The sequence below is a fragment of the Emticicia sp. W12TSBA100-4 genome (assembly GCF_040253585.1).
Taxonomy (GTDB): domain Bacteria; phylum Bacteroidota; class Bacteroidia; order Cytophagales; family Spirosomataceae; genus Emticicia.
Window position 1 is genome coordinate 346,029 of sequence record NZ_JBELAU010000002.1, and the last position, 57,671, is coordinate 403,699.

Below are 57,671 nucleotides of genomic sequence, written 5' to 3' on the forward strand. Positions count from 1 at the left end.
GTCCAAGGGGGTCAGAGGCCTACATTGCTTATGGTTCAAGTTTTACTCACTTGTTTAATCCTTTCGACCCAACCAATGCCAGCGATAACCCAAATCCCGATACTTACAAAAATGTAGTAGAATTGCCCGTTGGCGACTATCGTTCACGAACATTTAATATAGGTTTTGAAAGTAGTCGTAGGAACAATATTAATGGCGAATTCGACTTCTCGAAAGGTTCGTATTTCTCGAATAAAGCCGAAAAAATTAATGGAAAATCTACAAATTTTAGTGGTAGTATTGGTTATCGTTATCAACCCTACGGTGTATTTTCGGTGGATTGTGAATACACAAAAATTGATATGCCACTGCCTTATAATAGCGTAGAATACTGGTTAATTGGCCCTCGTGCTGAGTTATCTTTCTCGAAAAGTGTATTTTTCAGTACGTTTTTTCAGTATAATACCCAAACCAATAATACGAATATCAACTCTCGTTTACAGTGGCGTTTCCGTCCTGTTTCTGATTTATTTTTGGTTTATACTGATAATTATTTTGCCGAAAATATTCCGAATTATTACATCAAAGCATGGACTCCTAAAAATCGGGCATTGATTTTGAAAATGACCTATTGGTTGAATGTGTAGAAATAGTCAACGGTTTTCAGTCAACAGTCCATAAAAACATGAGTAATCCCGAATTTAATTTGAGAAACGATTCATTGCCGTCAGTTAAAACTGACGGCAATGAATTAAATCCTTATTGAGGAATTAAAATTCGGGATTATTCATGCTTTTTAGCATATCAAATAAATCAAACAAACCACAATCAAACTCACAATTCCTTGCAAGCCTGAAAGTAATGTGTGAGTGCGGTAGGCATCTCGTTGGTTGAGGCCTGTAAACTGCGAAACCACCCAAAACCAAGCATCATTGGCGTGCGAAACGGTCATTGCTCCGCTACCTACTGCCATTACTAATAGCGTAAGGTCGAGTGGCTCAGTAAAACCTACGGTACTTGCGAGCGGTGCTAAAATACCCGAAGTAAGTACCATCGAAGTGGTGGTTGACCCCTGTGCTGTTTTGAAAAATGCAGCTACCAAAAACGCAATCACCAAAAACATTACGCCCGATGTCTGATTGGCCAAAAGCCACTCGCTAATCATGTTTTTGAGAGCCGTTTCTTTCAAAATGGCTCCGAAAGCTCCCCCCGCTCCTACTAACACAAGCGTTGTGCCGCAATGCTCGATGCCACTTTTGAAACAGGCTAATAGTTTATCAGCAGGTTTTTCGGGAAAAAGCGTGTAAGAAAACCCAATTGCCAATAAAAACGATACTAATGGACTACCGAGAAAACTCAACCAGTGCAAAACTTCTTCACTAAAAATGTGAGAGATTTTGGCAAAAGATGCAAAAGCAATCAACAAAATTGGTAGCAAAATTGGCATAAATGCTTTCCACGCAGGCAAGTTGCTGCTCATTACTTCGCTGATTTCCAAATTGTTACCTTCGATTATTTCTACATTTGAAGCAAATTTTTGAGCAAACCAAGTAGAAACAAATAAACTCGGAATCGAAACTACCAAACCAACCAAAATTACAAGTCCAACGGAATCGGTCAGGTTCAGATTTCCTGCTGCCGAAAGTGGGCCAGGTGTGGGTGGCACGAGCGTATGCGTAGCAAAAAGTCCACCCGAAAGAGCAATAGCTATCGTTCCGAGCGGTCGATTTACTTTCTTGGCTACAATTTTATTCAGTTTTGCCAAAATAATAAAACCAGAATCACAAAAAACAGGAATACCGACAATCGCTCCAATGACCGACATCGCAAAAGCAGGATATTTTTCACCAAAAAGTTTTAGAATTATATCAGCAACCTTAATTGCCGCTCCTGATTTATCGAGAATTGCTCCAATCACGCATCCCAAAATAACCATCAAACCAATTTTCGACATCAATTCTCCGAAGCCTTTTCCGATTATTTCGGCCAATTTATCAATCGGCAGACCTGCAAAAATTCCAACGCCTAAAGCCGCCAAAAGTAAGCCCGCTAAAGGGTGAAGTTTGAACCAAGTAGAAGAAACAACAATGAAGGCTATCGCCAAAAACACAACGAGGATTATCATGGAAATTTAATGAATGAATGAGAGAGTGATAGGATGAGAGAATGAATGCTGTTGACTAAATAATTATGATAAAATTCTGAAAGTTAAATGCCTAAATATTCAGTATCCACTGCGGCACACATTCTATCATTCAAAATTCTATCATTGATTTAAACTATCTCAAAATAACGTTTTAACTCCCAGTCGGTTACTACTTTGGCATGTTGTCTCCACTCCCAATCTCGGGTTTGAGTGAAATGCTGCACGAAAGTTTCGCCGAAAAGTTCTTTGGCAATAGCGGAGTTCTCCATGGCTTGCGTAGCTTCGTGCAAGTTGCGTGGTAAAATACCATTACTAATATCACGATAGCCATTGCCAACCGTAGCGGGCTGATTAAGTTTAAGTTGATGACGAATGCCGTATAAGCCAGCCGCCAAACAAGCCGCCAAAGCCAAATAGGGATTCGTATCTGACCCAACAACACGAGTTTCGAGGCGGCAAGATTTTTTACCCAAAGGCAAAGCTCGCAAAGCCACCGTTCGGTTATCGACCGCCCATGTAAGCGTTGTAGGGGCCCAAGCACCTTCAACTAAACGTTTATAACTATTAATTGTCGGAGCAACCATCGGCAAAATATGCGGCAAACAATGCAACTGCCCAGCCATATAACTTTCCATCAATGAACTGATATGATTGGGAGCATTTTCATCATAAAAAAGGTTGTTTTTTTCTGCCAAATCCCACAGACTTTGATGCACATGACCGCTACAACCTGGGAGATTTTCATTGACTTTTGCCATAAAAGTGGCCATTATGCCCAATTTATTGGCAATTTCTTTGACCGAAGTTTTGAATAAAATTGCTCTATCGGCAGCCAATAAAATATCCGAATAAGTGATTGCAGCTTCGTAAACTCCTGGCCCAGTTTCGGTATGCAAACCTTCGAGTGGAATATCAAATTTGGTAAGTTGCTCGAAAATATTAGTCATGAAATCGTTGCGTAAGCTACTACGGAGTAACGAATAACCAAACATTCCAGGCGTAAGTGGCGTCAGATTCTGAAAACCTTTTTCATGAATAGATGCAGGAGTTTCTTCAAAATTAAACCACTCAAATTCTTGCGAAAAGAAAGGCTTAAAACCTTGTTTATCAGCATCTTCAATGACTCTTTTTAGTACATTTCTTGGACAAACCTCGGCCGCTTCTTCAATAAATTCGGCTAAAAAAAATGGAATATCATTTTCCCACGGAATTTTACGAAATGTACTCAAATCCAGCTTTGCTTTTGCATCGGGGTAGCCCGAGTGCCAACCTGTAAAGCTGGCGTTATCGTAGCAAACATCGGCCATATCCCAGCCAAAAACTACATCACAAAAACCTAAATCTCCATCCAAAAGGGACATAAATTTTTGTTTACTAATATATTTTCCACGTAAAACTCCATCAATATCAGCAATTGCCAATTTGACTTTGCCCGATGGATGATTGTTTACGTAATTGATGATTTCTTGTTGTGTCATTATGGCTTGGTTGAAAGATGGTTGTCGTAAATCAATGTACAGGTTTATCAGGAGCGGGAGCAGAAGCATGATAGCCCAAATCTCGAATCATTGTGGCATATTTTTCCATGAGTTCGAGTACTTTTGCTCTACTTTTTGAACGAACGATAAGTCCAATATGATATTCTTCGTTCATTTTCCAAACAATTTCGGGGTCATTGAATGGAGCATAATCTGGGTGTTCATGCGATGAAAGCGAAATCACGATGCCCGAATAATAATCTTCCACAACTGGCAATTCATAAGTTCCTCCTGCCGCAACTACGGTTTCAATTTTTGCCCATTCTCTCCACAAGTTTATTCCCGACGAATATTCAACCATTTCGGCCAAATTTGCCCCTCCTACTCTTGAAGCCGTTTCGAGGAAATAAAATTTACCATCTTCATAACATTTTATCATTTCGGTGTGTGACGCACTCGATTTCATACCAAACGCCCGCATCACATCTTCATTCATCTTCTTGAGTGCGGCATCATCTTCCGATTCATGCTCAACCGTAACCGAGCGGAAAATTCCACCACCGTGAGCTACCTCAAAAGGCGTGTTTAGGTATTGGCTACATCTCGTAAAAATTACTTTACCATTTAGCGTTAGCGAATCAACGTGATAAACATCGCCAGGTTTGAATTGCTCAATCAAGAAATTGTGGCGTTCGTCGCCCAACGAATGCACGGTGTCCCATGCTTCTTGGAAACTATGCACTTTTTTGATTCCAGCGGCTGATGCTTCAGAACGGGGTTTTATCACCCATGGCGGAGAAGTACGTTGCAAATATTCAGTAATATCAATATCATGAAAAAGCGTGCTGAAAGGCGGAACAGCAATACCCGCATCTTGTGCCTGCACACGCATGGCGAGCTTATCTCTAAAATAACGAGCAGTAGTTTGTCCCATTCCTGGAATTCGGAAATGCTCACGCACCAAAGCTGCTTTTTCGACATCAAAGTCATCAAGTGCCACTACTCTATCAATTTTTTTGCTACGCATCAAAGCTGCTAAGCCAACCAATATTTTTTGGTAGGTATCGAAGGTGTTTTCTACGTTATCTAAATAAAAAATCTCGTCGATTGACTCACGAGGCCATGCTTTATCTTGCAGTTTTTGGTTGGTAAGCAAATACACATTATTACCTTCTGCTTTGCAAGATTTTAAAAATTCTACACCTTTAAAATAAGTACAGATACAAAGAAAATTCATAGGTTCAAGGGGAATTGTTGATGGTTTACTTTATACAATACTCAAATATAAAAATTTGGTATTTATATTCAATATTTTCGGGCGAATTCTTCTAAAAACAAAAAAGCCTCCCGCAGTTTTGCGAGAGGCTCTTGTATAAAAACTAATCTTTCTCAGATTATGATTTTTTCTTAGCATTTGGTGCTGACGCAGGAGCTGCTGCTGGTGCAGGAGCTGAAGTTACTTCACCTTTGATAGTTAAGATTACCGATGAGTTTTCAGCATTGCTTGATACCGTGATAGTTTTTGTAAATGCACCTGGACGACCAGAAGTGTTATATCCAACTTTGATAATACTTTTACCACCTGGCATAATTGGGTCTTTTGAATATTCTGGAGTTGTACATCCGCAAGACGCTTGTGCATTTGAGATAACAACTGGAGCTGTACCAGTGTTTGTTACTTCAAAATTGTAAGTTGCCAATGGACCTTCCGATAATTTACCGAAATCATGTACTTCTTTGTTGAATTTTAACACTCCTTGAGCGTTAGATGCTGCTACGAAAGCAAATACTACTGCAATTGTTAGAAATAATTTTTTCATTGAATTAATTGATTTTAAGATTTAAAATAAGATTTTTGTTATTAGCAAAGCATATTGTTAATACAAATAAACATCATTATAGATATATATGCCAAATTTTTAACAAGTCATTAACAAAATCGTGCCACTTTTCAATTTTTTGAAAAATGAAATATTTTTTTCTAACTTTACGTTGAAATTAGTTGTTATACTAACTATTTTCAATATTCTTAAAAACTCGACCTATAAATTGGTCTCTTTAGCCAGTAGCGTTTATTCGCTCTACATTTCATCTTATGACTGACCTACTTGCCTCAATTTCTTCGACCGATGTTCTTTTAAGCAAAGAAGAAGTACTCAACGATTATCGAGTGGCTTGCGAAAGCCGAGAAGTAAGCTATATCGGCCGACAGGATGTTTTTAGAGGCAGAGCAAAATTTGGAGTTTTTGGTGACGGAAAAGAGCTGGCCCAAGTAGCGATGTCGAAAGTTTTTCGAAAAGGTGATTTTCGCTCAGGTTATTACCGTGACCAGACTTTCTTGGCAGCTGTTGGTGGACTCACTTGGCAACAATTTTTTGCACAATTATACGCACACACTGATGTTGCTCATGACCCATTTACGGGTGGACGCTCAATGAATGCCCACTACGGAAACCGTTTGGTGGATGATAAAGGCGAGTGGCTCGACCAAACCGAAATGTACAATACCATTTGTGATGTTTCTTCAACAGCAGGGCAAATGCCCCGTGCGATAGGTTTAGCTTATGCTTCAAAATTATTCAGAGAAAACCCTGATTTACAGCACCTTACAAAATTCTCAAAACATGGAAATGAAGTATGTTTTGCCACAATCGGCGATGCTTCTACATCACAAGGAATGTTTTTTGAAGCTATAAATGCAGCAGGCGTTTTACAAATCCCAATCATATTTTCGGTTTGGGATGATGGCTACGGAATATCTGTGCCTATCAAGTATCAAACCACTAAATCAAGTATTTCGGAAGCTTTGGCTGGTTTTCAACGCAGAGAAGACTCCAACGGACTCGAAATCATTGTGGCTCGTGCTTGGAACTATGTCGAGCTAATCGAAGCGTATCAACGTGCAGCTCTTTATGCCCGTGACCAACACGTGCCTGTGCTGGTACACGTTATTGAAGTAACGCAACCACAGGGACACTCAACTTCTGGTTCGCACGAACGCTATAAATCAAAAGAAAGATTACAGTTTGAGCATGAATTTGATTGTAACATACATTTCAAAAAATGGATTCTTGAAAATGGCTATGCCACACAAGACGAACTCAACGAGATAGAAATACAAGCAAAAGAAGTTGCCAAGAAATCACGCAATTCAGCTTGGGCAGCTTTCCGTGATTCACTGAAACCTGAATATGATTCGGCAACAGCTCTTTTAAAAAAGCTTTCGGCAGAAAATAAAAGTACAAAAGCAATTGCAGCAATTAGAGAATCGCTCGAAAAAACAGATAATCCAGTCAGGCGTGATGTAATTTCGGCCGTAAAAAAAGCCATTAGAGCCGTGCGTTTTGAAGATACAGCCACCAAAAAGGAATTGATAAAGTGGCTTGAAGATGTCGCTCCTGAAAACTACAAACGATTTAATTCTCATTTATTGAGTGAATATCCAACTTCACCAATGAATGTAAAGGGAATCGCTCCTACTTATAACGATGATAGTCCAACAGTTGATGGCCGTGAAATAATTAATACCTTTTTTGATAATTTGCTCGAAACCGACCCACGAGTTTTTGCTTTGGGCGAAGATGTCGGCAAAATTGGTGATGTAAATCAAGGTTTTGCGGGTTTACAAGAAAAACACGGTGAGTTGCGAGTAACTGATACGGGTATCAGAGAAACAACCATTATCGGACAAGGAATTGGTGCTGCCATGCGTGGACTTCGCCCAATCGTTGAAATACAATATTTCGATTATATTTATTATGCTCTTGCTACTCTTACAGATGACCTCGCTTCGCTTCGTTATCGAACCGTAGGCCAACAAGCTGCCCCATTAATTGTGCGTACTCGTGGGCACCGTTTAGAGGGAATTTGGCACTCAGGCTCTCCGATGTCGGCCATGCTGGGAGCGTTGCGTGGTATGCACGTTTTGGTTCCACGCAATTTCGTACAAGCAGCGGGTTTCTACAATACAATTTTAAAAGGCGATGACCCCGCTCTAATTATAGAGTGCTTAAACGGCTACCGAATCAAAGAAAAATTACCAACTAACCTTACAGACGTTTGCGTGCCGTTGGGCGTACCAGAAACCCTTAAAGAAGGCACAGACCTCACGATTGTGACCTACGGCTCAATGTGCAGAATTGTGATGGAAGCAGCAGCTCAATTGGAAGAAATTGGGATTAGTGCCGAAATCATTGATGTACAGTCGTTATTACCATTTGATATTAATCATCAAATTGTAGAGTCAATCAAGAAAACTAATCGAGTTATTTTTGCTGATGAAGATGTGCCAGGTGGAGCATCAGCTTATATGATGCAAGAAGTGATTGACAAACAAAATGCTTATCGCTGGTTAGATGCAGCACCAAAAGCCATTGCAGCACAAGCACACCGCCCTGCGTATGCCTCCGACGGTGATTATTTCTCGAAACCAAACGCCGAAACTGTCTTCGATGCAGCCTACGAAATAATGCACGAAGCCAAGCCTGCTTTATTTCCGAAATTATATTAATATCTTTTTAAAAGATAATAATAGCCCCATAAGTTCAAGGTAAATTTATTTTGAACTTATGGGGCTAATGTGTTTCTTTGCACCTCTTACAACCTATGAAGGAGATAGAACAACTATGCTGAGTTTTGACCATCCTATGCTGTTAGGTTTACAGCAATTTACTGCATTTTCAGAAACCGACTTATATATATTAAGTCAATATTTCAAACCTATTTCTTACGAAAAAGATACTATCATCTTAAATATTGGTGAGATAAATGATAAACTTTACTTTGTAGAAGAAGGTGTTTTACAAGAGTTTTCATATCAAGAAGATGACCAAACCAATACTCACTGGCTGATGCCAGAAGGTAGTTTTGTTTATTCAACAGTCAGTTTCATCAACGAAGTCCCTACCGAAATGGGCATAAAAGCCATTGAGAAAGTAAAGCTTCTTTATATAACAAAGCCCGATTTGCAAACTATCTATGAGAAAGTACCGCAAATGGAGCGTGTGGGCAGGCTTGTAACTGAACAAACCTTAACTGAATATGAAAAATTTTTACTTTTGATTAGATACCGTAGTTCAGAAGAAAAGCTGGCTTGGTTTGAAGAAACTTTCCCTACTTTAGTTAATCGGGTTCCTCAAAAGTATATTGCATCTTACCTCAATATTAGGCCAGAAACTCTAAGTCGAGTTCGTTCAAAACGAGCTGAACGATAGGCTTAAAAATATATCCATTTGCATTTATTGACATAGATCAATTTTTATTTCCAAAAACTCTCACCAATTTTGCAGAGCTACAAACCCACACAAAATACTATTTCCGCCATCAAGCCATAAAGGTTTGGTGGCTTTCATTTATAGATAGAGCTATTGTAAGATTAACAATTGCAGATATTTGAACGGTGCGTCTTTGCGATGTAAGTTTTCAAAATACAACAACCATTATTCTTAAATCTATTAATCTACAATATAACATTCTGATCAAACTTTTCTTTGTTAGCAGCAGGTCTTAATAAAATACAAAAGACGCAAATCGTAAAATCAATGCGTCTTTTAAAGATATATATATTGATAGTCGTTAGAAAAGGCAAAGGGGGCATAAAATGTCCCCCGATGAACCCAAAACAACTTTTGCTGTGACTAAAAAAGTGAATTTCTTAGTTTAGTGTGCGATTTCTCCAAAATTTATGGTTATGACAATAGTCAATATGACTATACTTTTTATAACACTATCCAACACACTAATAATCAGGCACTTACAATTGACTTTATTTGCAAAAAAATGCAAACTTTATTCACTTTTAATTTCTTGGTATCAATAAATCTAATTTTATCTATTCAGAATCCTACTTATCTATCTTCAAATAATTCCGACCATACGGCATAATTGTATCAATGCAGTTGTGTCTCGCATACCTGTACGAGCGAGTGTATTTCGGCGGTGATTATCAACCGTATTCGGACTGATTTTCATCTGACGAGCAATTTCTTTTGTATCTAAGCCCTGTGAAATATGTTGCAATACTTCCCTTTCTCTTTCTGAGACTATATCGTTATCAATCGTACGTTCTTCGTTTGAATAATAAACAAAGGTTTTCTTATTTTCTTCACCAAACACTCCTCTAACACAATAATCATCGCCTTTTACAAGATGGGTAATTTCCTGAATTGACATCATTATCAAAGTAGGGTTTTTCTGAGTGTTAAATTCTATAGGAATTATATTTAGATACCACCTCATACTACGACCATCTTTATGAAATAACTTCATTCCCCAAGCACTGATGAACTGTCGAGATTTGTATTCAATTGGAAGGTTTTTCTCGATGTTTAAAATCCATGTCACAAAAGTACTCATAAATGATCGATGTTCAATGGCAAATAACATCATGAATTTTGAAAGAATATTATCTCCAAATTCGACAGAGCTAAACCCCGTATATTTCTGAACACTACCACTTACTTGAACTACTCTGAGTTGTTTTACGTCAATTAGAAAAGTGAGGTTTCCTTGTTGATTATTTAGCAAGTTGATAAGTCCTGATTTTTCAAGATACTTTTTATCATCTATCTTTACATCATCAGGATAAAACCGCTCCAGTGTTTCGTAGAGTTTTCTTAGAATATTTTCTATTTCTCTATGCACTCTCGAATATTTAATTTCTTATAAAACTAAAATTTAACACAAATTACGATAAATTATTTAATTTCTTTTGTATTCAATGATTTATTTTTTAGAAAGAAGAAAATCTTTGAATCTTTAACTTTTAACAACAAAACAACGCAACAGCTATACGTCCTTTTCACCTATGTATTATTAAGATACGTTTATTTTGATAAAAAAGCTTTGCCTAATATCTATTTTTCAGAATAGTTGGCACATAATCAGTAAAACATTTAAAACAAATAATGACTAAAATATCGCCCAAACTTTTTTACATCATAGTTTTAGGAATCTGTTTTTATTTCCCATTTCTTGGAGGTGTTCATCTTTTTGACTGGGATGAAATAAACTTTGCCGAATCAGCCCGTGAAATGATTCTTACTGGTAATTACAGTCGTGTACAAATTGACTTTAAACCCTTCTGGGAAAAACCTCCACTTTTCTTTTGGATGCAGGCAGCAGCAATGCATCTTTTCGGCATCAATGAGTTTGCAGCTCGTTTTCCGAATGCTTGTATTGGCGTCCTTACTTTGTTGACGTTGTTTTTAATTGGTAAAAAACTCAGAGATAATACATTCGGGTTTATCTGGGCTTTGATGTACTTAGGGGCATTTACGCCGCACCTTTACTTCAAATCGGGTATCATTGACCCTACCTTTAATCTGTTTATTTTCTTAGGCATTTACTTCTTTTTTAGAGCAAAAATTGAGCCAAAGAAATCTATGCCAAATACGCTCTTGGCTGGAGTATTTATTGGACTGGCAATTCTTACAAAAGGACCCGTTGGAGGGCTTATTTGGGGTTTAACGGTGTTTTTTTACCTTGTCGCTACTAAATTCAAGCAATCCATAAAATGGAAAGAAATTCTTGTTTTTGGAATAAGTTGTGTGCTTGTAGCATCTATTTGGTTTGCCAATGAGTTAGTCAATAATGGCTTTTGGTTTATCAACGAATTTATTACTTATCAAATCCGACTTTTTAGTACGCCCGATGCGGGGCATGGACAGCCATTCTATTATCATTTTGTGGTTGTACTAATTGGCTGCTTCCCGATTTCAATTTTTGCGATTCGAGCTTTTACTTATAATCATGCAAAAATTGATAATGCCTTGACCGAACTAAGCACTTTTGTGCCGTGGATGAAAACTACTTTTTGGGTGGTTATGATTTTGTTTAGCATTGTCACGACCAAGATCGTACATTATTCATCAATGGCTTACTTTCCTGTGTCGTTTTTAGCAGCTAAATTTTTGTATGATTGGCTCAATGAGAGAGTTACTTGGAATAAATGGGTGAGTTTTGGTATCCTTTCAATTGGTTTTATTTTGTCTTTAGTTTTAGCGGCTGTACCTTTTGTGGGTATGCACACACAAGAGATTATTCCATATATCAAAGACCCTTTTGCCGTAAAAAACCTCGAAGCGGTGGTTGACTGGCACACTTACGAAATGTTTATCGGCATTGTCTATTTTGCAATCATTGTGTTTGCGGTTGTTTTTCTACGAAAACAAAGCAAAAAAGCATTTATTTATACACTTTCGTTGGCTACGGCGGTTTGTTTATTCTTATTCGGAGCAATTGTAGTACCAAAAATAGAACGTTATACACAAGGTGCGGCTATTGATTTCTACGAGTCGAAACGTGGGCAAGATGTGTATATCCATGTGTTGGGCTTTAAAAGTTATGCTCATTTATTTTATTTTCAGAAACCCGTTTCAAAGGTTTCGGCCGAGAAAGGCGAGGCTTACGAAGATTGGCTTTTGAACAGAAACGTTGACAAGCCTGTGTTTTTTGTAACAAAATTTGACCGATACGAAGAATACCGAAATCACCCAAATTTAGAGCTGATTAAAGAAGAAAATGGATTTGTTTTCTTGAAGCGTCGCAGTGATTCTAAAAACTTGTTTTTGAAATAAAATTTGAAAAATTAAGAAGATTTAGCAAACTTTGACCATAAAAAAACTAACATTGACAAAAAACGCAGCACACTTACTGGTCATTGACGTTGGCAATACTGATGCCACTTTCGGAATTTTCGAGGGCGAAAATCTTTTGCATAACTTTAGAATAAAATCGCTTAAAGACGAAAACTACGTTTATTTTGAATATCGTTTTCGTCAATATTTTCTCGAAAACAACCTTCGCTTTGCCGATGTTACTAAAATTGTATTGAGTAGTGTTGTGCCTCCGCTTACACCCGTTTTTAAGTCGTTGATTCAAAATATGTTTGGTTTAGAGCCAATCATAGTCAACGCTCATATTTTCCCAACTTTGACAGTTTCGATAGATAATCCTGATGAAATCGGTAGCGATTTAGTGGCAAATGCCGTTGCTGCCTATACGAAATATGGAAGAAACTGCGTAGTTGTTGATTTTGGGACGGCACTCACTTTTACAGTCGTTTCGGCCGAAGGAAAAGTACTTGGTGTTTCGATTGCTCCAGGTTTACGTACAGCCGTAAAGGCTTTGTTTTCAAATACAGCTCAATTGCCCGAAGTTCCGCTCGAATTACCGACTTCTGTGCTTGGAAAAAACTCGGTTCACGCCATTCAGTCAGGCATTTTGTGGGGTTATGAAGGTTTGGTTAAAAACATGATTCATAAAGTAAGAGTCGAACTCGGTGGCGATTGTATTGCGATCGCTACAGGCGGGCTCTCTTCGATTATTTCGACACTGAAAGATGAATTTGTTGAAGTAAATCGAGAATTAACTTTGGAAGGTTTGAGAATAATTGGAGAAAGCAGATAATCTGCCATTCAAAATCAAATAAATTCGTAGGAACATCCAAATAGGACATTCCTCTCAATAATATTCCACAAAATTTATCAGATTGAAAAAAATGAAATTAGATAAAAGAGCAATCACTAAATTTATAAAAGCAGCCCTTGCCGAAGACGTTGGCGACGGCGACCACACTTCGCTTTCAACTGTCCCAGCCGATGCCGTGGGAAAAGCTAAACTTTTGGTAAAAGATGAAGGAATTTTGGCAGGTGTAGAGTTGGCCAAAATGATTTTTAAGATTGTTGATAAAGACCTAAAAGTGCAAGTGTTTATCAAAGATGGTAAGCCTATCAAATACGGTGATATTGCGTTTTATGTAGAAGGCCGTGACCGCTCGATTCTAACTGCCGAACGCTTGGTACTGAATTGTATGCAACGCATGAGCGGAATTGCGACCACAACCAAACAAGTGGTAAAACTACTCGAAGGCACAAAAACGAAGGTTTTGGATACCCGTAAGACCACACCTTGTTTCAGAATGATTGAAAAATGGGGCGTACAAATTGGTGGGGGTGTCAATCATCGTTTTGGGCTTTTTGATATGATTTTGATAAAAGATAACCACGTTGATTATGCAGGAGGTATCAAAAATGCTCTCAATGCAGCCCACGAATACCTAAAATCTACTGGAAAAGATTTACCGATTGAAATTGAAGTGCGTAACCTTACCGAACTCCAAGAGGCTCTCGAAATTGGCGGAGTCGTGCGTATCATGCTCGATAATTTTAGTTACGAAAACATCCGTGAGGCCATCAAAATTGTTGATGGTCGTTTTCCGCTCGAAGCATCGGGCAATATTTCGCCTAAAAATGTACGAGAATACGCCGACTGTGGTGTAGATTATGTGTCGATGGGCTATCTGACACACTCAGCCAAAAGTTTAGATTTGAGCTTGAAAGCCGTAAAATAGTTTTTTCAGTCGATTGTCCATAGTCAATGGACGATAGTTTTTTCTTAAAAGTCGATAGATTTAGCTTCTTATTCTTTTTATAGAGAAAAAAAAGTTAGATTTATGAAAAATCTATCGTCTGTGGACTATTGTCTATCGACTAAAACACTATTCAATCTTTCTCTAAAAATGACAACTACTCGCCGAGATTTTATTAAAACCACGGGGCTTGGCTCTATTGGTTTAAGTATTTTACCTTCATTTTATTCTTTCGCCGAAACCCCGCAAGGCTTACCACGAAAAAGCCCCGAATCTCAAGGAATCTCTTCTGAAGGTATCCGTAATTTCTTGAAGGCCATTAAAGAATCTGGCCTCGAATGGCACAGTTTTATGCTGCTCAGACACGGAAATGTTGTGGCCGAAGGTTGGTGGAAACCTTTTGCTGCCGAAAATAAGCATACGCTTTATTCGCTCTCAAAAAGTTTTACGAGTACAGCTATTGGCTTTCTGGTGAATGAAGGTAAAATTTCAGTCGAAGACCAAGTAATCAAATTTTTTCCTGACGAAACACCAACATCGCCCAGTGAAAATTTGAAGGCCATGAAAATCAAGCATTTGCTAACGATGAACACAGGACATCACACCGATTCAATGCCTGATATTCGTGCAAAGCCTGAGCAAAGTTGGGTAAAATCATTTCTCGAAAAACCAGTCGAACACGAGCCAAGCACTTTTTTTATGTATAATACGGGTGCAACCTATATGCTCGGTGCGGTACTTCATAAAGTAACAGGACAAACTCTTGAAGAATACTTACAACCTCGTTTGTTTGCTCCACTGAATATTGTGGGCTACGATTGGGAGAAATCACCTCAGGGATTGAATACCGCAGGCTATGGCTTACGAGTAAGCACCGAAGACATTGCCAAATTTGGTCAGTTTTATCTACAAAAAGGCAAATGGAAAGGTAAGGAACTTTTGCCCGAGAGTTGGGTAGAAACAGCCACAAGCAAACAAACTACTTCACAGGCTGGAGATAATGATTGGTCGCAAGGTTACGGTTATCAGTTTTGGCGTTGCAAACCAGGTTTTTACCGTGGTGATGGTGCTTATGGACAATTTTGTATGGTAATGCCTGAGCAAGACGCAGTTTTGGTGATGACTTCAGAAAGTTGGAATTTACAAAAATCAATGGATACAGCCTACCAAACCATTTTACCCGCTATTAAAAATGCCTCTTTACCCGAAAATCCTGCTGAGTTAAGTGCATTGAAAAAAGAACTTAGCGAGCTTTCTTTGAGTGTTCCGAAAGGCACAACAAAATCTTCGATTATGTCGAAATACAGTGATAAAGTATTTAGTGTTGAAAAAAATGCTTTCGGTATCACACAAGTTGGCTTTGGCTTGTTTGATGATGCAGGAGTTTTACGAGTAAATCTTGGTCAAGGAATGGAAAAAATTGGTTTTGGCTGGGAAAAGTGGAGAGTAAATCCGAATAAAAGAAAAAATCCTTTTTCGACGAGTCCGATTGTGATTCCTTCACGAATTGCGAGTACCGCAACTTGGCTTAGCGATAATACCTTACAGATAAACTTCAAGTTTGTTGATCAAATTCATGGCGATAAACTTACTGTAGTTTTTGATGAAAATAAAGTTTCTATTTCATTTTTAGGTAGTGTTGCTGAAAACACCAAAAATAATCCTGAGAAGAGAGAAAAATTAGTCGGAACTTTAATGGTATAATTTATAAAACAAGAACGCTCTTTTGGTGTGCCAAAAGAGCGTTCTTACTATCTCCATCAACGGTGAACTATCACTTCATTTCCATAGCCATTTTCACGGCATTGTAAGCGTTTACTATTCCTCCCGTAACCGATAAATCTTCAAACTTCACAATTTCCTCCGAACCGGGCTTTTTTACTCTCAAATCTGGTTTTACCGTAGATTCCAAAATAATTTTCTTGATTTGAGCCGCCGTAAGATTCGGAAAATACGATTTTAATAAAGCAGCCACACCTGCTGTTGCTGGCGAAGCCATACTTGTTCCACCTTTTTCCTCATATTTCGAGCCAGGTACAGTTGAATAAATATCAACTCCTGGAGCAAAAACATCGACATTTTTCTTGCCATAATTACTAAAAGTTGCTACGGCATCTGCACCAGCTTTCCAAGATAATGCACCTACTGAAATCCAGTTTTCAGCTACACTTCCATTTTCATAAGTATCATTCGGAAACTGAGGGTCAATATCCATATCTGAATTATCGTTTCCTGCCGCTGCAATCATCAAAACGCCTTTCGATTGTGCATATTTTACGGCATCATCTACCCATTTTTTCTCTGGCGAATATTTCTTACCAAAGCTCATATTGATGATTTCTGCACCATTATCGGTAGCATAGCGAATAGCATTTGCCACGTCTTTGTCTCGTTCGTCGCCATCAGGTACAGTACGCACAACCATTAGCTGAACGTCATTACACACGCCCATGATACCTAAGCTATTATTGCGGTTTGCCCCCACAATTCCCGCCACGTGCGAGCCGTGCATAGCATCTGGGCCTGTTACTTCATTATTACCATATTCTCCGTATTCAAGTTTTTTAGGGTTATCGCCTACTACTTTACGGGCATCAAAATCAAGGTTGTAGTTGTATTTCAATTCACTTTCAAAATGCTCAATAGCTTCTTTGAGGTCGGTGCCTGTGGCACCCAGCTCAATGAACTTTTCGAGTGTTTTCTTGGCGGCTCTCACCTTGCGATCAGCTTGGCTTTCATCAATTCCTTTGATAGCTGCTTGCGTAAGGTTTTCAACTTTTAGATAATCTTTCAGAATCTTCTCCGACTCTAAATAATTACTATACATTTGTTTATAAATAGGTGCATATTGCTCATTTTCGGCTTTTTTCTCGTCGTATTCTTTTTGTAAAGTTTGTAATAACTCGTAATCGGCTTTGTTTTTACGAATCAATTTCTTCGATGGCTTATCACCAAATTTACCTTTCAATTGCTTCAAAATTCTTGTCATTTCAAGTTGTTCGTGATGCACATCAGTACCATCTTTTCCACCCAAAAAATCCCACCCGTTAATGTCATCAATGAAGCCATTTTTATCGTCATCTTTGCCATTTCCAGCAATTTCTTTGGTATTTACCCAAAGTTTATCTTTCAAATCTTCGTGGTTTACATCAGTTCCACCATCAATAATTGCCACCACTACTGGCTTAGATTTTTTATCTTTCAGAAGCTCATTATAGGCACGCTCCACACTCATTCCACGAACACCGTCTTTCTCAAAATCAAGGTTAAACCAATTTAGTTTAGTTTTTAGTTCTTGGGCGTTTGTTTGAAGAAGAAACGAGGAAATTAAAATCGAAAAAAGGATTTTTTTCATTAGCATAAGTTTTGTTTTTGAGAAAAGTATGTTTCCAAAGCCTTTAACGTCTGAAAGAAGACGGGGTCGCCCAGACCATACAGGTTTAGTAAATTAACTGCGAATTAAACGAATAAGTTTGATATTTATTTAACCTCTAATTAGGTAATTATTGAAAGGCCTGCTCGAAATCAGCTATCAAATCATCAATATTTTCGATACCAACCGAAATACGCAATAAGTTTTCGGGACTGGTTGAATGAATCCCTTCCACCGAATAACGATGTTCGATTAAACTTTCTACCCCACCCAAACTCGTAGCGTGTTTGAATATTTTAAGTTTGGAAGCTAATTCCATCGCTTCTTTTTGCCCACCTTTCACCAAAATCGACATCATTCCACCAAACCCATTACGCATCTGCTTTTTAGCAACTTTATGATATTCATTAGATTTCAGTCCAGGGTAATTTACTTTTTCAATTTGTGGTTGGGCTTCTAAAAAAGTGGCCAATTTCATGGCATTTTGGGCATGAACAGGCATTCTAACGGCATAAGTAGATAAACTACGACTCAATAACCAACAATCAAATGGCGAAGGAACAGCTCCTCCAACGGTTTGGAAGGTGCGGATAGCCGCCCCTGATGGGGGAGCTACTAATTCTCTGTCATCAATCAAGCTCGACTTTGACGAGCTTAAAAAAGCACCCCCATCGGGGGCGGGGGGGGCTGGAGGTAAAATTACACACCCACCCAAAATATCAGAATGTCCACCAAAATATTTAGTAGTTGAGTGCATCACTAAATCAACGCCCAGCTCGAAAGGCCGAGTAAAAAATGGCGTTGCCCAAGTGTTATCGCAGGCTACCATGATATTTTTTGCTTTAGCTATTTTCACAACCGCCTGAATATCAGCAATTTTCAAACTCGGATTCGACGGTGTTTCTACCCAAATCAGTTTTGTGTTTTTCTTAATCGCTCGCTTGATTGCTCCTAAATCGGTCATATCAACGGCTGTGCAAGTCAGTCCGAAATTGGCGTAGAGATTATCAATGATAACTTTTGTATTATAATAAATATCATCGGGCAGTATGACGTGGCTATTTCCTCCCAACGAATGAAAAATGCTCATCGTAGCAGCTTGCCCCGATGCGAAAGCAATGGCTTCGCTTCCACCTTCGAGGGCAGCCAGTTTTTCTTCTAAGGCACGTCGGTTTGGATTCGAGGCACGGGTATAAATATCTCGACCTTCAACTATGCTTCCATCGGCGGCACGCTCGAAAGTTGTAGAGAGAATCAAAGGAGGAACAACTGCTCCCGTGGTTGGGTCGCCATGATTTCCTGCGTGAATCGCAAGAGTTTCGATTTTCATTTTGTAATTTTGTATTAGTAAAGTTTACAAATATAGATAAAAGCCTATAATTTTCAAGGAAGTCTTCGCTGGGCGACATTCGCTTTGAGCGAAGACTTCCTTAATCTGGATATATGAAATTAAACATCATCAAAATCGGAGGAAATGTAATTGATAATCCTCGCTCATGTAAACAATTTCTTGAAGATTTTGCCGCTCTCGAAGGTTCAAAAATTTTGATTCACGGTGGAGGAAAAGTGGCCACAAAAATTGCGGTAAAACTTGATGTAGAAACCAAAATGGTTGATGGCCGCAGAATTACCGATTTGCCAATGCTTGAAGTAGTAACGATGGTTTATGGAGGACTCGTGAATAAGCAAATTGTGGCACAATTGCAGGCACTCGGCTGTAATGCACTTGGTCTTACGGGAGCAGATGGTGGCGTAATTTTGGCAAAAAAACGTGCCGTAAAAGATATTGACTACGGCTATGTAGGCGATGTAGAAAAAGTTGACAGTAAACTGATAGACAACTTTTTACAAAATGAACTTACGCCTATCTTTGCTCCGCTGACGTTTGATAAAGAAGGAAATATGCTCAATACGAATGCCGATACACAGGCATCGTCGGTAGCAGTAGCGATGGCCGAGCAATATGAAGTAAATCTAATTTACTGTTTTGAGAAAAAAGGTGTACTTTCAAACCCAGATGATGATGATTCGGTAATTCCGCAACTCACGCCAAGCATCTATGCCGATTATAAGGCTTCAGGAGCAATCAATGCTGGTATGATTCCGAAACTTGACAATGCCTTTGCGGCACTTCAAAGAGGCGTTGCGAAAGTAACGATTTGCCATGCCGACGAACTAAAACAAGCAGTTGCCGAAGGCACACGAGGAACAGAGATAATAGCCCCACCCAACGGCAGCAGCCGACCGTCTCTCCAATAGGGAGGGCTTATAAATTATTGATGGTCAGCAATATAAGTCATAACTATTTTTAGCAATGTCGGAAGAGAAAAAATATTCACTCATTCGCTCATTCAATCATTCAACATTGTATTTATGCTTCAAAATTCAGAATTAGTACAGACACTTACCAAAGATGCTATTGAGCTTCTGAAAGATTTAATTCAGACCGAATCTTTCAGCAAACAAGAAGACGAAACGGCAGCGATTCTCGAAGAATTTTTCCGTGAAAGAAATATCCCATATCGCCGCAAAAAGAACAATATTTGGGCAAAAAACAAGCATTTTGATGCCTCAAAACCAACGGTTTTATTAAACTCTCACCACGATACAGTAAAACCCAATCCTTCGTGGACACTTAATCCATTGAATCCACTGGTGAAAGAAGGCAAACTCTACGGCCTCGGCAGTAATGATGCGGGGGGGTGTTTGGTTTCGTTGATTGCCACGTTTTGTTATTTCTATTATCGAGACGATTTGAAATACAATGTCGTAATGGCGGCAAGTGCCGAAGAAGAAATTTCGGGACGTGATGGACTCGAAATTTTAGTGCCTGATATGCCCGAAATCGAGTTTGCAATTGTGGGCGAACCAACCCAAATGCACTTAGCAGTTGCCGAAAAAGGCTTGTTGGTTTTGGATTGTATTGCTCACGGAAAATCGGGGCATGCTGCTCGTGACGAAGGTGAAAACGCCCTTTACAAAGCCGTGAAAGATATTGCTTGGTTTCAGAATTATAAATTCCCGAAAGTTTCTGAAAACCTTGGGCCAATCAAAATGAGCGTAACGATGATAAATGCTGGTTCGCAGCACAACGTTGTGCCTGATACTTGCAAGTTTACGGTCGATATTCGAGTAACAGAACAATATACTTTGGAAGAAATTACAGAAGTAGTGAAGAAAAACATCGAAAGTGAAGTTGTTCCTCGTTCGATTCGTTTGCGTCCGTCGAGTATTCCGAAGGAACATCCGATTGTGCAAGCTGGAATTTCGATGGGTAGAAACACTTACGGCTCACCAACGACTTCTGACCAAGCTTTACTTGATTGTCCATCTCTGAAAATGGGGCCTGGCGATTCGGCTCGCTCGCACACAGCCGACGAGTTTATTTATCTCGATGAAATTGAAGAAGGTATTAAGCTTTATATTACAATGCTTAGTAAAGTAATAATTTAAAATCAAGTGTGCAACACCTTGTTATCGCAAAAAACAGGTGTAGCACACTTATTTTTCCTATTATATAAGTACCACCACCTAAAGTAACTTTTAATTCCTACCAAAATCTACAGCTATGAGCATCATCTACTATATTCTTGCTTTTTTATGTGGAGTGACAAACAGCACGCAGTCGGGCGTGAATGCCGAGTTACGAAAATCTATCAATAATCCGATATATGCAGCTATCATCTCTTTCGCATCTGGTTTAGTTGCTTTGATTTTGATAACGCCTTTTTTCAAGGAATCTGTACCGACAATAGCAACCTTGAAATCCTTGGAATGGTGGAAGCTAACGGGTGGTGTATTGGGTGCTTTTTTTGTAACGACTGTTATTTTGAGCGTACAAAAAATCGGCTCGGCAAACATGATTTGCTTGATTGTGGCGGGGCAATTAATAACCGCTATGCTACTCGACCACTACGGACTTTTAGGCTTCAAATTGCACCAAATCAACGGCTGGCGAATTGCGGGTGGGTTGCTAATTGTGGTGGGTGTTTATCTAATCGTTAAGAATTGATGCTACAACCGACATCACTTTTTCGGTAGCACCGACATTCTGCAAAACATAATTCTGCGAAATTGTATCAGTTTCTTTCTTTTTGGCTTCATTTGAGCGTAAATCTTTTACTATTCCGCCCAAATCACTGGTTGAAGAAACGGCAAAAGCTCCACCAAGCCTAACCAAATCGACTGCCTCTTGAAATTTATGATAGGCTTTATTGCCAAAGAAAATCGGCATTCCGAAAGTAGCAGCTTCTAAGATATTGTGTAGTCCTTTACCAAACGAACCGCCAATAAATGCAAAATCAGCGTACTGATAAAGCGATGAAAGCATTCCGATATTATCAATGATAAGCACCTGATAATCAGTTAATTTCGTATCGGGTTTTACTTCCGAAAAACAAATACTTTTCAACTCAATTTGCTCTTGCCAAGCGTTTATTTCCTCTCGATGGATTTCGTGCGGGGCAATAACGAAGGCTATTTCTCGAACGTCGGTAAGCAGTTCCACTGTGGGCTTAACCTTGCCGACGTTGAATGAGTTCATCAACGGAATCAAAACTTCCATATCGGTTTGCCAAGCCGAACCCACCATAAATATTTGTCGATTTGCCTTGAATTGGGCAGCAATCGGAATATCTTTTTTTGCATCAACAATTTGTTTTACACGGTCGAAACGAGTATCACCTGCGAGCGTAATTGATTGAATATCAATACTTTTTAGCAAATCGAATGATTCTTGATTTTGAACTAAAATATGTTCAAATTTCTTTAGAACTTCTCTATAAAAACCACCATAAGACTTGAAAAACAACTGATTTGGTCGAAAAATAGTCGAAAACGACACTACTGGAATTTGTTTTTTTTCGAGTTCTATCAGATAATTTCTCCAAAATTCATACTTCACAAAAAAAGCAATCGAAGGCTTTACGATTTCTATAAACTTTCGGGCATTGGCAGCAGTGTCAGCTGGAAGATAAAATATGTAGTCGGCACCAGTATAGTTTTTCCTAATTTCATAACCCGATGGTGAAAAGAATGTCACCAAGATTTTATAGGCTGGGTATTTCGCTCGAAACGCTTCAATGACTGGTCTTCCCTGCTCAAATTCACCCAAAGAAGCACAATGAAACCATGCGAGCGGAGTAGAACCACGGTTGGTGAGCGAAGTCGAACTAAGCCTTTCAAAAATATTTTTTCTACCCTCAACCCAAAACTTTGCTTTTGAGTTAAACAGAGCTATGATGCTGATTATAAACGAATAAGCGTATATCGAAAAATTGTATAATAGATTGAGCATTGTCAGTAGAACAAGTATCTAACTTGTTCTGAATAGTAAAACATTGAAGAAATACTTTAAAAATCAGACGGCAGCGGCCGACCGTTGCCGACGCAGTCATTTTACGAAAGCAAAACTATAAAAAAACATTCGATTTCTGCCGAAAACGTATTTTTTGTTTTAAATTCTACCATATATTTTCACTGGTTTTAAAAATTCTAAAGCTAAGATAACCATTGATAATCAAATAGTTACCGATAAATAAAAATCATATTTTCGATTTTTATTCTCAAAAAACTTCGCTTAATTTCAACAAAAAACAAAAACAACCATGAAGAAAAACGATACTCCAAACATAATTGAAAACCTAATTCCTGATTTTACAAACACCAAAATCATCAGCTTAGAAAAACAAAGCACGCTGAGATGGCTGGTAGGATCGTTGGGTATGCTTTTACCAATATTGCTATGGTTAATATTATATTTCGGTAACAACCTACAAACACCATTAGACTCAATCAGCCATTATTTTTATACAAGAGCAAGCAGTATTTTTATAATCGTTGTAAGTTTACTGGCTATTTTTTTATTGGTTTATAAAGGATACGAAATGATAGATTTTATTCTTTCTACCATTGCGGGAATTTGTGCATTGCTACTTCTGTATTTTCCGACCGACAATATAACTTGTAAAACAGTACAGGAATGTGAGAGTATTCTCACTAAATTTCCTCTCGAAAACGAAAAATTTCGAAGCATTTTTCACTTCACAATGGCAGGAATGTTTCTGGGAAGTTTAGCCTTAATGTCGATATTTTTATTCACTAAAAAAGAAGGCGATAAAGATGGTTTTGTAATACCCGAATTGAAAGGAGAGAAAATCATTTTTGTTGTTTGTGGTATATTGATGCTTTTATCAATGTTGATGATTATAACCAACTGTTTTGGAGTTTTTACAGCCGATGAATTTAATGATAAAAACCTCACTTTTTGGTTTGAAGTTATTGCCTTAGAAGCCTTCGGTTTCTCGTGGTTTGTGAAAGGTGATGTTTTTGAGAAAAGTAAATAATTGGTTTTATCAGAATGCGTTTTTTGCATAAAGCATTGCCAATAAAGTACAAAAATTGATGAGTCCGAAGGAATTGGAGATTGAAAAGCTCAAAATACTTGGGTAGTTATTAAGTAACTACCCAAGTATTTTAAAGCTAACCTGCAACTGACTTAGAAGTAACATCTTTCAATAACAAGTTATTAATTGTTGGTTTCAACGAATTAAAAAATGACCGATTTTCTTCTGGCACATCTTCATCTGAAATTGAAAAAAACAATAAATATGATGTAGGAATTTCTAAAACCTCACATACTTTCTGTATGGTAGATTTTTGTGGAAATGTATTATTTAACTCAATTTGACAAAGAGCATTTACAGAAATTTCACATTTTTCGGCTAATTCTTTTTGTGAAATGCCTTTTTGCTTACGTAAAGTTTTAATTGCTGAACCAATATTCATAATTGTAAAATATCATCAATGATGTCTTTTAAATCGACATCTAATAAATCAAGAATTCTAAGTGAATAAAAGAGCTTTTTCAGAAAACCATTATTATCTCCTTTATTCAAACTTTCTACTATTAGTTTTTTATCTTCTTTTAAAAGGTTACTTTTTTCTATTTTTCTAATTAATTCCGCCGAATCTGATTTCATTTTTTATGAGAATTTTACTGTTGATACTATGAAAAACAGCTTCTCTAAGTTGATATATTGATATAATAGAGAAGCCAAAAGTGTTTATGGCAACTCTGTTGATATCATCTTCATCAACAATATAGGTATGAAATAAATTAGGTGGAGTTATGGTTAAAAATAAGTACTTAAGATATGTTATTACGATTTTCAGTCTAAATCTAAATCCTTTAGCTAATTTGAGAAGAAGTTTTTTTAAGATAGCTTTTTCCTGAGTAAAAATACTTTCATAACCCGCGTTACCTTCTATACCTCTACTATTTTCATCTAATCTTATTGTATGTTCAACAAAAAATTTATAATCAACATTTTTAAAATGTTCAAACAATTTACTTATACGAATAACATGTATAAATTTAGTTTTTACTTCTTCATTTTCTGGTGTATAATCAGCAAGATTAACCGCTAACACCTCACACAATTTATCCAATTGTATATCATCGATTTTAAAATTAGGGTTGTACTCTACATAAAAACCCTCTTTTTCCAAAATATCAACTATCTGAAGTATTCCAATATTTAATCTCTTTGCTATTAATGATAGTCTATACATTCTAAGCCTTTTAAAATTTATGAATCAAAGGTACTTTCTTTTAACAAAAATACAAGTACAAAATGTATTTTATTTTATTAATACAAATAAATCCACATTTTTCATCTCCTCTTCCACCATTTCACCACCTCAAACCAAATCACCGAGATAAAGCCGATGGCGGTACAAATGCCAAATTGGGCGATGTTCATCGGTGCAAAACCAAAGAAATTGGCCAACGGTGGTACGAAAATCAACAAGCCCAGCAAAACCAAAGTAATGGAGATAATCAATAGCACAAGATTATTTTTATACATCAAAGTCGTGAAAATTGAATAATAAAACGAGCGATTGACCAAAGTCAAGAAAATATTGGCAATAATCAGCGTAGCAAAAACCAACGTACGAGTAAGCGATTCATTATAGCCTTCATGCACACCGTATTGGTAAACAGCCAACGTTCCTGCTGTAATCATCAAGCCTTGTATAATACTGATAGTCAATTCTTTCCAACTAAAAAAAGTATTGGTGGCTGGTCTTGGTTGCTGGCTCATTGTGTTTTTTTCCATTGGCTCGTTTTCGTAAATAATAGAGCAGGTTGGCCCCATTATCAACTCCAAAAAGATGATGTGAACGGGCGAAAAAATATTCGGAAACAACCAACCCAAAGCCAATGGAATGAAAACCGTCAAGACAATCGGAATATGAATCGAAATAATGTACTGAATGGCTTTTTTGAGGTTGGTGTAAATCTTTCGTCCCATTGCCACGGCATCGACCATTTTTGATAAATCGTCTTCTACCAAAATCAAAGAAGCAGCTTGTTTAGCAATTTCTGTACCTTTTTTGCCCATCGCAATGCCAATGTGTGCCGCTTTGAGAGCTGGGCCATCGTTTACGCCATCGCCAGTCATGGCCACAATTTCATTTTGAGCTTTTAAGGCATTGATGATGCGTAGTTTTGCTTCAGGAAACATTCGGGTAAAAAGATTGGTATCTTTTACTCTTCTCTGCAATTCGGTTTCCGATAATTGCATCAATTCGTCGCCCGTGAGGCTGCGTTCGTGACCTTTAAAACCAATCTGTTTGGCAATGGCCGTTGTGGTGGCGGCATTATCGCCCGTGATGATTTTTACGTCAATTCCTGCTTTATAAAAACTATTCAAAACCGCTTGTATATTCTTTTTTGGTGGGTCATAAAACGCTACTAAACCTTTGAAACCAAACTTAAATTCTTGTTGAGTTTTGGGGTAATTATTTCCATCAAGTTGAGCCTCTCCTACTGCCAAAATCCTATAACCTTCTTTTGCCAAAGCGTCAATTACTTCGTTGATTTTTTGTTTTTCAGTTTCGGTCAAAACACTCACATTCATAATGGCTTCGGCAGCCCCTTTGGCCGCAATGAAGCGTTTTTCTGCTTTATCGGTAAAAATATGCGTCATCATGGGTGGTTTTCCTCCCAACGGATATTCGTGAACCAATTCAAAATTTGGGCGTTCGTCTTGCGAAATTATTTTTGCATAAGCTGCGTGCAAAGCAATTTCCATCGGGTCGAAAGGAATTGGTTCGCTTGCCCACATGGCTATTTCTATCAGGTTTTTCTCGGCATCTGTTAGTGTATTTTCTGGCTCAGAAATTTTATCCGAACCCAACACAAAAATCTTTGCCAATGACATTTTGTTTTCGGTAATCGTTCCTGTTTTGTCGGTACAAATGACGGTCGCACTTCCCAACGTTTCTACTGTCTTCATTTGTTTTACCACGATTCCCATTTTCATTAATCGCCACGCTCCCAAGGCCATAAAAGTCGTGAAAGCCACAGGAATTTCTTCGGGTAAAATACTCATCGCCAGCGTAAGGGCTTTGAGCAAACTATCCAAAACATCGTACGATTTGAAGTAATTAATTCCCCACACAACCAAGAAAACAATCGCCCCAACAATCACCATTTTCTTAACAAAATTGCTTATTTGTAACTCTAAAGGTGTTTCTTCTTCTTCAATGCTTTCGAGGCTTTCACCTATTTTACCCAGTTTGGTTTCATTACCGATAGCCGTTACGGTAGCAATCGCTAAGCCGCTGGCTACGCTTGTTCCCCTAAAAACTTGATTACCTTCTTTATTGGCATCTTTCTCGACCGAAAGCGATTCGCCCGTAAGAATTGATTCATTGACCGAAAAATCATTTGAATGAATAATAATTCCATCAGCAGCAATTAACGTTCCTTCCTCAACCACAAGGCTATCGCCAAGAACCAATTCTTCGCTCGAAATTTCAATGATTTCGCTATCACGAATAACTTTACAGGTAGGCTGCGTAAAGTTTTTAAGTTTTTCGAGAGCATCTCGACTACGGGAATCTTGATAGAGCGAAATCGTGGCCACCAGAACAATGGCAGATGCCAAAAAAATGCCATCGCCAATATCGCCACTGATGAAATAAATAATCGAAGCAACGAGCAGCAAAATCACCATTGGCTCTTTGACAAGACTCTTTACGGCTTCCAGAAAACCATTTTCTTTTTTGTAGTCGAGGCTATTACTACCAAATTTTTCTCTGGCTGCCAAAACCTGTTCCTGAGAAAGTCCATTGATATCGAAAATATTTGTAGGCATGGAAAGTAGATTTATATGGGCGTGAAATAGCCTTGTTATGCCAAAAGTAAGTAGTTTTTAAGGAAAAGCCGTATTTACGCCCTTTAAATATTTACGGCAAAAACCTGCAAGGTCTTTTCAGACCTTGCAGGTTTGATTATCAATGATTTATGATTAAATGAAAAACTTACGCACGTTCTTTTGTTCCTAAGAAAGGCAGCCAGTTCTCTTCGATAGAGCCTGCGAAATCTCGTAAAAACATAATAAAAGAAGGTTTGTAAGGTTTTTTGGGGAGAGAGAATCCCATTTCTTCGGGGGTGAGGTCGCCTTTTCGAGAATTGCAGCGGCGGCAGGCGGTTACGAGGTTATCCCAGTTAGTTTTTCCGCCTCTTGATTTTGGTAAAACGTGGTCGAGGGTGAGGTCGTCGTGGCTTCCACAATAAATGCACTTATTTCCGTCTCGCCTAAACACATTTTGCCTACTGAGCATCACGCCTTTAAATGGTAAACTGACATAATGATGAAGCCTTATGACTGAGGGAAGTGGATAGCTTTTATCGACGGTGCGAAGCATACCTTTTGGGGAATCGGAGACTAACTCGGCCTTATCGAGATAAACCAATAAAAAGGCCTTTGGCACGGTACAAATACTTAATGCACTATAATCGGCATTTAAAACTAACACTTTCCTGCTCATAAAACATTTAGAAATTAGCGGTTACATATTTGTAAGGCAAGATAATTAAAAGTTTTTAGTTTTTTTGCAAATGGTGTTGTAAAATATTTGTTAAGTTGCTGAAAGTGAGACGTATATGGGTGGGGTTGGGAATTAATGATTTGTAGAAATCGTAGGAACGTCCAAATTGGACGTTCCTACGATTTTTTACGAAACCCATTTTTCAACATCTTCCTTACTCGGCATTTTTTCGTCGATTCTGAGTTTCTTTCTCATGCCACCCAAATCATTGAAAATTTTATTGGCGTTGGCTTCTTTGAGTTGAGAAACCATCACGAAGCCCATTTTTTGTAAAGCTGGCACCCAAACTGCTGGAATACCAATCGCTTCGTAATCTGCTTCTTGTGAGAGTTCTTGTTTTTTCTCTGGTCGCATTTGCGGAAAGAACAATACTTCTTGAATACTCACGTTATCGGTCAACATCATCGTGAGGCGGTCGATACCGATACCAATACCTGCCGTTGGCGGCATTCCGTATTCGAGCGAGCGAATGAAATCTTCGTCCATGGCCATTGCTTCGTCGTCACCACGCTCTGCCAGTCTTGCTTGCTCTTCAAAACGCTCACGTTGGTCAATTGGGTCGTTTAGCTCAGAGTAGGCATTGGCCACCTCTTTTCCATTCACAAACAACTCAAAACGCTCAACCAAACCTGGTTTTGAACGGTGTTTCTTCGTCAGTGGCGACATCTCGACTGGATAATCAATAATGAATGTTGGCTGGATAAGGTTTGCCTCTACTTTTTCGCCAAAAATTTCGTCAATCAATTTGGCTTTGCCCATGGTGTCGTCAATTTCCATTCCCCACTGGCGGCAGTAAGCACGGGTTTCTTCTTCGGTCAATTCGCCCAAATTTACACCTGTATATTTTTCGATAGCTTCCAAAATACTCAAACGAGCAAATGGGCCAGCAAAATTCAATTCGTTTTCACCCAATTTGAAAGTCGTTGAACCATGAACGGCCATTGCTACTTTCTCGAAAATTTCTTCTGTAATTCCCATCATCCATTCGTAGTCTTTGTAGGCTACGTAGAATTCAAGTGAAGTAAATTCTGGGTTGTGCGTGCGGTCCATACCTTCATTGCGGAACATTTTCCCGAACTCATAAACACCTTCAAAACCACCCACAATGAGGCGTTTGAGGTAAAGTTCGTTAGCGATACGCATATACAACGGCATATCAAGCGTATTGTGGTGCGTAGCAAACGGACGTGCCGCTGCTCCACCGTGAATAGGCTGCAAAATTGGTGTTTCAACTTCTAACCACCCTTTATCATCAAACATTCTACGCATGGTGCTGATGATTTTTGCACGCTTGATGAAAACCTCTTTTACGTGCGGATTCACTATTAAATCAACGTAGCGTTGGCGGTAGCGTTGCTCTGGGTCAGAGAAAGCATCGTAGATTTTTCCATCAACTTCTTTGACAATTGGTAATGGGCGAAGCGATTTATTAAGAATCTTAAATTCGGTTACGTGAATCGAAGTTTCACCAGTTTGGGTGGTGAAAACATAGCCTTTTACACCAATAATATCACCAATATCAAGGAGCTTTTTGAAAACTGTATTATAAAGTGTTTTGTCTTCGTCTGGACAAAGGTCGTCACGACGGAAGTATAGTTGAATACGACCCGTTGAATCTTGCAATTCGGCAAAAGACGCACTTCCCATGATACGAAACGACATCAAACGACCTGCGATTGATACGTTTTTATAGTCGAGCTTATTATTTTCGTAGTTCTTCTCAATATCGGCGGCCGTTACGTTTACTTCAAATAAATCGGCAGGATATGGGTCGATGCCCATTGCCATGAGGTCTTGTCTTTTCTGACGGCGTAGTAATTCTTGTTCGCTAAGTGCCATTTATATTAATGTATAATGATTAATGTTTAATGATTAATGCAAGTTTTCATTAATCATTAAATCTCTATTTTTTGCAAAATTAAACAATCAATGTGAAGAATGACACATTATTAGTAAGCTATTTCTAAATCTAAAACCTATATCCTAACTCCTTAACCCAGCTTTTGTTTAATTTTCAGGGAATCGAATTTCGATTAATGTTCCTACTTCATCGTTTGGACTGGCTGGGTTTTCGATTCGGTCTTTGATTGAAAATACAATGCTGGCATCGTTGATTTTATTATAAGTCGTGAGGCGTTCAGTAGTAATTTTCAAACCTTGCGATTTATACCCTTTACTTGATTTACCTTGAATCTTTTCAGCATTTCGTCGGCCTACACCATCATCTTCTATTTTACAGATTAAATAACCTACTTCCTTGTAGAATCTAATACTTAAAACCCCTTTTTTGTGCTTATATCGGAGTCCATGATTGATGGCATTCTCAATAAATGGTTGCAGAATCATGGTCGGAATTTCGACATATTTATTCACCATAGAATCAACTGTGATTTCAAACTCAAATTTTCCTTCAAATCTGATTTTTTCTAACTCAATATAAAGCGTCAATAATTTAATCTCTTCAGCCAGTGGGATAAATTTACTGCGTGAAGAATCAAGGAATAAACGAATGAGTCGAGAGAACTTCGATAAATACAGGTTTGCCGTAAGTGTATCTTGGTTCATAACATAACTCTGAATCGAGTTGAGAGCATTGAACACAAAGTGCGGATTCATTTGCATCTGTAAAGCACGTAATTCTAACTCAACCTTTGCTCGATTAGCTTCTTCGGCTAATTCTTGGGCTTGTCGGAGGGCTTCTTCTGCTATCTTCTTTTCAGTAATGTCAGTCGTGATACCCATAATCATAAATGGTTCATCGTTATCGTTTCTGACTACTTTAGCAGCATTTTCGAGCCATTTGATGTTTCCGTGTGCATCAAAAATACGATAAATTCCATAAGCCGTTCCCAAAGAAAGTATCTCGTTTTCCATTTTCTCGCCAATTGCTCTATCCTCTGGAACAATAGCATCTTTCCAAAGATTAAAGTTTCGTTTCCATTCTCTTGAAGTTTTACCATAAACTTTCTCAAACGATTTACTTACAAGTATAAGCCTGTAATCTGGCATACTTACAGCCCACACGACCTCATCTAAAGAGTTCAAGATACTACTTAGCTTGTGTTCGCTTTCTCGGAGACGTTCTTCGACTTTTTTTCGCTCGGTTATGTCTCGAACAACACTGATATATCGGAATACTTTGTCGTTTTGATAAACAACCGTGACAGTATCTTCCCGCCAAATATAATAACCGTTTTTATGAAGCGTTCGGTATTGTAAATCGAATGTCTCAACTTTTTGACTGATGGTATTTTCAATGGTATTTCTGATACTTTCCCTATCATCAGGATGTACATATTCAAGCAAATTTCCTTCGCTCTGTTTGACACTTTCTTCAAAAGTAAATCCAAACATTTTTTGGAAAGATGGCGATGTATAGATAATACGAGTATTTTCTATCACAAAAATACCATCAGAAGTATTTTCAGCAATGAAACGGAAACGTTCTTCGCTTTCTTTCAATAAATTTTCGGCCTTTTTACGCTCCGAAATGTCAATCACAACTTCGATTTGTTGGATAAAATTGCCACCATCATCTTTTATTGCAGTGTTTAGAATTTCAATCCATTTTTTGTTTTTCTTAAACGTTTCTACCTCTAATTCAATATTGAAATTATAGCCATTGATGATGTCCATTTCGTTATGAATACCCTCATTACGTGGGTTAAATAAATCTCTCGGGCGTTGGCCAATCAATACAGAGAGTTCAACTTCCATCATTTCGAGGTAACTTTGATTAGCCCACAGAACTCGCCCTTCAATGTCGGCAATTAGCACGCCATTGGTGATTTTCTCAGCAACTAAAGAAAGCTGTTTTACTTCACTCTGAATTATTTTTCGTTCGGTAATGTCTGAGCAAATACCTGATATTCTGACCAACTCGCCAGCTTCGTTTCTGATTCCGAATGATTTCTGATAAATCCACTTTTCACCACCATCTTTAGTTTTTATTCTATACTCTACTTCTGACGAATTGTGAGTTTTGATTTGTTCGTCAATGATTTTATTAATGTTTTGGTCTTCTTCAAAAAGAAAATCTCTTACGAATGTATTTTGTTCATAGAAATAGGTTTGGTCGGGGCCTAAAACTTTTTTGCAAGAAGGACTCACATAAATGTACCGACGATTGACAACATCAAAGAGCAAGAAAACGTCTTCGAGGGTTTCGTTGAGTTGGCGGAAATTACTCTCGCTTTCACTAATGATTATCTCGTTATTGATACGTTCGATGGCATTAGCAATATTAGTTGCCAACGACAGCAAAATATTGATTTTATCTTCTGACCAAATCTGCTCATGCGTACAATCATCGAAACCAATAAAACCATAAAATTTATCTTTTATAAAAACAGGAAGCAATAGTACCGATAAAATAGCTTGCTTTCTCCATCTTTCTATGATTACGGGGTTTTGCAGTTCGCTTAGTTTCTTTTGAAAAATCTTATTTTGGAGCAGTGGTTCGGTGTAAAAACAAATATCATCGAAAGATAAATTATGGGTATCAGGATTATTGAGCTGCGAGCTAATACCAGTACGTACCCATTCTACTTTATGGCTAATCTTGTTAGTTTTAAAATCGTTTTCAAAGTAGTAAACCCTATCAGTTCCAATTGATTCTCCTACGAGCTTAAAAGTTTCGGAGAGTGTTTCTTCTATGTTTTTACTCACCAAAAGTTTTTCGGTAGTTTTGGCGACAGCTGCCAACATCTCGCTTTTGTAAAGTAATTCTTGTTGCTTTTCGAGCAATTGAGCTTCTGCTTTCTTTCTCTCGGTAATATCAATCTGAATTGTAGCAAAGGCTATTGCTTTTTTAGTGAGAGGGTCTCGCACTAAGAATGTCGTCGCATCGGTATATCTGACTTCTTTAGTTTTAAAGTTAATCAAATCATGCTCGCCTTGCCACATTCCATTTTCCAAAACCTGCGGCACAATTGTAGTATCAAGTAAAAGCCCACCTTGCTCTGAATGACAGTCTTTGGTAGTTAGTCCTTCAAAGTTATCACCAAAGCCTGAAATTTGCTTGGCTTTTTCATTCAAAAATATCAGATTTCCTCGCATATCCGACATTGCGATGAATGCACCCGAATACTTCACCAAGTTGACAAATTTTTCTTGTTCTACCTGAATCGCCAATAGCTGGGTTTGGGTATTTTTCAGTTCTTCATAACTCTGAACAAGGGCGATTTCGGCATGTTTTCGTTCCGTAATGTTCGAGATGATACCATCAAGCATGACTCGTTTTTCGACTTCATCAAAATACCATCTTCCTTTTTCGTTTACCCAGAGCGTCTCATTATTTTTGTTAATTATTCTATACTCTATCGTATATTCTCGGTTAGTTTCGCCTGAGTTTGCATTGACGTAATCTTTATCTTCGGGGTGAATAATGTCGGCATAGCTACGCTTATTATTCAAGATAAAATCTTCGGCAGGGTAGCCCGTCAGTTGTTCGATAGCATCGCTGACAAAAATCATTGTCCAAGTGGCATCATTCAAACACCTAAATGTTACGCTCGAAATATTGGAGATAAGGGTTCTGTACTGTAATTCTTTGTCTTTAATTATCTGAACGAGTTTTACTTGTTCATCAATATCTTGAAAAGTTCCATAAAGCCGCTTACACCTGCCATTGCTATACTCGGCTTGCCCTAAAGCTCTCACCCAACGCTCATTTCCTTTAAACGTAATGATTTGAACTTCTATATCGAAAGGTATTCCTTTCTTAAAACATTGGGTGAAAGACTCAAATACTCTTTCTCGGTCTTCTCCTTCTTTAAAAAATGTTAAGGCACTTTCGAGGTCTAAAACAAATTCTGGCGGAGCTTCGAGGGTTGCTTTATTTATATCTGAGAAAAATACCGTTTGATTTAATACATCAATTTCCCAACCTCCTACTTTAGCCACAAGGCTCGTTTGCTCCAGAATCTCTTTGGTGCGTTTGAGTTCTTTCTCGGCTTTTAGGCGTTTATCGGCCTCAATTCCCAGCGAAACAATGTCGGCTATCGAACGAGCAAAAGTTATATCATCATCAGACCAATACTTGATCTCATGTGTTTTTTCCCAACAAATCACACCGATCAACTCGCCACCAAGATAAATTGGCAAATCGAGCATCGACTTGATATTGGTTGATTTTAAGTAAACTTCCGAAAACTCCTGTGTATATTTATGTGTGTGGGCATCATCGGCCACAATAGCTACTTCATTTCTTATTCCGTGAAAATAATTCGGAAAATCAGCTTCTTGTATTGTTTCGGCAGTTGAATGCTTTTGAGTTTCTTGTGTGAATAAATCAACACAAGAAATCTGATTTTCTTGGAAAAGCCAAACACTTACTCGCTCAACATCAGTGCCTTCAGCCGCTGCTTCGGTTATTGTGTGCAATCCTTCTTTCCAAAAATCACCCTCGTCGAGATGAGTCTTAGATAAACGTATCAGAATATCATTTTGAAGTAGCACCCGCTCTTGTCGGAGTTGATTGGCGATTTCTTGATTTTTACGTTCACTGATATCTCTTGCCGTAATCAAACGCATAACCAAATAACCCGTTGAATCATAGATGAGCGTCACAGAATCTTCACGCCAAACATAATGCCCTTTTTTATGCAAAAACCGCACATGATAAGTAAGTTTTGGTGTTTGGGTTTTAATCGCATTCCGATACAGTTTTCTGAGAAACTCGTGGTCTTCGGGGTGGAAGAACTCATAAATGTTACGTTCCGAAATAGAAATTGCTTCTTCAGTAGTATAACCAAATTGGCGTTCGTGAGCCGATGATAAGTATGAAACCTTGTCATTCTCAAAGACAATCACAACATCCGAGATATTCTCACTGATGTATCTAAATTTCTCTTCGCTTTGTTTGAGGGCAGTTTTGGCTTTAACTTGTTGGTCAATGTCTTGCACAATCCCATAAACCCTTCGACAAACGCCGTCAACAAATTCGGCTGCACCTTTGGCTCTTACCCAACGTTTTTTTCCGAGTGCTGTTATGATTGCTATCTCAAGGTCATAAGCAACTCCTTCTTTTATGCATCTATTAATGGCATTCAGAAGTAAATTTTTTGAATCATTTTCATCAAAATAATTAAGTACTTGACTAAAATCTGACTCTCTTTCGTCAGAAACCTCAAAAATCTCTTTAGTTATTTTAGAAGAATATACTTTTTGTTCAGCGAGATTATACTCCCAACCCCCTACTCTGGCCACACGATTGGTCTGTTCGAGTACTTCCTTCGTACGTTTGAGTTCGAGTTCGGCCTTTTTGTTTTCAGTAATATTTCGGGCGATGCAAATAATTTCAGTCAGATTACCATCATCATCATCAAGTGGCGAAATAACTACACTAAACCACTGGCGACCAAGCTCCGACTGTAAACTATATTCAACATTCGATTTTTTGTGAGTAGAAATGGTCTTATCAATCGCCGTTTTGATAGCCTTGAGGGCATCATCTGGAAAATCGATTTCATTAATATTTTTTCCAAGAAACAGTGAGGGGGGAATGAGTAACTCTTCATTATTTTCGTTTTGATAATACTCCGTAAAAACAAAGTCTAAGTTCAGAACAAAAACTAAGTCTCCGATATTTGCTAATAAGCTATTTAGACGATTATTGGTAGTTGTGAGCTGCGTTTCAGTTTTTTTTATGTCGGTTATATCTCGACCAACTTTCAAAATCAAATCATTGTTAAAAACCTCCTCATGCCAATCAAGAAACTTATGGCCACCTTCATTTATCTTTATTTGTTTAATTTTACTACTATCATTTTTCTCGAATCCCAATTTTTCTTGGATCTCCGATTCCCAGCTTTGACCAATCCATTCATCAGTATTATACCCTAAAATCTCTTCTACGTTTTTGCTTACAAAAGTTATGATCCCCTCCTGATTTACACCAATAATGAGCAGATTACCTCGATTGACAAAATTATATGCGAAAAATAGATTTTCTTTAATACTCAAATCAATGTAGTGAATTACATAATTGATAATAAAAGCAATAAATGAGCTATTAAAGTAAATGATAAAATCTTTGGTAGAAATAATCTCAAGCATGACCAACCCTACTAAAGCGGCCACAATCGCAAGAAGGTATGTATAAAAATACTTGAATGTATAAAAAACATAATAGGAAATCATATTGACAAGCGTAAACTCAGCCAATGTCAGAAAATCCATTTGTCCATTCGAAGCAATTTTGTAGAGAACTAAAGAGTTATAAACCACAAAAAAGGTTGAAAAAAGACGATGTAGGTTCTTACGAATGAAGGCGAAGTACCTGCTGAAAAATGCAATTCCCAGACAAAACAACCCAACTATGATATTATAAAATAGTTCGCTTTCTTTTCTGACTGAAAACAGCTCAATATAAAGCTCACTAAACGGCACAAATATACCAACGCCCCAAAAATAGAGTACATAACGATAATAATGCTTTGATAAGTCTTCTACGTTATTAATATAAATATGACGATACTTAGTGTATGAGTTTTTCATTAATGAAAAAACCAATACCAAAGCAATAGCTATGATTGATACAAAAGCTAAATATTGTAGAGCTTCGCTCATGAATTAAACATTGTGAAATATATAAGGTTCGTAAGTAAATCTAATACAAGCAAATACCATACTACTTTATATGGTATTAATAATAAAATCAAGGATACTTTCTACAAAAACGAGATTCGATGATTAACCGGTATTAGTTTTTAAATTTACCCCTAAAATTTTAAAAAGCCGATAAGCTCTTAATTTAATTCCACAATTCATAAAAAAATATTGATTATAAACGAAAAAAACTAATAAAACTTTGTTTTTTTCGTTATCATTCCGTAATTTCGCACCCTATTTAAGATTACCCCAGAAAAATACGCTTTTCATTAGTAGAATTTTTGTCCGATACACGGCTGTTTTCGTAGGATAGTCGCACAGGGATAATCATTCGCTTCACTACGATATATTTTTGCTTTTAGCAATTAGCCCTTAGCGATTAGCTTTCTTTAATTTTAAAAAGCTAATAACTAATAGCCAAAAGCTAACAGCCCCTGAAAAAAATTTATCACTTAAAACTTTTCAAACCTTGAATCTGACAGAAACCGGTAGAAAAAGTTTCGCAACGGTAAAGCCGCTCATCGAATACCCAGACTTCTTGGATATTCAGGTAAAATCTTTCCAAGATTTTTTCCAGATTGAGACTCCAGCCGAAAATCGCAAAATGGAAGGGCTTTTCAATGTATTTGCCGAAAACTTCCCGATCGCCGACTCACGTGAAAACTACGTGTTGGAATTCGTCGATTACACCATCGACCCACCAAAATACTCAGTTGATGAGTGTATTGACCGTGGTCTTACTTACGCTGTGCCTTTAAAAGCAAAATTGCGTTTGATTTGTAATGATACCGACAACGAAGACTTCGAGACAATCGAGCAAGAAGTATTCTTGGGTAACATTCCATACATGAATGGTCGTGGCTCATTCGTTATCAACGGAGCTGAGCGTGTTATCGTATCACAATTACACCGTTCGCCAGGTGTGTTCTTCTCAATGAGCAAGCACACAAATGGAACGAAACTTTATTCAGCTCGTGTAATCCCGATGAAAGGTTCGTGGATTGAATTCTCGACTGACGTAAACAACGTAATGTATGCATACATCGACCGTAAGAAAAAATTCCCAGTTACAACATTGCTTCGTGCAATCGGTTTTGGTTCTGATAAAGACATCCTCAACCTTTTCGGTTTGTCAGAAGAAATCCCTGGCACTCGTGAAGCCTTGAAAAAATCAATCGGTCGTCGTCTTGCTGCACGTGTATTACGTACATGGACAGAAGACTTCGTAGATGAAGATACTGGTGAGGTTGTTTCAATCGACCGTAACGAGGTAATCTTAGAGCGTGACTCTATTATCTCTGATGATGACATTGACACTATCTTAAACACTGAGCAAAAATCAATCATTTTGCACCGTGAAGATGCCAACGTATCAGAATTTAACATCATTTATAATACGTTACAACGTGATAGCTCAAACTCTGAAAAAGAAGCCGTTGAGCAAATCTACCGTCAGTTACGTAACACCGAAGCACCTGACGAAGCAACCGCTCGTGAGATTATCCAAGGATTGTTCTTCTCTGACAAACGTTATGATTTAGGAGAAGTAGGTCGCTACCGTGTAAACACAAAATTGAGTTTGACTACACCACTCGAAACTGGTGTATTGACAACCCAAGATATTGTCGAAATCGTTAAGTTCCTTATCCAGCTTATCAACTCAAAAGCAGTTGTCGATGATATTGACCACTTATCGAATCGTCGTGTTCGTACCGTAGGAGAGCAACTTTACGCACAATTTGGTGTAGGTTTGGCTCGTATGGCTCGTACAATTAAAGAACGTATGAACGTTCGTGATAACGAAGACTTCAAACCTGTTGATTTGATTAATGCTCGTACGCTTTCTTCAGTAATCAACTCATTCTTTGGTACCAACCAGCTATCACAGTTCATGGACCAAACCAACCCTTTGGCCGAAATCACGCACAAGCGTCGTATGTCGGCACTCGGGCCAGGTGGATTGAGCCGTGAGCGTGCAGGTTTCGAGGTTCGTGACGTTCACTATACGCACTACGGTCGTTTGTGTACTATCGAAACTCCAGAGGGTCCAAACATCGGTTTGATTTCGTCGCTTTGTACGTATGCCAAAATTAACAGCATGGGCTTCATCGAAACCCCTTATGTTAAGATTGAAAACGGTAAATTAACCAAAGAATTAGTTTATTTAACTGCCGAAGAAGAAGACGGAAAAAATATTGCGATGGCAACTGCCGATGTTGATGCCGACGGAAACTTCTTGGTTGATACATTGAAATGTCGTTATGAAGGTGACTTCCCAATGAAGACTCCAGATTCAATCGACTACATGGATATTGCCTCAAATCAGATTGTATCAGTGGCCGCTTCAATGATTCCATTCATTGAGCATGATGATGCCAACCGTGCCTTGATGGGCTCAAACATGCAACGTCAAGCAGTGCCATTGTTGCGTCCAGAAGCTCCAATCGTAGGTACAGGTCTTGAAGGCCGTTTGGCTCGTGACTCACGTACTTTAGTTGTTGCTGAAGAAGATGGTGTTATCGAATACGTTGATGCAAATGTTATCAAGGTTCGTTATAACTGGACAACAGAACAATCATTGGTGAGCTTCGATACTAACGTAACTTCTTATGAACTTATCAAGCACCGTCGTACGAACCAAGATACTTGTATCAACATTCGTCCGATTGTATTGAAAGGTCAAGAAGTGAAAAAAGGTCAAATTCTTGTAGAAGGATATGCTACTCAAGGCGGAGAACTTGCTCTCGGACGTAACCTCTTGGTTGCCTTCATGCCTTGGCAAGGATATAACTTTGAGGATGCGATTGTAATCTCTGAGAGAGTTGTTCGTGAAGATATTTTCACATCAATTCACATCGAAGAATACGAACTCGAAGTACGTGACACAAAACGTGGAGAAGAAGAATTAACTGCTGAGATTCCAAACGTTTCGGAAGAAACAGTGAAGAACCTCGACGAAAACGGTATCGTTCGCACTGGTACACGTGTACGTGAAGGAGATATTCTAATCGGTAAGATTACTCCAAAAGGAGAATCAGACCCAACTCCAGAAGAAAAACTCCTCCGTGCTATCTTCGGCGATAAAGCAGGTGACGTGAAAGATGCTTCGAAAAAAGCACCACCATCAATGGACGGTGTGATCATCGACACAAAACTTTTCTCTCGCCCAAGTAAAGAAGAGCGTTCGAAACACAAAGACGAACTAAAAGCATTGATGAAGAAACACGGACGCCAATTAATCGAACTCCGTGGTTTAATGATTGATAAAATGGTTGAATTGCTTGATGGCAAAACAACTGTAGGTGTGAAACATAAATTTGGAGATGAGCTTATCTCTAAAGGCATGAAGTTCAACCGTGGAAACATCACTAATAATTTATTCCCAGACAAAAACAATTATGTTGACGAAAGCCAATATAATGTTCCTGAAGAAGTAAACTTATTGGGAGATGTTATCTTAGATGGTTGGACAGAAGACCCAGCTTTCAATAAACTAATCGTAACACTTTGTAAGAACTACTTGGCTCGCCGTAGCGAAGTAATCGGTCGATTCAAACGTGAGCGTTTTGTATTGGAAGTTGGTGATGAATTACCAGCAGGTATCGTGAAATTGGCTAAAGTTTACATCGCTAAGAAACGTAAGTTGAAAGTGGGTGACAAGATGGCGGGTCGTCACGGAAATAAAGGGGTTGTTGCTCGTATTGTTCGTGATGAAGACATGCCATTTACGGCAGAAGGTCAGCCAATGGACATCGTGTTGAACCCACTTGGTGTACCTTCTCGTATGAACATCGGTCAGCTATACGAAGTTGTATTAGGTCTTGCGGGTAGAAAATTAGGACGTAAATATGCTACACCAATCTTTGATGGTGCTACTGAAGAAGAAGTATCAGCCGAATTGGCAGAAGCAGGTTTACCACCTTACGGACGTTCGCAACTCTACAACGGTTTGACTGGTGAGCCATTCGACCAAAAAGTAACCGTAGGTATCATGTATATGATGAAGCTCGGTCACTTAGTTGATGATAAAATGCACGCCCGTTCAATCGGACCATACTCACTCATTACGCAACAACCATTGGGTGGTAAAGCACAATTTGGTGGTCAGCGTTTCGGAGAGATGGAAGTTTGGGCATTGGAAGCATTCGGTGCATCGCATATCTTACAAGAAATCTTGACTGTAAAATCTGATGATGTATTGGGTCGTGCCAAAGCATACGAAGCAATCGTAAAAGGAGAGAATTTGCCAAAACCAAATATCCCAGAATCATTCAACGTATTGGTTCACGAATTACGAGGCTTAGCATTAGAGATTACTTTGCAGTAGTCTGAAAATATAAAGGTGTGTTTTTCTACGGAATTACACACCTCAAAATGAGCTTATCATTTTCACATCAATCATACTTGAAAATGTCTTTAAAGAAAAATAAAAAACTCAATAGTGACTTCCAGAGCATCACTATCAGTTTGGCTTCACCAGAGTCAATCTTAGAAAGCTCTTTTGGCGAGGTTACTCAACCTGAGACAATCAACTATCGTACTTACAAACCCGAAATGGGCGGTTTGTTTTGCGAGCGTATCTTTGGGCCAGTAAAAGACTGGGAATGTCACTGTGGTAAATACAAACGTATTCGCTACAAAGGTATCATCTGCGACCGTTGTGGTGTAGAAGTTACCGAAAAGAAAGTACGTCGTGAACGTATGGGACACATCGAACTCGTTGTGCCTGTGGCTCACATTTGGTACTTCCGTAGTTTACCAAACAAAATTGGTTACTTAGTAGGTATGTCGTCGAAGAAACTCGACCAAATTATTTACTACGAAAGATACGTTGTTATCCAACCAGGTATCAAAGGTGAAGATGGCGTTTCTAAAAACGACTTCTTGACTGAAGAAGAATATTTGGACATCATGGACAAATTGCCACGTGATAACCAAATGCTCGACGATAAAGACCCAAATAAATTTATCGCCAAAATGGGTGCTGAAGCTTTAGAAATGATGCTTTCTCGCCTTGATTTAGACCAATTATCATACGACCTTCGTCATGCTGCGGCTACCGATACTTCACAACAACGTAAGGCAGATGCCTTGAAACGTTTGAAAATCGTAGAAGCTTTACGTGATGCAAACACTCGTATCGAAAATAAACCTGAGTGGATGGTTATCCGTATGGTGCCAGTTATTCCACCAGAATTGCGTCCGTTAGTGCCATTGGATGGTGGTCGTTTCGCAACTTCTGACTTAAATGACCTTTACCGTCGTGTGATTATCCGTAACAACCGTTTGAAACGTTTGTTGGAAATCAAAGCTCCAGAAGTAATCTTACGTAACGAAAAACGTATGTTACAAGAGGCTGTTGACTCATTGTTCGACAACTCTCGTAAAGTAAACGCTGTTCGTTCGGAAGGTAACCGTGCCTTGAAATCACTTTCTGATATGTTGAAAGGAAAGCAAGGACGTTTCCGTCAGAACTTACTTGGAAAGCGTGTTGACTACTCTGGTCGTTCGGTAATCGTTGTAGGTCCAGAATTGAAACTACACGAGTGCGGACTTCCAAAAGATATGGCGGCCGAACTTTTCAAACCGTTCATTATCAGAAAATTAATTGAGCGTGGAATTGTTAAGACCGTAAAATCTGCTAAGAAAATCGTTGACAGAAAAGACGCCGTAGTTTGGGATATTTTGGAAAACGTATTGAAAGGACACCCAGTTCTTTTGAACCGTGCCCCTACTCTCCACAGACTTGGTATTCAGGCTTTCCAACCTAAATTGGTGGAAGGAAAAGCTATCCAATTGCACCCACTCGTTTGTACAGCCTTCAACGCTGACTTTGACGGTGACCAGATGGCCGTTCACGTGCCGCTTGGTCAGGAAGCAATCATGGAGGCTTCAATCTTGATGTTGGCTGCTCATAATATCTTGAACCCTGCCAACGGAGCTCCAATCACTGTACCTTCTCAGGACATGGTATTGGGTCTTTACTTCGTAACGAAAGGACGTAAATCAACTCCTACTCACAAAGAGCCAGGTGAAGGTCTTACTTTCTACTCGCCAGAAGAAGTAATCATTGCGATGAACGAAGGTGCGGTTTCAAAACACGCTCACATCAAGTGTCGTGTGAAGGTAAAAGACGAAAACGGCAATTTAGTTTGGAAAATCGTTGATACCGTTGCTGGACGTATTTTGTTTAACCAGTGTGTACCTGAAGAAGTAGGTTACCTCGACGAATTATTGACTAAGAAAAAGCTACAACAGCTTATCGGTCGTGTATTCAAAGAAGCTGGTTATGCTCGTACAGCACAATTCTTAGATGACATCAAGCAATTAGGTTATCAAACAGCCTTCCGTGGAGGTTTGTCTATCGGTTTGGATAACATCATTATCCCAGAAGAAAAGGCAAAACTCGTTGAAGATGCGAAAAAAGAAGTAGAAGAAGTACAAAACAACTATATGTTCGGTATCATTACTGAGCGTGAGCGTTATAACCAAATCATTGATATTTGGGGACGTGTAAATAGTTCGATGCGTGTGATTCTATTGAAACAATTGGAAGAAGACCAAGCTGGTTTCAACCCAATTTATATGATGATGCACTCGGGAGCTCGTGGTTCGCAAGAACAAGTGCGTCAGCTCGGTGGTATGAGAGGTTTGATGGCAAAACCACAAAAGAATATTCAAGGCTCGGTTGGAGAAATCATCGAAAACCCAATCTTGTCTAACTTTAAAGAAGGTCTCGACGTACTCGAATACTTTATCTCAACACACGGTGCTCGTAAAGGTTTGGCCGATACAGCCCTAAAAACTGCCGATGCTGGTTACTTAACTCGTCGTTTGCACGATGTTGCACAAGACGTAGTAGTAAACGAAATCGACTGCGGAACTTTACGTGGTATTCAAGTTTCAGCTTTGAAAGACAACGAAGATATTGTTGAGCCACTTTCTGAGCGTATCTTGGGCCGTACATCAGTTTATGACGTAATCGACCCATTGACGAAGAAACTTATTGTAAAAGCTGGCGAAGAAATCACAGAAGAAATTGCTGCTGAAATCGACGAAACAGCTATAGAAACAGTTGAAATTCGCTCAGTATTGACTTGCGAAACGCAAACGGGTGTTTGTGCGAAATGTTATGGACGTAACTTGGCTACTGGCCGTATGTCGGAAGGTGGCGAAGCAGTTGGTGTAATTGCCTCACAATCAATCGGTGAGCCAGGTACTCAGCTTACACTCCGTACGTTCCACACAGGGGGTACTGCCCAAAACGTTGCTTCGGAAGCAAACATCAAAGCGAAATTTGCTGGAACAATCCAACTCGAAGAAATGCGTACCGTACAGTCAACTGACCGTGAAGGTAACGAAATTACAACTGTGTTGGGTCGTCGTGGAGAAATTCGTATCATCGAAACAGGTACAAACAACGTACTTATCGTAAATAACGTACCTTACGGTGCTACTTTGGAAGTAAAAGACGGACAGCAAGTTGCTAAAAACGATGTTCTTTGTCATTGGGATCAATTTAACGCCGTAATCCTTGCTGATATTGATGGTGTGGTAGAATACGATGCTATCGAAGAGAATATAACTTATAAAGAAGAAGCCGATGAGCAAACTGGTTTCCGTGATAAAGTTATCATCGAATCGAAAGACCGTACTAAGAACCCTTCAATCATCGTAAGAACAAGCAATGGTGAAGAAGAAAAAGCCTACAACTTGCCTGTATTGGCTCGTTTGACGGTAGAAGATGGCAAAATTATCAAAGCGGGACAAATCTTAGCTAAGATTCCACGTGCTATCAACATGAACCGAGATATTACGGGTGGTTTACCTCGTATCACGGAGTTGTTTGAGGCTCGTAACCCTTCAAATCCTGCGGTTGTATCAGAGATTGACGGTATCGTACAATACGGTGCTATCAAACGTGGTAATCGTGAGATTTTTGTGGAAGCAAAAGATGGTATCAAGATGAAATACATGGTGCCTTTGTCGAAATTATTCTTAGTACAAGACGGAGACTTCGTTTTGGCAGGTGACCCACTTTCTGATGGAGCTATCACACCAGCCGATATTCTTCGTATCAAAGGGCCAACCGCCGTACAAGAATACTTAGTAAACGAAGTACAAGCCGTATATCGTCAACAAGGGGTAAAAATCTCTGATAAGCACATCGAAACGATTGTTCGCCAAATGATGCAAAAAGTAGAGGTTATTGACTCTGGTGATACACTCTTCTTAGATAACCAAATGGTTGACAAGTGGGTTGTACGTGCAGGAAACGATAAGATTCTTGACAAAAAAGTAGTAATGGACGCTGGTGCTTCTGATAAGTATAAGCCAGGCCAAATTATTACTGCCCGTGAAATGCGTGACGAAAATAGCCGCTTGAAACGTGCTGACTTAGCACAACTTGTGGTTCGTGATGCAATGCCAGCCGTTGCTCGTCCGACATTACAAGGTATCACTACGGCATCATTGGGTACGGAATCATTCATGTCAGCGGCATCGTTCCAAGAGACCACTAAAGTGTTATCAGAAGCTGCCGTAAGAGGTAAGCGTGATACACTCGAAGGCTTGAAAGAGAACGTTATCGTTGGTCACTTGATTCCTGCTGGAACGGGTAATCGTAAATATCAAAATATTCAAGTGGGTAGCAAAGCAGAAATCGAAGCAGCAGCCGAAAAGAAAAGACAACAAGAGGCAGCAAAACAACGCAGAGAGTATGTTTAATTCTAATTGAGAATTAAGAATGGAGAATGAGTAATTCTCTTTATATAAAACACAAAAAAGGTCGAGCATTTTGCTTGACCTTTTTTGTTTATCCAAGGCTTGAAAAGACATTCCAAGCCTTTTTTATTGAAAAACAAGCCAAAATCTCATAAAACTTTAAGATGAACTTACGGTATTATTTCAATATTCGTTGAATTTTCCAACCGAGTACTTGTACTATTCGTGGATTGCTATTTGAAGTGTTTGAAAAATTATTCAAAATTGTGTTAGTTTTTTTTGAAAGAAACTAAGGATAAACCCTTGTCTATTAAATAGTTATAGTTTTTTCTTTATCAACAATCTAACACTTACGCACATGAAAAACTCAACAAACACACTCAGAAAATTTGTACTTTTGGCAGTAATTGGTTGTTTCGTACATCTAAAAACTCAAGCCCAATTTCTTGCCACTATCGTAGAATCATCCGAAAGCGAAATTCCAGAAAAACCCAATTTTACACCACTTGCCACTCCATCAAAATTATTTTTAGCCAATATTCGTCCGATTGAAAAGGGGCAAAAAATTGAACTACGCTACTGGAAAAAGGAAGGTATTAAAATGACGGTTTCTCTGTATGATGGCAACTCGCATTTAATTTATGAAAGAGAATTGGGAAGATATGATTGGGGGAATTTTATTTCAAAATACGATATTTCAACTTTATCAGTAGGCTCATACCTGTTTAAGCTCAAAAGTGAGGACGAAATTTGGAATAAAAGTTTCGAGATTCATAAAGATTACACACATAGTGTTGCAATTCGATAGTTTTTTTAGCGATTTTTAAGATTTCTCTGGTCAGGTTTTGCCTGACCTTTTTTGTTTATATCCAATAGCTGAGTAGATTTGCTAATAAATAGCTAACCACAATTTTCTAAACAAACCAAAACTAATCGTAACATGATTCGTTTTATCTAAATCCAATACTAAAATTATGAAAAAAGTATTTTTATTGCTTTTGCTTGCCCTATTCAGTACGAATACTTATGCCCAAAAAACAAAACTACTTTTAGCTGAAAAAGTAAAATACGAAGCCGTAAATGCCAAAGAAAACGAAAAAAACGACCAAGAACTGAAAGAAGAAATGACAACCTTTTTGGGGTTTGGACTAAGATTATCTCTGAAAGGCGTTGAAGAAACAGTAAAAGAAGAAAACAATCAAAAGAAGAAATCTGCATTGCGGCTACAAGTGGGTTTTCAGATGCCAAAATACATAAAAACCCAACCACCTCAGAAACTCTTCAAAGTCGGTTGGGATTTGGGGATTTTGCGGTGAAAAATCTACTCCAACAAGCTCAAAATATCATCCTTCGAAAGCGATTTTACGAAATTTTCTTCGGTCGTAATTAGGTTATCAAAAAGCTTACGTTTATTTCGTTGCAAGGTCAGAATCTTTTCTTCAACCGAATTTCGGGTAATAAATTTGTAGGTAAACACCGTATTTTGCTGCCCAATTCGGTGGGCTCTGTCAATGGCTTGTGCTTCAATCGCAGGATTCCACCACGGGTCGAGCAAGAAAACGTATTCGGCCGCTGTCAGATTTAAACCCAAACCTCCTGCTTTCAACGAAATCAAGAAAATCTTTATCGAATTGTCATTCTGAAAAATATCTACTTGCTCTTGGCGATTATTGGTCGAGCCGTCAAGGTAGCAATAACGAATATTATTCTTCTCCAGATAATCTCGGTAAATATCCAAATGCTTCACAAACTGACTAAAAACCAACACTTTATGACCTTCCTCGATGATGGTTTCGAGTTTTTGCAAAACCTCTTCATTTTTTCCAGAATCGCCTTCGTATCCTTCATCAATCATTTGTGGATGATTTGCCAACTGGCGTAATTTGGTCAAACCTTGTAGCACCGCCATCTGAGATTTACCGAAACCTTTCTCTTCGATTTGCTCCAAAATGATATTTCTATAATAAGATTTGGCTTCTTCGTAGCATTTTTCTTGCTCTTCGGTCATATCGCAATAATGAATACTTTCAACTTTCGGCGGAAGTTCGGTTGCTACCTGCGACTTGTGGCGTCGCAACATAAAAGGCTTAATCAAGCTATACAAACGCTTGTTTTGCTTTTCATCTTGATGTTTTTCAATCGGAATCTGGTATTCGTTTTTGAAATAACTTTGTGTACCCAAAAGCCCTGGATTAATAAACGTCATTTGTGTCCATAAATCCATTGTACTGTTTTCGAGTGGAGTACCCGTCAGAATCAATCGATTGGCTGAATTAAGTTGCATAACCGCCTTTGAAATATGCGAACTTGGATTTTTGATTGACTGCGATTCATCCAAAATCACATAATTAAATCGGTAATCTTTGATAACATCAATATCAATTCTGAGAATTCCGTAGGAAGTCAGAATCAAATCATAATTATCAAACTGTTCGGTATTTTTCTCTCGATTAGTGCCTGTATAAATAAACGCTCGAAGATTGGGTGTAAATTTCTCGATTTCTTTTAACCAATTATAAATCAATGAAGTAGGCATCACCAAAAGATTGGGGTGTTCAGCCAGCCCAGCTTCTTTCTGTGATTGTAAAAACGCCAGTGTTTGAATGGTTTTACCCAAACCCATATCATCAGCTAAACAACCACCCAGTTTGTATTCGGCCAAGAATCGCATCCAATCGTAGCCAGCTTTTTGGTAAGGTCTAAGATTAGCGTTTAAGCCTTTTGGAAGCTCGTACTGACCAATTTTATCAAAATTTCGCAGTCTTTCGAGCTTTCGAGTAATGACCGAAAACGCCAAGCCTTCATCGGTTAAATCTTGTACTAAAACCAAATGATGTTTTTTCAGAATCGTTAAATCGCTCTCGTCGAGGTTATCGACATAACTAAATAATTCTGAATATCTCGTAAACCATTCTTCAGGAATAACCGCAATTTGCCCATTTGGTAGCGTAAACTCTCGTTTATTGGCCAAAATCAAATTCCGAAGTTTCAAAAATGGAATTTCAAATTCACCGAAACGCACTTTTGCTTTTATATCAAACCAATCATTTTTTTCTTCAATATGCACCTCAATCGACGAGTATCCCAAGAAATATTGCTTCTGATTTTGACTATTATCAGCCTGCCTTACCTCAAAACTATTTTCTTCGAGCACCTTCGCATTACTTTGCAACCACGAAAAAGCGGGTCTTTTTGGTACTAAACTACGGCCTTGACGTACATCTAAACCCAAATCTTTTAGCAAGTTTACTTGTGCTTTTTCATACTTCAAATCTCGTTTTACTTTATGAAAAACCCAACTATCTCCCGCCCGCTCAACACTTACATAAGCCTCAGCCGAGAAATTATCAAAACGAAAAGTATAATTGCCGTATTGAAACGATAAATCGAAAACTATTTTGTTTTCTTCATCATTTTCTTCTTCCTCATCGTTATTATCAAATAACGCTACGGCTACTTTTTTTGCGGCCAAGACCTCCGAAATTGATAAAACTGGCTTCGATTCGTGTTTTTCAAATCTAATCTCAAATCCTTGTGCAAAAACATCGAACTGAGCCACCAGCGGAGCGATGAATTTCTGGTAATAAGTTTCCTCAATATTTCGAGGAATAATGATATGATTTTTATTCAGAAAAGGCTTTAATTTCTTGCCATCAACTTGCTTCTCGAAATGATATAATTTATCGTCAATAAGTAGCCAAGCTGGTTCTTCACACAAAATTCGGGCATTTTTAAACTGAAAATGTACTCGTTCGCCACCGCATTTGATGCTCGGAAAGTAATGCGTATTTTCTTCGTTTCGGATAAAATTAAAGTAGGCTTTCGCTCCTTCTTGTATGTTTTTGATGACTTTCCAAGTAGGATCACCATCGTTACTCATGATATAAAGTGGCTTTTTCAGCAATTTCTCTAAGATTTCGGCTCGGTGTTTTTCCATGTAACCATGAATCGTTTCTTGAAGCAGTTTATCACCTTTTTCGGAGTCGAATGTTTTCAGAAAAAAATCAAGTGGAGCAAGTTTTTTTGGGCTAAATTTCTTGACAACGGCATCTTGTTGAATGGCTTCGGTGAGTTTGACGAGCGTAAAATCATCGACATCAATTCGCTCTGAAAATTCAGAAATATTTTTCGACGAAACACTCTGATTTTGCAGCGTCAGTTCGCCTTTACTGTTGAGTTGCACCACAAAGGCTTCAAACAAAAAACCCAGATATTCGTGTTCGAATAACGAATAGACCATCTGAAAAGGTTGTAGTGTAGATACTTTCATATTAACAAAATAGGAAGCCCTCCCACTCGGGAATTTGGGTGAAACCAATCTTATCTGTGTCATTTCTCAAACTTAGAATTAAACCAAACCACAAAAATGAGCAGGATTAGCCTGTAAATCAAATTTAGGACTCCAAAAAGTAGTGTTTGTAATAAAAATAATATTTAGGACAAAACCCAAACAACGAATATAGATAAACGCCAGCAGCAGAACAAAGAAGATAGTGGTTTTTTATTTAATGGAGTGAATGTAGCACAATTTTCTAAATTGTGTTCTGTGTAATGGCACAATTTAGAAAATTGTGCTACCTCCTCACCAACTCAACAAAATCGAAATCGTATTCATTTTTTTCGTCTTTTGGGTGCGAAACTCTGGCAATTTCTTTCCATTCGTTGGTATCTAACGCAGGAAAAAACGCATCGCCTTCGATGCTGGTTTTTACTTGTGTAAGGTAAACTTTATCAGTAATTTTTAAGGCTTGCTCATATACATTTCCACCACCGATTATGAATATTTCTTCATTTCCTGCGTAATCTTTAGCGGTTTCGATGGCCTGTTCGAGCGAGTTTACTTTTAGAACTCCTTCGGGTAAGATCAAATCTTTTTGGCGAGAAATAACAATATTGTTACGATTGGGTAATGGTCGGCCGATTGACTCAAAAGTCTTACGCCCCATAATGACCGAATGCCCAGTAGTAAGTACTCTGAACTGCTTCAAATCAGCCGAGAGCTTCCAAAGTAATTGATTATCTTTTCCGATTACGCCATTTTCGGCGGTAGCTACTATTATTGAAATCATTGATTTAGGCATAATTAGGATTTAGGTATTAGGAGTTAGGAAGCTAAAAATTTTGTAAAATTAATAAACTTCTTCTTGATTATGAATTTATTCAAAACCTAAAGCCTAAAGCCTATCAACCTAAGCCCTAAAACCTGCCCTTCAACCATCGAAAAATCCCTTCTTCACTTTTATTTTTTCAAAATCAAAATATTTTCCCCAATTTCGAGTTAATATGGCATTGTGGTTGCTTATATGTATTCATATTTACTAACCGCAATCACCATGAAAATACGCAATCACCGAGAATACACAATTGCTTACGAAAAAGCTGCTATAATGATAGACGCTGGTTTTGGCGGAAATTTTGAACGTGAAAAATATTTTCGTGAAATAATAACTGCTATTATTGAGTACGAAAAAATCACGACTCATCAGACTTTCCCCAATCCGCCCGTGAGCATGAGTGCTTAAAACGAGCCTATAAGCCCATGTCTTTTTTTGACCGAGTAAAAAACCTTTTTAGTTCAAAACCTACGGACTCTTCGCCCCAAGAAGATGCCATTGTTTTGAATGCCCCACAAATACCAATTTCCCAAGAAGTAATTGCAGTTCCCACATCTGAAGTACAGCCGTTTTCACCCGAAATGGACATCATACCGTTTTGGCTTGAAAATGAAGATGCACTGCGTGATGAAGGTGTAATTTTTGGACTTTCAGAAGCAAAAGCAGAAGAGAAAATTGGAGCAATTCGCAATTACTTTGCTCACCAAACCGCTGAACTCGAAAAAACAGTGGAGTATCATTCCGAAAAAATCGGTGAGATAAATCTGCTCATTGAGCAAAAAGAAACTCGCATCAATGAACTGACCGAAAAAACACGGATACTCGAAAATCGTGAACGTACTGACCATCAGCTACCACGTACGGTCATTGGTATTGTGCTTTCGTTGGCAATGTGTGTCGGTAACTATTATCTGATTGATGAATCCATTCTGACCAATTTTCCTGAAAATCATTATGTGATTGCACTCGGAATTTTCTTGGCAGGAATGTTCAATTTATTCAATCCGAAATCGCTTTTCCACGAAAAAGAATCTTCTATTTCATGGCAACAGCTCCTCGAAGAAGTCGGAATGCCGCTGGCCGCTTCGGTTTTTGTGTTTGTGCAATCGCTTGCGGGCGACGCTTCGCACAATCAGAGTCTTCTTCGCTCATTTGCCTTGTTTTTCTTTGTATTTTTCTTGTTTTTGTTTGCTGGAAAATTGCTTTTGAGCAATCTGACCGTACTAAAAACTGATTCGGGAATTTGGACTGATAATCTTCGTTTACAAAAAGATAAAATCAACAAAGCCCAAGAATGGGAAAATGAAATAACCAAACTCAAACTCGAAATTGATGAACAAAGAGTAGAAAAATGGAAAATCGTTGATGCACTCAAACTACCAGAAGCCGAACTCAAACGCCTCAACGAACGCCGTGAAATGCTCGTAAAACTCTTTGAAAGTGAGTTTAACTTGGCACGCAGCTACCGTGAAAAATTAACAGGTAAGCAAATACAAGATATTTTGAAATAAGATTTAATTAACTATCTACCCATTAAAATGGGAGTCTAAGAGAACAATAGAATATTTTATAAAGACTTGATAACTTTAGGTCATCAAAACGAAAGAATTTCCGTTGTTCCCTTAGACAGTGAATTTATTCACTGTAAGCAATGATAAAACCAATCATAGAAGAAGAAGAATTTAGTGGAATAAATTTCACCCAAGAACCTCTCCGAAAAGGCGAGTACGAAGGCTGTGTGTTTACGAACTGTGATTTCTCGAATTTACATCTCTCGAACTTCGATTTTGTGGAGTGTGAGTTTGAAGACTGCAACCTAAGCAACGTAAAAGTTAGCAATACTTCCTTCAAACATGTGAAGTTCAAGAATTGTAAGTTGTTGGGTGTAAATTTTGGTGAATGTAATCCGTTTTTGTTTTCGGTAAGTTTCGATGATTGCTTTTTGCATTTAGCTGGTTTTTATCAACTAAAAATGAAAGGAACGAAGTTTAAAAACTGTAATCTGAAAGAAGCAGATTTTACTGAAACCGACCTTTCGAGTGCAATTTTTGATAATTGTGAATTTGTTTCGGCAGTTTTTGAGCGAACAATCTTAGAAAAAGCCGATTTACGTACCTCACAAAATTTTTCAATTGATCCCGAATTGAATCGAGTAAAAAAAGCAAGGTTCTCGCTCAATAACGTCCGAGGGCTTTTGGATAAATATAATATTGAAATAGAAAATTAGTTTTCAAACTATGGAAAACCCAGAAGATTATTATAATTCAGACTTCCAGCACGGTTATTTAATCGGTGTTGAAAATATCCGAAAAGATAAAGACCAAGATGATGACCCTTATGAGGGTTACATCTCAAGCCACGTAACCTACGAATGGCTACAAGAACGCATTTCGGAGAAAAAACAAGAAGTAGCTAAAATTGATGCCGAAATAGCCGAAACGAAGGAAAAACAAAAAACTTCGTTCGATAAGCTACAAGAATACGTGATGGGTATCGGTACGCACTCACGCAAAGTTGGTTTTGTACAAGACCAAATCGACGATAACTTGGCTAATATCAAACGAATCGAAGGGAAACGTAATCGTAATGAGTCGCCGTATTCGTTATTTGCAGGAATCTTATATTTGTTGGCAGGTATTGCTTTCGTTACTGGCGATTTGATTATTTCGCACGAAATTGTGGCTTATGCCCTCAATATACGAGATAATTATGAGGCTTGGGCATTTGCAATCGGCTTAGCGATGCTTTCGGTATTGTTAAAACCTGCTTATGATAGATTAGTTGAGCAACCATATATCAACGAATATTCGCCAAAAACTAAGCGTACTTACGCCATCTTTCAAGGCTTTTTAGTAGCATTTTCGGTAGCTACAATGCTTATTTTGGGTTGGTTTCGGTACGAAGCCTACAAAACCGACAAGCTAAAAGAGAGCATCAACAAACAAATTAAGGCGATGCAGCTCAACAGCCAACCAATGGACCCAACGGCCGTAAATCCTGCTGATAATCAAGTACTTATTCAAAAAATGGATGAGCAACTAAAGGCTTATGATAAACTTAATCTTGATTTAGTGAATAGTCCGTGGGCTTTGATGTCATTTATTTTGAGTGGGGTTTTGTTTGCTATTGCAGGTGCAATCTGTTTAGGTATTTCTTTCCCGATTATGCAATCATATTGGTATAACTGGCTTCAAGCAGGACCCGCAATTCGCCGAATTAAGAAACGTAATCTAAAATTAATTGAAGAATTAAAAGCAGCCGAAGGCGAACTGGCTCAACAGATTACACAAAAAAGCATTTTAGAAAACGACTTAGCTTTATTACCAAACTTAGCGGAACTAAAAGCCGAAAGAAGAGAAATCTTGGCTCATATTGAAGATATGCTCAACCGCTCGAAAGTAGCAGACCAAGACCGACGCATCAATACTTTTGACGATGGTTTAGAAAAAGGAAAAGCCAATCGTGACGAAATGACCGACGAAGAATACGAAGAATTTAGAAGTACGTCGGTGCGTCAGATGCGAAATGCTCAAGATACTAAAACAGATGCAGGGCCGAAAGTTTATCGCAATAACGGCCTTCGTCCACATCAGGCTTTACGCAAAGTAATTACTGAGCAGTTTAATCAGAATTAGTAATTGGTTGTTATTAAACAATTATGTGTCATCGACTTGTTAGAAAACAAAGTAGTATTCACAAGTTTTCCTAAGTAATTTGAAAAATGGCTTGAAACTACCCCATTAGGGGTTAAATATTGGTAGAGTATTGCAATAGCGTTGATGGTAAGCGTGCCGTAGGTACGCAACAATAAAAGTAGTGTACCTACGGCACACATTCTTTGATGGGTTGTTATTTTTTCTATCAATATTTAGTGCCTAATGGCACACAAAAACTAATTTAGTAATTACAAATAACCTGTTTACTAATAACGAATAACCCATTGATAATAAGCAATTTAAGTCCAAAGAATTGACTTGAATTGCTTATTTTTTTAATCATTCTTTAATATAATTGTACTATTTAAAGATTTTTTGCACTTTTCAATGATTATTTTAGGAAATTATATTTTTTTATGCGAAACTTTGTATTGTAAACAAACGAAAATACATATTATGTCAAGCAAAAAAATTGATTTTCTTCTTCCTGCCGATGTAGCTGCTGGTGCAACTTCGGGTATTTTATTGGGTGATTTTAACAATTGGGACTCTAACAAAGGTGTTGCTTTAAAACAACAAAAAGACGGTTCATTGAAAGCTTCAGTTAGCTTACAGTCGGGTTCTTACGAATACCGTTACTTATTAAATGATGGCCGCTGGGTAAACGATACACAAGCTTCAAAATATAGTTATAATTCAGAATTTTCAGTTGAAAACTGTGTAATCGAAGTAGCTGCTGAGGCTGCTGCTCCAAAAACTGCTACAACCAAAACGGTAAAAGCAAAAGCAACGCCTGAGCCAGTAGCAGAAAAAGCTCCTGCGAAAGTAGCGAAAGCTAAAGTTGCTGCCGAACCAAAAGTTGAAACTAAAGCCAAAGCAACTAAAACTACTAAAGCTAAGAAAGCTTAATAGCGAGTATTAGAGTAGATAGTTAAAATTATTATGGGGTCTCTTGAATATTTTTCGAGAGACCTCTTATTTTTACCCCAAATTTGATAAACAAAAGCACTGAACAGTACGTTTTAAGCATAAACAGATATATCTACATTTTATATACATCTTAATTGATTCAAAATGGCACAGGCAAAAGTTGAAATCATTGACGCACTGCGTCGGACTGCAAAAAAATTAAGTTCGGGAAACGAATATATGTGGGGCCACATGGGAAGCTGCAACTGCGGAAATCTCGTGCAGGAAGTAACCAAACGTACAAAGGCCGAGATTCATGCCTACGCCATGCAAGGCAACGGCGATTGGAACGAGCAATTGAATGAATATTGTGGAATTTCGGAAATGCCGATTGATATGCTTATTCACGAAATGCTTACGTCAGGTTTTTCGTTGGAAGACCTCCAAAACCTCGAAAAATTATCGGATAAGAAAATTTTAATGCGTCTGCCAGTCGAAAATCGTTATCTTCGCCACAATGTTAAGGCTGATGTTATCGTTTATCTTACGGAGTGGGCAAATATGCTCGAAGAACAACTCCTCGATACTATCAAACTGCCTGAGTTTTTACAGGAACAGAAGACTTTAGAATATGCGTAAAATTATTTTAGCGAGTGCGTTGATTATAAGCTCATTGAGCATTTTCGCCCAAGAAGGAATCCCGACTTCGAGCGATAAAGACAGCCAAACCAAAGTATTTTTTGAAAAACCAAAACCCGAATGGAAAGAAAAACTAAGATATGGCGGAACATTTTGGCTGGGTTTTTTCGGTGCTTTTTATATTGACGCCTCGCCAATAGTTGGTTATGAATTAAACGATAAAGGAACAATTGCGGGTATAGGAGCAAATTTTATTTTTCAAGGAACATTTAACCGTAATAGTTCTACAAACACAAATAATACGATTTTTGGGCCTAAAGTATTCGTTCGTCAGCAAGTTTTCAAACGTTTTTTTGCTCATGCAGAATACGAATTTATAAGAGCTGATGCTTATCAATTTTACTCTTACATTGATAACCCAACCAACCCAAGTGCCGCTTTTAAGAAAGTTTGGGGCAGTTCGCCCCTCATCGGGGCTGGTTTTTATCAAGGAGGCGATGGGCGACGTGGAAGTTTTATCTCGTTGATGTATAATTTAGGTTATCCAAACCGAGGATTTATCAGCCCACAAAGCTTACTTGGTAGTGAAACACCAATTACGCTTCGCTATGGATTTTTGTTTTAAATTTGTAAGTCAAAATATTATTTTTTAGCAATCTCCTTCTCATAAAAAGAAGGAGATTTTTAATTTTATTACCTTTGAAAATCTCCAACAAATACTCATTTCCGCTCATTTCTTCTGTTTTTCTGACGGTTATTCCATTAATTTTTAGTTCAGCTCTTACGGTTACGGTTATAACTCACGAAAATACTGTTTCAGCGTTTAACTGGCAAGACTGGACTCTTATCACATTTATTTGCTGCCTTACCTGTACATTTGCCTTTACTCCTCCTACCTTGTTGGCTCTTATTTTTGGGTATTTCATTTCATGGAATGCGGTTTTACCAGTTTTTTTGATGAATATGGTGGCTATTTTCCTCGTAAACATCATTACCAAACGCATTGATGGTGATAACTTCAGAGATTATCTATCTAATAATATGAATGTTAGTAGTATATTAGAAAATATCCGTAAAGAAGAATTAAAGTTTATTTTCTTTACCAAACTTTCACCAGTATTACCTTTTGCACTCACAAATTTCGTATTTGCTTTATCAGGAGCTAAACTTAAAAATATACTTTTGGGTGGCTTTTTTGGCATGATTCCTCGTACACTCTTAGCAGTTTGGACAGGTTCACAGGCCAAAGAAATCAGACGTTTACTTGAAAATCCGAATGAGGGAAACCTACAAAAGATTTTGGTAATCCTACTACTGGTCGTTTCGGTGGGTGGAATTTTATATTATGTTCTGCCACGAAGGGTAAAAAACTAAAACCCGCAAAGTCTCAGAAAAGAGAAACCTTGCAGGTTTTAATAGTAACCTGAAAAATCACACACTTGGCGGCAGCAATTTATACATCACAGGCGTAACGATTCTGGTCAAAATCAATGATGAAATCAATCCGCCAACAATTACCAAAGCCAAAGGTGAATAAAGTGGTGAGTGTTCCATAATTAGCGGAATCATACCACCGATGGCAGTCATGGTTGTCAGAACGATTGGAATGAAACGGGTTTCGCCAGCTTCTTCGATGGCCTCATCTATACTCAAACCATTCTCTTTCCGCAAGAAATTGGTATAATCTACGAGTAAAATAGAGTTTTTTACCTCAATTCCTGCCAAAGCAATGATTCCCACAATAGCCGTGAATGAGAGTGAATTTCCTG

41 protein-coding genes (2 of these 41 cut by a window edge) are annotated in these 57,671 nt (G+C 38.3%); 23 read left to right on the plus strand and 18 right to left on the minus strand.

Annotation, left to right across the window (positions count from 1 at the left end):
* A protein-coding gene (locus ABR854_RS03740; RefSeq protein WP_350264009.1) for a DUF5916 domain-containing protein crosses the window boundary here: on the plus strand, window positions 1-626 show its 3' end. 1,711 nt of this gene lie to the left of the window's left edge; 626 of the gene's 2,337 nt are visible here — the last part of the coding sequence; the start codon falls outside the window, past its left edge; its stop codon occupies window positions 624-626.
* A 149-nt stretch (window positions 627-775) separates the two neighbouring features.
* Here the strand turns inward: ABR854_RS03740 and ABR854_RS03745 are convergent, their stop codons facing one another.
* From ABR854_RS03745 to ABR854_RS03760, 4 genes are all read right to left on the minus strand, one after another.
* Complete coding sequence (locus ABR854_RS03745; RefSeq protein WP_350264010.1) at window positions 776-2,104, minus strand: GntP family permease; 1,329 nt, start codon at window positions 2,102-2,104, stop codon at window positions 776-778.
* A gap of 149 nt (window positions 2,105-2,253) precedes the next feature.
* On the minus strand, window positions 2,254-3,603 hold the full coding sequence (locus ABR854_RS03750) for a glutamine synthetase family protein (RefSeq protein WP_350264011.1): 1,350 nt from the start codon (window positions 3,601-3,603) through the stop codon (window positions 2,254-2,256).
* A gap of 31 nt (window positions 3,604-3,634) precedes the next feature.
* A complete protein-coding gene (locus ABR854_RS03755; protein ID WP_350264012.1) occupies window positions 3,635-4,840 on the minus strand; it encodes an ATP-grasp domain-containing protein in 1,206 nt (401 codons plus the stop codon).
* Window positions 4,841-4,997: 157 nt separating this feature from the next.
* Window positions 4,998-5,423 (minus strand): DUF1573 domain-containing protein, encoded by a 426-nt coding sequence (locus tag ABR854_RS03760; protein WP_350264013.1) that lies wholly within the window; start codon window positions 5,421-5,423, stop codon window positions 4,998-5,000.
* 275 nt (window positions 5,424-5,698) lie between these two features.
* Between ABR854_RS03760 and ABR854_RS03765 the strand changes: the two genes are divergently transcribed.
* Window positions 5,699-8,113, plus strand: a complete 2,415-nt coding sequence (locus ABR854_RS03765; RefSeq protein ID WP_350264014.1) for an alpha-ketoacid dehydrogenase subunit alpha/beta — start codon at window positions 5,699-5,701, stop codon at window positions 8,111-8,113.
* A gap of 58 nt (window positions 8,114-8,171) precedes the next feature.
* Window positions 8,172-8,816: a Crp/Fnr family transcriptional regulator gene (locus ABR854_RS03770; RefSeq protein ID WP_350264015.1), complete on the plus strand. Its 645-nt coding sequence runs from the start codon at window positions 8,172-8,174 to the stop codon at window positions 8,814-8,816.
* A gap of 643 nt (window positions 8,817-9,459) precedes the next feature.
* Here the strand turns inward: ABR854_RS03770 and ABR854_RS03775 are convergent.
* A complete protein-coding gene (locus ABR854_RS03775) occupies window positions 9,460-10,245 on the minus strand; it encodes a response regulator transcription factor (protein WP_350264016.1) in 786 nt (261 codons plus the stop codon).
* A 263-nt stretch (window positions 10,246-10,508) separates the two neighbouring features.
* Here ABR854_RS03775 and ABR854_RS03780 point away from each other — a divergent pair, with 263 nt between their 5' ends.
* The 4 genes from ABR854_RS03780 (at window position 10,509) to ABR854_RS03795 (ending at window position 15,676) form a co-directional block, all read left to right on the plus strand.
* Window positions 10,509-12,179 (plus strand): ArnT family glycosyltransferase, encoded by a 1,671-nt coding sequence (locus tag ABR854_RS03780; RefSeq protein ID WP_350264017.1) that lies wholly within the window; start codon window positions 10,509-10,511, stop codon window positions 12,177-12,179.
* A gap of 52 nt (window positions 12,180-12,231) precedes the next feature.
* Window positions 12,232-13,011 (plus strand): type III pantothenate kinase, encoded by a 780-nt coding sequence (locus ABR854_RS03785; protein WP_350264018.1) that lies wholly within the window; start codon window positions 12,232-12,234, stop codon window positions 13,009-13,011.
* 91 nt (window positions 13,012-13,102) lie between these two features.
* On the plus strand, window positions 13,103-13,954 hold the full coding sequence (nadC, locus tag ABR854_RS03790; RefSeq protein ID WP_350264019.1) for a carboxylating nicotinate-nucleotide diphosphorylase: 852 nt from the start codon (window positions 13,103-13,105) through the stop codon (window positions 13,952-13,954).
* Between the two features lie 102 nt (window positions 13,955-14,056).
* Window positions 14,057-15,676: a serine hydrolase domain-containing protein gene (locus ABR854_RS03795; protein WP_350264020.1), complete on the plus strand. Its 1,620-nt coding sequence runs from the start codon at window positions 14,057-14,059 to the stop codon at window positions 15,674-15,676.
* A 70-nt stretch (window positions 15,677-15,746) separates the two neighbouring features.
* On the opposite strand, the gene ABR854_RS03800 is transcribed toward ABR854_RS03795, so the two are convergent.
* Complete coding sequence (locus ABR854_RS03800) at window positions 15,747-17,327, minus strand: S8 family peptidase (protein ID WP_350264021.1); 1,581 nt, start codon at window positions 17,325-17,327, stop codon at window positions 15,747-15,749.
* Window positions 17,328-17,475: 148 nt separating this feature from the next.
* Window positions 17,476-18,675 (minus strand): trans-sulfuration enzyme family protein, encoded by a 1,200-nt coding sequence (locus tag ABR854_RS03805; RefSeq protein ID WP_350264022.1) that lies wholly within the window; start codon window positions 18,673-18,675, stop codon window positions 17,476-17,478.
* A gap of 113 nt (window positions 18,676-18,788) precedes the next feature.
* On the opposite strand from ABR854_RS03805, the gene argB reads away from it, so the two are divergent.
* The 3 genes from argB to ABR854_RS03820 all read left to right on the plus strand — a co-directional run bounded on the left by argB (window position 18,789) and on the right by ABR854_RS03820 (window position 21,357).
* Window positions 18,789-19,604 (plus strand): acetylglutamate kinase, encoded by an 816-nt coding sequence (gene argB / locus ABR854_RS03810; protein WP_350264023.1) that lies wholly within the window; start codon window positions 18,789-18,791, stop codon window positions 19,602-19,604.
* Between the two features lie 114 nt (window positions 19,605-19,718).
* The gene (locus tag ABR854_RS03815; protein WP_350264024.1) at window positions 19,719-20,798 is read left to right on the plus strand and encodes a M20 family metallo-hydrolase; all 1,080 of its coding nucleotides are present in this window, start codon (window positions 19,719-19,721) and stop codon (window positions 20,796-20,798) included.
* A gap of 115 nt (window positions 20,799-20,913) precedes the next feature.
* On the plus strand, window positions 20,914-21,357 hold the full coding sequence (locus tag ABR854_RS03820) for a DMT family transporter (RefSeq protein WP_350264025.1): 444 nt from the start codon (window positions 20,914-20,916) through the stop codon (window positions 21,355-21,357).
* Here the strand turns inward: ABR854_RS03820 and ABR854_RS03825 are convergent.
* Window positions 21,340-22,641, minus strand: coding sequence for a 3-deoxy-D-manno-octulosonic acid transferase (locus ABR854_RS03825; protein WP_350264026.1), 1,302 nt, complete (start codon window positions 22,639-22,641; stop codon window positions 21,340-21,342). The two genes, ABR854_RS03820 and ABR854_RS03825, sit on opposite strands and share 18 nt — an antisense overlap.
* A gap of 310 nt (window positions 22,642-22,951) precedes the next feature.
* Here ABR854_RS03825 and ABR854_RS03830 point away from each other — a divergent pair, with 310 nt between their 5' ends.
* Complete coding sequence (locus tag ABR854_RS03830; RefSeq protein ID WP_350264027.1) at window positions 22,952-23,689, plus strand: hypothetical protein; 738 nt, start codon at window positions 22,952-22,954, stop codon at window positions 23,687-23,689.
* 136 nt (window positions 23,690-23,825) lie between these two features.
* Here ABR854_RS03830 and ABR854_RS03835 read toward each other — a convergent pair whose 3' ends face one another.
* From ABR854_RS03835 to ABR854_RS03865, 7 genes are all read right to left on the minus strand, one after another.
* Window positions 23,826-24,131 carry a helix-turn-helix domain-containing protein gene (locus tag ABR854_RS03835; RefSeq protein ID WP_350264028.1) on the minus strand — a complete coding sequence of 102 codons (306 nt, stop codon included), beginning with the start codon at window positions 24,129-24,131 and terminating at the stop codon, window positions 23,826-23,828.
* Window positions 24,128-24,325 carry a hypothetical protein gene (locus tag ABR854_RS03840; RefSeq protein ID WP_350264029.1) on the minus strand — a complete coding sequence of 66 codons (198 nt, stop codon included), beginning with the start codon at window positions 24,323-24,325 and terminating at the stop codon, window positions 24,128-24,130. The genes ABR854_RS03835 and ABR854_RS03840 overlap by 4 nt, the downstream gene beginning before the upstream one ends.
* Complete coding sequence (locus ABR854_RS03845) at window positions 24,297-24,917, minus strand: hypothetical protein (RefSeq protein ID WP_350264030.1); 621 nt, start codon at window positions 24,915-24,917, stop codon at window positions 24,297-24,299. Before ABR854_RS03845 ends, ABR854_RS03840 begins: the two co-directional genes overlap by 29 nt.
* A 101-nt stretch (window positions 24,918-25,018) precedes the next feature.
* A complete protein-coding gene (locus tag ABR854_RS03850) occupies window positions 25,019-27,511 on the minus strand; it encodes a cation-translocating P-type ATPase (protein ID WP_350264031.1) in 2,493 nt (830 codons plus the stop codon).
* 166 nt (window positions 27,512-27,677) lie between these two features.
* Window positions 27,678-28,187, minus strand: a complete 510-nt coding sequence (locus ABR854_RS03855) for an HNH endonuclease (protein WP_350264032.1) — start codon at window positions 28,185-28,187, stop codon at window positions 27,678-27,680.
* A 186-nt stretch (window positions 28,188-28,373) separates the two neighbouring features.
* Window positions 28,374-30,086: a lysine--tRNA ligase gene (gene lysS / locus ABR854_RS03860; protein WP_350264033.1), complete on the minus strand. Its 1,713-nt coding sequence runs from the start codon at window positions 30,084-30,086 to the stop codon at window positions 28,374-28,376.
* A gap of 168 nt (window positions 30,087-30,254) precedes the next feature.
* On the minus strand, window positions 30,255-36,818 hold the full coding sequence (locus ABR854_RS03865; protein ID WP_350264034.1) for a PAS domain S-box protein: 6,564 nt from the start codon (window positions 36,816-36,818) through the stop codon (window positions 30,255-30,257).
* Window positions 36,819-37,329: 511 nt separating this feature from the next.
* Here ABR854_RS03865 and rpoB point away from each other — a divergent pair.
* The 4 genes from rpoB to ABR854_RS03885 all read left to right on the plus strand — a co-directional run bounded on the left by rpoB (window position 37,330) and on the right by ABR854_RS03885 (window position 46,900).
* Window positions 37,330-41,187, plus strand: a complete 3,858-nt coding sequence (gene rpoB / locus ABR854_RS03870) for a DNA-directed RNA polymerase subunit beta (RefSeq protein WP_350264035.1) — start codon at window positions 37,330-37,332, stop codon at window positions 41,185-41,187.
* An 83-nt stretch (window positions 41,188-41,270) separates the two neighbouring features.
* Complete coding sequence (gene rpoC, locus ABR854_RS03875; RefSeq protein ID WP_350264037.1) at window positions 41,271-45,587, plus strand: DNA-directed RNA polymerase subunit beta'; 4,317 nt, start codon at window positions 41,271-41,273, stop codon at window positions 45,585-45,587.
* Between the two features lie 355 nt (window positions 45,588-45,942).
* Entirely contained in the window at window positions 45,943-46,392 is a 450-nt protein-coding gene (locus ABR854_RS03880) for a hypothetical protein (protein ID WP_350264038.1), read from the plus strand.
* A gap of 166 nt (window positions 46,393-46,558) precedes the next feature.
* Window positions 46,559-46,900: a hypothetical protein gene (locus tag ABR854_RS03885; protein WP_350264039.1), complete on the plus strand. Its 342-nt coding sequence runs from the start codon at window positions 46,559-46,561 to the stop codon at window positions 46,898-46,900.
* Window positions 46,901-46,905: 5 nt separating this feature from the next.
* On the opposite strand, the gene ABR854_RS03890 is transcribed toward ABR854_RS03885, so the two are convergent.
* Both ABR854_RS03890 and ABR854_RS03895 read right to left on the minus strand, forming a co-directional pair.
* A complete protein-coding gene (locus tag ABR854_RS03890) occupies window positions 46,906-49,854 on the minus strand; it encodes a DEAD/DEAH box helicase (RefSeq protein WP_350264086.1) in 2,949 nt (982 codons plus the stop codon).
* A 304-nt stretch (window positions 49,855-50,158) separates the two neighbouring features.
* Window positions 50,159-50,653 (minus strand): dihydrofolate reductase, encoded by a 495-nt coding sequence (locus ABR854_RS03895; protein WP_350264040.1) that lies wholly within the window; start codon window positions 50,651-50,653, stop codon window positions 50,159-50,161.
* Between the two features lie 264 nt (window positions 50,654-50,917).
* On the opposite strand from ABR854_RS03895, the gene ABR854_RS03900 reads away from it, so the two are divergent.
* The 8 genes from ABR854_RS03900 (at window position 50,918) to ABR854_RS03935 (ending at window position 57,276) form a co-directional block, all read left to right on the plus strand.
* Window positions 50,918-51,106: a hypothetical protein gene (locus ABR854_RS03900; protein WP_350264041.1), complete on the plus strand. Its 189-nt coding sequence runs from the start codon at window positions 50,918-50,920 to the stop codon at window positions 51,104-51,106.
* Between the two features lie 17 nt (window positions 51,107-51,123).
* Window positions 51,124-52,209 (plus strand): hypothetical protein, encoded by a 1,086-nt coding sequence (locus ABR854_RS03905; RefSeq protein WP_350264042.1) that lies wholly within the window; start codon window positions 51,124-51,126, stop codon window positions 52,207-52,209.
* Window positions 52,210-52,349: 140 nt separating this feature from the next.
* Window positions 52,350-52,925: a pentapeptide repeat-containing protein gene (locus ABR854_RS03910; RefSeq protein WP_350264043.1), complete on the plus strand. Its 576-nt coding sequence runs from the start codon at window positions 52,350-52,352 to the stop codon at window positions 52,923-52,925.
* Between the two features lie 10 nt (window positions 52,926-52,935).
* Window positions 52,936-54,333, plus strand: coding sequence for a hypothetical protein (locus ABR854_RS03915; protein ID WP_350264044.1), 1,398 nt, complete (start codon window positions 52,936-52,938; stop codon window positions 54,331-54,333).
* 477 nt (window positions 54,334-54,810) lie between these two features.
* On the plus strand, window positions 54,811-55,263 hold the full coding sequence (locus ABR854_RS03920; protein WP_350264045.1) for an isoamylase early set domain-containing protein: 453 nt from the start codon (window positions 54,811-54,813) through the stop codon (window positions 55,261-55,263).
* Window positions 55,264-55,428: 165 nt separating this feature from the next.
* Window positions 55,429-55,902: a hypothetical protein gene (locus ABR854_RS03925; RefSeq protein WP_350264046.1), complete on the plus strand. Its 474-nt coding sequence runs from the start codon at window positions 55,429-55,431 to the stop codon at window positions 55,900-55,902.
* Window positions 55,895-56,527 (plus strand): hypothetical protein, encoded by a 633-nt coding sequence (locus ABR854_RS03930; protein ID WP_350264047.1) that lies wholly within the window; start codon window positions 55,895-55,897, stop codon window positions 56,525-56,527. Before ABR854_RS03925 ends, ABR854_RS03930 begins: the two co-directional genes overlap by 8 nt.
* 74 nt (window positions 56,528-56,601) lie before the next feature.
* Window positions 56,602-57,276, plus strand: coding sequence for a TVP38/TMEM64 family protein (locus ABR854_RS03935; protein WP_350264048.1), 675 nt, complete (start codon window positions 56,602-56,604; stop codon window positions 57,274-57,276).
* Between the two features lie 57 nt (window positions 57,277-57,333).
* Here ABR854_RS03935 and ABR854_RS03940 read toward each other — a convergent pair whose 3' ends face one another.
* Window positions 57,334-57,671, minus strand: partial view of an efflux RND transporter permease subunit gene (locus ABR854_RS03940; protein WP_350264049.1) — the 3' portion only. 2,701 nt of this gene lie beyond the right edge of the window; only the last 338 of its 3,039 coding nucleotides appear in the window; its start codon lies beyond the right edge, outside the window; it ends in the stop codon at window positions 57,334-57,336.

What these genes read in the sequence shown, in the direction of transcription:
- ABR854_RS03745 (WP_350264010.1), bottom strand. Translation starts at nt 2,104, where the DNA reads ATGATAATCCTCGTTGTGTTTTTGGCGATAGCCTTCATTGTTGTTTCT.
- ABR854_RS03750 (WP_350264011.1), bottom strand. Translation starts at nt 3,603, where the DNA reads ATGACACAACAAGAAATCATCAATTACGTAAACAATCATCCATCGGGC.
- ABR854_RS03755 (WP_350264012.1), bottom strand. Translation starts at nt 4,840, where the DNA reads ATGAATTTTCTTTGTATCTGTACTTATTTTAAAGGTGTAGAATTTTTA.
- ABR854_RS03760 (WP_350264013.1), bottom strand. Translation starts at nt 5,423, where the DNA reads ATGAAAAAATTATTTCTAACAATTGCAGTAGTATTTGCTTTCGTAGCA.
- ABR854_RS03765 (WP_350264014.1), top strand. Translation starts at nt 5,699, where the DNA reads ATGACTGACCTACTTGCCTCAATTTCTTCGACCGATGTTCTTTTAAGC.
- ABR854_RS03770 (WP_350264015.1), top strand. Translation starts at nt 8,172, where the DNA reads ATGGGGCTAATGTGTTTCTTTGCACCTCTTACAACCTATGAAGGAGAT.
- ABR854_RS03780 (WP_350264017.1), top strand. Translation starts at nt 10,509, where the DNA reads ATGACTAAAATATCGCCCAAACTTTTTTACATCATAGTTTTAGGAATC.
- nadC (WP_350264019.1), top strand. Translation starts at nt 13,103, where the DNA reads ATGAAATTAGATAAAAGAGCAATCACTAAATTTATAAAAGCAGCCCTT.
- ABR854_RS03795 (WP_350264020.1), top strand. Translation starts at nt 14,057, where the DNA reads ATGAAAAATCTATCGTCTGTGGACTATTGTCTATCGACTAAAACACTA.
- ABR854_RS03800 (WP_350264021.1), bottom strand. Translation starts at nt 17,327, where the DNA reads ATGAAAAAAATCCTTTTTTCGATTTTAATTTCCTCGTTTCTTCTTCAA.
- ABR854_RS03805 (WP_350264022.1), bottom strand. Translation starts at nt 18,675, where the DNA reads ATGAAAATCGAAACTCTTGCGATTCACGCAGGAAATCATGGCGACCCA.
- argB (WP_350264023.1), top strand. Translation starts at nt 18,789, where the DNA reads ATGAAATTAAACATCATCAAAATCGGAGGAAATGTAATTGATAATCCT.
- ABR854_RS03815 (WP_350264024.1), top strand. Translation starts at nt 19,719, where the DNA reads ATGCTTCAAAATTCAGAATTAGTACAGACACTTACCAAAGATGCTATT.
- ABR854_RS03820 (WP_350264025.1), top strand. Translation starts at nt 20,914, where the DNA reads ATGAGCATCATCTACTATATTCTTGCTTTTTTATGTGGAGTGACAAAC.
- ABR854_RS03825 (WP_350264026.1), bottom strand. Translation starts at nt 22,641, where the DNA reads ATGCTCAATCTATTATACAATTTTTCGATATACGCTTATTCGTTTATA.
- ABR854_RS03830 (WP_350264027.1), top strand. Translation starts at nt 22,952, where the DNA reads ATGAAGAAAAACGATACTCCAAACATAATTGAAAACCTAATTCCTGAT.
- ABR854_RS03835 (WP_350264028.1), bottom strand. Translation starts at nt 24,131, where the DNA reads ATGAATATTGGTTCAGCAATTAAAACTTTACGTAAGCAAAAAGGCATT.
- ABR854_RS03840 (WP_350264029.1), bottom strand. Translation starts at nt 24,325, where the DNA reads ATGAAATCAGATTCGGCGGAATTAATTAGAAAAATAGAAAAAAGTAAC.
- ABR854_RS03845 (WP_350264030.1), bottom strand. Translation starts at nt 24,917, where the DNA reads ATGTATAGACTATCATTAATAGCAAAGAGATTAAATATTGGAATACTT.
- ABR854_RS03850 (WP_350264031.1), bottom strand. Translation starts at nt 27,511, where the DNA reads ATGCCTACAAATATTTTCGATATCAATGGACTTTCTCAGGAACAGGTT.
- ABR854_RS03855 (WP_350264032.1), bottom strand. Translation starts at nt 28,187, where the DNA reads ATGAGCAGGAAAGTGTTAGTTTTAAATGCCGATTATAGTGCATTAAGT.
- lysS (WP_350264033.1), bottom strand. Translation starts at nt 30,086, where the DNA reads ATGGCACTTAGCGAACAAGAATTACTACGCCGTCAGAAAAGACAAGAC.
- ABR854_RS03865 (WP_350264034.1), bottom strand. Translation starts at nt 36,818, where the DNA reads ATGAGCGAAGCTCTACAATATTTAGCTTTTGTATCAATCATAGCTATT.
- rpoC (WP_350264037.1), top strand. Translation starts at nt 41,271, where the DNA reads ATGTCTTTAAAGAAAAATAAAAAACTCAATAGTGACTTCCAGAGCATC.
- ABR854_RS03880 (WP_350264038.1), top strand. Translation starts at nt 45,943, where the DNA reads ATGAAAAACTCAACAAACACACTCAGAAAATTTGTACTTTTGGCAGTA.
- ABR854_RS03885 (WP_350264039.1), top strand. Translation starts at nt 46,559, where the DNA reads ATGAAAAAAGTATTTTTATTGCTTTTGCTTGCCCTATTCAGTACGAAT.
- ABR854_RS03890 (WP_350264086.1), bottom strand. Translation starts at nt 49,854, where the DNA reads ATGAAAGTATCTACACTACAACCTTTTCAGATGGTCTATTCGTTATTC.
- ABR854_RS03895 (WP_350264040.1), bottom strand. Translation starts at nt 50,653, where the DNA reads ATGATTTCAATAATAGTAGCTACCGCCGAAAATGGCGTAATCGGAAAA.
- ABR854_RS03900 (WP_350264041.1), top strand. Translation starts at nt 50,918, where the DNA reads ATGAAAATACGCAATCACCGAGAATACACAATTGCTTACGAAAAAGCT.
- ABR854_RS03905 (WP_350264042.1), top strand. Translation starts at nt 51,124, where the DNA reads ATGTCTTTTTTTGACCGAGTAAAAAACCTTTTTAGTTCAAAACCTACG.
- ABR854_RS03910 (WP_350264043.1), top strand. Translation starts at nt 52,350, where the DNA reads ATGATAAAACCAATCATAGAAGAAGAAGAATTTAGTGGAATAAATTTC.
- ABR854_RS03915 (WP_350264044.1), top strand. Translation starts at nt 52,936, where the DNA reads ATGGAAAACCCAGAAGATTATTATAATTCAGACTTCCAGCACGGTTAT.
- ABR854_RS03920 (WP_350264045.1), top strand. Translation starts at nt 54,811, where the DNA reads ATGTCAAGCAAAAAAATTGATTTTCTTCTTCCTGCCGATGTAGCTGCT.
- ABR854_RS03925 (WP_350264046.1), top strand. Translation starts at nt 55,429, where the DNA reads ATGGCACAGGCAAAAGTTGAAATCATTGACGCACTGCGTCGGACTGCA.
- ABR854_RS03930 (WP_350264047.1), top strand. Translation starts at nt 55,895, where the DNA reads ATGCGTAAAATTATTTTAGCGAGTGCGTTGATTATAAGCTCATTGAGC.